This is a genomic window from Williamsia sp. 1138 (genome assembly GCF_002095435.2).
In the GTDB taxonomy this organism is placed as follows: Bacteria; Actinomycetota; Actinomycetes; order Mycobacteriales; family Mycobacteriaceae; genus Williamsia.
The window spans coordinates 230687-287818 of the sequence record NZ_MJEJ02000054.1 but is presented as its reverse complement, the minus strand read 5'-3'; the positions used below and the strand labels follow the sequence as shown (position 1 = coordinate 287818).

55 protein-coding genes (2 of these 55 only partly in view) are annotated in these 57132 nt (G+C 65.2%); 38 read left to right on the top strand and 17 right to left on the bottom strand.

The features are described 5' to 3' along the window. Nucleotides 1-221, top strand: the 3' portion of a protein-coding gene (locus BH683_RS27620) for a heavy metal translocating P-type ATPase (RefSeq protein WP_084839638.1). 2011 nt of this gene lie to the left of the window's left edge; 221 of the gene's 2232 nt are visible here — the last part of the coding sequence; its start codon lies off the left edge, out of view; the stop codon is at nt 219-221. A 14-nt stretch (nt 222-235) separates the two neighbouring features. On the opposite strand, the gene aqpZ is transcribed toward BH683_RS27620, so the two are convergent. Continuing rightward, nucleotides 236-1018: an aquaporin Z gene (gene aqpZ, locus BH683_RS27615; RefSeq protein ID WP_084839477.1), complete on the bottom strand. Its 783-nt coding sequence runs from the start codon at nt 1016-1018 to the stop codon at nt 236-238. A gap of 212 nt (nt 1019-1230) precedes the next feature. Between aqpZ and BH683_RS27610 the strand changes: the two genes are divergently transcribed. Both BH683_RS27610 and BH683_RS27605 read left to right on the top strand, forming a co-directional pair. Continuing rightward, a complete protein-coding gene (locus BH683_RS27610; RefSeq protein ID WP_084839637.1) occupies nt 1231-2205 on the top strand; it encodes a pirin family protein in 975 nt (324 codons plus the stop codon). A gap of 38 nt (nt 2206-2243) precedes the next feature. Further along, nucleotides 2244-2609: a GNAT family N-acetyltransferase gene (locus BH683_RS27605; RefSeq protein ID WP_084839476.1), complete on the top strand. Its 366-nt coding sequence runs from the start codon at nt 2244-2246 to the stop codon at nt 2607-2609. A 13-nt stretch (nt 2610-2622) separates the two neighbouring features. Here BH683_RS27605 and BH683_RS27600 read toward each other — a convergent pair whose 3' ends face one another. Beyond that, nucleotides 2623-2949 carry an AzlD domain-containing protein gene (locus tag BH683_RS27600; protein WP_084839475.1) on the bottom strand — a complete coding sequence of 109 codons (327 nt, stop codon included), beginning with the start codon at nt 2947-2949 and terminating at the stop codon, nt 2623-2625. After that, complete coding sequence (locus BH683_RS27595; protein ID WP_084839474.1) at nt 2946-3638, bottom strand: AzlC family ABC transporter permease; 693 nt, start codon at nt 3636-3638, stop codon at nt 2946-2948. Before BH683_RS27595 ends, BH683_RS27600 begins: the two co-directional genes overlap by 4 nt. Nucleotides 3639-3724: 86 nt before the next feature. On the opposite strand from BH683_RS27595, the gene BH683_RS27590 reads away from it, so the two are divergent. The 3 genes from BH683_RS27590 to BH683_RS27580 all read left to right on the top strand — a co-directional run bounded on the left by BH683_RS27590 (nt 3725) and on the right by BH683_RS27580 (nt 6719). Next, a complete protein-coding gene (locus BH683_RS27590) occupies nt 3725-4276 on the top strand; it encodes an XRE family transcriptional regulator (protein ID WP_084839636.1) in 552 nt (183 codons plus the stop codon). 83 nt (nt 4277-4359) lie between these two features. Further along, the gene (locus BH683_RS27585; protein ID WP_084839473.1) at nt 4360-5223 is read left to right on the top strand and encodes an LLM class flavin-dependent oxidoreductase; all 864 of its coding nucleotides are present in this window, start codon (nt 4360-4362) and stop codon (nt 5221-5223) included. Between the two features lie 44 nt (nt 5224-5267). Beyond that, on the top strand, nt 5268-6719 hold the full coding sequence (locus tag BH683_RS27580; protein WP_084839472.1) for an FAD-binding protein: 1452 nt from the start codon (nt 5268-5270) through the stop codon (nt 6717-6719). A 6-nt stretch (nt 6720-6725) separates the two neighbouring features. Here the strand turns inward: BH683_RS27580 and BH683_RS27575 are convergent, their stop codons facing one another. Both BH683_RS27575 and BH683_RS27570 read right to left on the bottom strand, forming a co-directional pair. Then, nucleotides 6726-7250: a GtrA family protein gene (locus tag BH683_RS27575; protein ID WP_246833633.1), complete on the bottom strand. Its 525-nt coding sequence runs from the start codon at nt 7248-7250 to the stop codon at nt 6726-6728. A gap of 180 nt (nt 7251-7430) precedes the next feature. Continuing rightward, nucleotides 7431-8102 carry a fasciclin domain-containing protein gene (locus BH683_RS27570; protein WP_084839470.1) on the bottom strand — a complete coding sequence of 224 codons (672 nt, stop codon included), beginning with the start codon at nt 8100-8102 and terminating at the stop codon, nt 7431-7433. 259 nt (nt 8103-8361) lie between these two features. On the opposite strand from BH683_RS27570, the gene BH683_RS27565 reads away from it, so the two are divergent. The 7 genes from BH683_RS27565 to BH683_RS27535 all read left to right on the top strand — a co-directional run bounded on the left by BH683_RS27565 (nt 8362) and on the right by BH683_RS27535 (nt 14896). Beyond that, on the top strand, nt 8362-9963 hold the full coding sequence (locus BH683_RS27565; RefSeq protein ID WP_246833632.1) for a molybdopterin-dependent oxidoreductase: 1602 nt from the start codon (nt 8362-8364) through the stop codon (nt 9961-9963). Between the two features lie 26 nt (nt 9964-9989). Continuing rightward, complete coding sequence (sigK, locus tag BH683_RS27560; protein WP_084839468.1) at nt 9990-10571, top strand: ECF RNA polymerase sigma factor SigK; 582 nt, start codon at nt 9990-9992, stop codon at nt 10569-10571. After that, entirely contained in the window at nt 10564-11355 is a 792-nt protein-coding gene (locus BH683_RS27555) for an anti-sigma factor (protein WP_084839467.1), read from the top strand. The genes sigK and BH683_RS27555 overlap by 8 nt, the downstream gene beginning before the upstream one ends. Nucleotides 11356-11587: 232 nt before the next feature. Beyond that, the gene (locus BH683_RS27550) at nt 11588-12682 is read left to right on the top strand and encodes a Re/Si-specific NAD(P)(+) transhydrogenase subunit alpha (protein WP_084839466.1); all 1095 of its coding nucleotides are present in this window, start codon (nt 11588-11590) and stop codon (nt 12680-12682) included. A 2-nt stretch (nt 12683-12684) separates the two neighbouring features. Next, nucleotides 12685-13014: an NAD(P) transhydrogenase subunit alpha gene (locus tag BH683_RS27545; protein WP_084839465.1), complete on the top strand. Its 330-nt coding sequence runs from the start codon at nt 12685-12687 to the stop codon at nt 13012-13014. Then, on the top strand, nt 13011-14453 hold the full coding sequence (locus tag BH683_RS27540; RefSeq protein ID WP_084839464.1) for an NAD(P)(+) transhydrogenase (Re/Si-specific) subunit beta: 1443 nt from the start codon (nt 13011-13013) through the stop codon (nt 14451-14453). Before BH683_RS27545 ends, BH683_RS27540 begins: the two co-directional genes overlap by 4 nt. A 5-nt stretch (nt 14454-14458) precedes the next feature. Continuing rightward, complete coding sequence (locus tag BH683_RS27535) at nt 14459-14896, top strand: MaoC/PaaZ C-terminal domain-containing protein (protein ID WP_084839463.1); 438 nt, start codon at nt 14459-14461, stop codon at nt 14894-14896. Between the two features lie 106 nt (nt 14897-15002). On the opposite strand, the gene BH683_RS27530 is transcribed toward BH683_RS27535, so the two are convergent. After that, entirely contained in the window at nt 15003-16778 is a 1776-nt protein-coding gene (locus tag BH683_RS27530) for an acyl-CoA dehydrogenase (RefSeq protein ID WP_084839462.1), read from the bottom strand. Nucleotides 16779-16900: 122 nt separating this feature from the next. Between BH683_RS27530 and BH683_RS27525 the strand changes: the two genes are divergently transcribed. Next, nucleotides 16901-17491: a TetR/AcrR family transcriptional regulator gene (locus tag BH683_RS27525; RefSeq protein WP_084839635.1), complete on the top strand. Its 591-nt coding sequence runs from the start codon at nt 16901-16903 to the stop codon at nt 17489-17491. Nucleotides 17492-17527: 36 nt separating this feature from the next. Continuing rightward, a complete protein-coding gene (locus BH683_RS27520) occupies nt 17528-17800 on the top strand; it encodes a hypothetical protein (protein ID WP_084839461.1) in 273 nt (90 codons plus the stop codon). A gap of 2 nt (nt 17801-17802) precedes the next feature. Here the strand turns inward: BH683_RS27520 and BH683_RS27515 are convergent, their stop codons facing one another. Continuing rightward, nucleotides 17803-18315, bottom strand: a complete 513-nt coding sequence (locus BH683_RS27515; protein ID WP_084839634.1) for an LURP-one-related family protein — start codon at nt 18313-18315, stop codon at nt 17803-17805. Nucleotides 18316-18674: 359 nt separating this feature from the next. Here BH683_RS27515 and BH683_RS27510 point away from each other — a divergent pair, with 359 nt between their 5' ends. Then, complete coding sequence (locus BH683_RS27510; protein WP_143696144.1) at nt 18675-19622, top strand: YdcF family protein; 948 nt, start codon at nt 18675-18677, stop codon at nt 19620-19622. A 15-nt stretch (nt 19623-19637) separates the two neighbouring features. On the opposite strand, the gene BH683_RS27505 is transcribed toward BH683_RS27510, so the two are convergent. Further along, a complete protein-coding gene (locus BH683_RS27505) occupies nt 19638-20381 on the bottom strand; it encodes a metallophosphoesterase (protein WP_084839459.1) in 744 nt (247 codons plus the stop codon). 180 nt (nt 20382-20561) lie between these two features. Continuing rightward, on the bottom strand, nt 20562-22922 hold the full coding sequence (locus BH683_RS27500) for an ATP-dependent DNA ligase (RefSeq protein ID WP_084839458.1): 2361 nt from the start codon (nt 22920-22922) through the stop codon (nt 20562-20564). Nucleotides 22923-22983: 61 nt separating this feature from the next. On the opposite strand from BH683_RS27500, the gene BH683_RS27495 reads away from it, so the two are divergent. From BH683_RS27495 to BH683_RS27470, 6 genes are all read left to right on the top strand, one after another. Next, a complete protein-coding gene (locus tag BH683_RS27495; RefSeq protein WP_084839457.1) occupies nt 22984-23916 on the top strand; it encodes a Ku protein in 933 nt (310 codons plus the stop codon). Between the two features lie 151 nt (nt 23917-24067). Beyond that, nucleotides 24068-26815, top strand: coding sequence for a DUF2232 domain-containing protein (locus BH683_RS27490; RefSeq protein ID WP_281492338.1), 2748 nt, complete (start codon nt 24068-24070; stop codon nt 26813-26815). Between the two features lie 57 nt (nt 26816-26872). After that, nucleotides 26873-28435, top strand: coding sequence for an NAD(P)/FAD-dependent oxidoreductase (locus tag BH683_RS27485; protein ID WP_084839455.1), 1563 nt, complete (start codon nt 26873-26875; stop codon nt 28433-28435). Nucleotides 28436-28444: 9 nt separating this feature from the next. Further along, nucleotides 28445-30049 (top strand): FMN-binding glutamate synthase family protein, encoded by a 1605-nt coding sequence (locus BH683_RS27480; protein WP_084839454.1) that lies wholly within the window; start codon nt 28445-28447, stop codon nt 30047-30049. Between the two features lie 144 nt (nt 30050-30193). Further along, entirely contained in the window at nt 30194-31285 is a 1092-nt protein-coding gene (locus tag BH683_RS27475) for a hypothetical protein (RefSeq protein ID WP_084839453.1), read from the top strand. A 184-nt stretch (nt 31286-31469) separates the two neighbouring features. Further along, nucleotides 31470-32834: an MFS transporter gene (locus tag BH683_RS27470; protein WP_094647803.1), complete on the top strand. Its 1365-nt coding sequence runs from the start codon at nt 31470-31472 to the stop codon at nt 32832-32834. On the opposite strand, the gene BH683_RS27465 is transcribed toward BH683_RS27470, so the two are convergent. Then, nucleotides 32772-33680, bottom strand: a complete 909-nt coding sequence (locus BH683_RS27465; protein ID WP_084839632.1) for a LysR family transcriptional regulator ArgP — start codon at nt 33678-33680, stop codon at nt 32772-32774. The two genes, BH683_RS27470 and BH683_RS27465, sit on opposite strands and share 63 nt — an antisense overlap. A 71-nt stretch (nt 33681-33751) precedes the next feature. Here BH683_RS27465 and BH683_RS27460 point away from each other — a divergent pair, with 71 nt between their 5' ends. From BH683_RS27460 to BH683_RS27450, 3 genes are all read left to right on the top strand, one after another. Further along, nucleotides 33752-34372 carry a LysE/ArgO family amino acid transporter gene (locus BH683_RS27460; protein ID WP_084839452.1) on the top strand — a complete coding sequence of 207 codons (621 nt, stop codon included), beginning with the start codon at nt 33752-33754 and terminating at the stop codon, nt 34370-34372. A 72-nt stretch (nt 34373-34444) separates the two neighbouring features. Next, nucleotides 34445-34912 (top strand): DUF4334 domain-containing protein, encoded by a 468-nt coding sequence (locus BH683_RS27455; protein WP_084839451.1) that lies wholly within the window; start codon nt 34445-34447, stop codon nt 34910-34912. Nucleotides 34913-34923: 11 nt separating this feature from the next. Beyond that, the gene (locus BH683_RS27450) at nt 34924-36012 is read left to right on the top strand and encodes an NAD(P)-dependent alcohol dehydrogenase (RefSeq protein WP_084839631.1); all 1089 of its coding nucleotides are present in this window, start codon (nt 34924-34926) and stop codon (nt 36010-36012) included. A 91-nt stretch (nt 36013-36103) separates the two neighbouring features. Here BH683_RS27450 and BH683_RS27445 read toward each other — a convergent pair whose 3' ends face one another. Continuing rightward, nucleotides 36104-36964, bottom strand: a complete 861-nt coding sequence (locus BH683_RS27445) for an AraC family transcriptional regulator (protein ID WP_084839450.1) — start codon at nt 36962-36964, stop codon at nt 36104-36106. Nucleotides 36965-37078: 114 nt separating this feature from the next. Here BH683_RS27445 and BH683_RS27440 point away from each other — a divergent pair, with 114 nt between their 5' ends. Further along, on the top strand, nt 37079-38146 hold the full coding sequence (locus BH683_RS27440; RefSeq protein ID WP_084839449.1) for an ABC transporter substrate-binding protein: 1068 nt from the start codon (nt 37079-37081) through the stop codon (nt 38144-38146). Then, a complete protein-coding gene (locus BH683_RS27435; RefSeq protein ID WP_084839448.1) occupies nt 38143-38952 on the top strand; it encodes a siderophore-interacting protein in 810 nt (269 codons plus the stop codon). The genes BH683_RS27440 and BH683_RS27435 overlap by 4 nt, the downstream gene beginning before the upstream one ends. 72 nt (nt 38953-39024) lie before the next feature. Here BH683_RS27435 and BH683_RS27430 read toward each other — a convergent pair whose 3' ends face one another. Further along, nucleotides 39025-40044, bottom strand: a complete 1020-nt coding sequence (locus BH683_RS27430; protein WP_084839447.1) for an NADP-dependent oxidoreductase — start codon at nt 40042-40044, stop codon at nt 39025-39027. Between the two features lie 131 nt (nt 40045-40175). Here BH683_RS27430 and BH683_RS27425 point away from each other — a divergent pair, with 131 nt between their 5' ends. Together BH683_RS27425 and BH683_RS27420 are read left to right on the top strand one after the other, a co-directional pair. Beyond that, nucleotides 40176-41483 (top strand): alpha-hydroxy-acid oxidizing protein, encoded by a 1308-nt coding sequence (locus BH683_RS27425; protein ID WP_210405285.1) that lies wholly within the window; start codon nt 40176-40178, stop codon nt 41481-41483. A gap of 82 nt (nt 41484-41565) precedes the next feature. Further along, nucleotides 41566-42273 (top strand): SDR family oxidoreductase, encoded by a 708-nt coding sequence (locus BH683_RS27420; protein ID WP_084839446.1) that lies wholly within the window; start codon nt 41566-41568, stop codon nt 42271-42273. Nucleotides 42274-42334: 61 nt separating this feature from the next. On the opposite strand, the gene BH683_RS27415 is transcribed toward BH683_RS27420, so the two are convergent. Further along, complete coding sequence (locus BH683_RS27415) at nt 42335-43159, bottom strand: oxygenase MpaB family protein (RefSeq protein WP_246833630.1); 825 nt, start codon at nt 43157-43159, stop codon at nt 42335-42337. 186 nt (nt 43160-43345) lie between these two features. Between BH683_RS27415 and BH683_RS27410 the strand changes: the two genes are divergently transcribed. Beyond that, nucleotides 43346-43978 carry a TetR/AcrR family transcriptional regulator gene (locus BH683_RS27410; protein ID WP_084839629.1) on the top strand — a complete coding sequence of 211 codons (633 nt, stop codon included), beginning with the start codon at nt 43346-43348 and terminating at the stop codon, nt 43976-43978. On the opposite strand, the gene BH683_RS27405 is transcribed toward BH683_RS27410, so the two are convergent. After that, the gene (locus BH683_RS27405) at nt 43962-45200 is read right to left on the bottom strand and encodes an MFS transporter (RefSeq protein ID WP_084839444.1); all 1239 of its coding nucleotides are present in this window, start codon (nt 45198-45200) and stop codon (nt 43962-43964) included. The genes BH683_RS27410 and BH683_RS27405 overlap by 17 nt on opposite strands. Before the next feature lie 108 nt (nt 45201-45308). On the opposite strand from BH683_RS27405, the gene BH683_RS27400 reads away from it, so the two are divergent. The 4 genes from BH683_RS27400 to BH683_RS27385 all read left to right on the top strand — a co-directional run bounded on the left by BH683_RS27400 (nt 45309) and on the right by BH683_RS27385 (nt 49075). Then, nucleotides 45309-45953 carry a TetR/AcrR family transcriptional regulator gene (locus BH683_RS27400; RefSeq protein ID WP_084839443.1) on the top strand — a complete coding sequence of 215 codons (645 nt, stop codon included), beginning with the start codon at nt 45309-45311 and terminating at the stop codon, nt 45951-45953. Nucleotides 45954-46067: 114 nt separating this feature from the next. Continuing rightward, entirely contained in the window at nt 46068-47282 is a 1215-nt protein-coding gene (locus tag BH683_RS27395) for an acyl-CoA dehydrogenase family protein (RefSeq protein WP_084839442.1), read from the top strand. Then, nucleotides 47279-48304, top strand: a complete 1026-nt coding sequence (locus tag BH683_RS27390) for a phosphotransferase family protein (protein WP_084839441.1) — start codon at nt 47279-47281, stop codon at nt 48302-48304. Before BH683_RS27395 ends, BH683_RS27390 begins: the two co-directional genes overlap by 4 nt. Nucleotides 48305-48322: 18 nt before the next feature. Beyond that, the gene (locus BH683_RS27385) at nt 48323-49075 is read left to right on the top strand and encodes an SDR family oxidoreductase (protein ID WP_246833629.1); all 753 of its coding nucleotides are present in this window, start codon (nt 48323-48325) and stop codon (nt 49073-49075) included. Nucleotides 49076-49081: 6 nt separating this feature from the next. Here the strand turns inward: BH683_RS27385 and BH683_RS27380 are convergent, their stop codons facing one another. Both BH683_RS27380 and BH683_RS27375 read right to left on the bottom strand, forming a co-directional pair. Beyond that, entirely contained in the window at nt 49082-50563 is a 1482-nt protein-coding gene (locus tag BH683_RS27380; RefSeq protein WP_084839439.1) for an SDR family oxidoreductase, read from the bottom strand. 130 nt (nt 50564-50693) lie between these two features. Next, nucleotides 50694-51380 (bottom strand): histidine phosphatase family protein, encoded by a 687-nt coding sequence (locus tag BH683_RS27375; RefSeq protein ID WP_168187143.1) that lies wholly within the window; start codon nt 51378-51380, stop codon nt 50694-50696. 139 nt (nt 51381-51519) lie between these two features. Here BH683_RS27375 and BH683_RS27370 point away from each other — a divergent pair, with 139 nt between their 5' ends. From BH683_RS27370 to BH683_RS27355, 4 genes are all read left to right on the top strand, one after another. Next, nucleotides 51520-51756 (top strand): DUF3263 domain-containing protein, encoded by a 237-nt coding sequence (locus BH683_RS27370; protein ID WP_084839437.1) that lies wholly within the window; start codon nt 51520-51522, stop codon nt 51754-51756. A 36-nt stretch (nt 51757-51792) separates the two neighbouring features. Next, on the top strand, nt 51793-52653 hold the full coding sequence (locus tag BH683_RS27365) for a TIGR03621 family F420-dependent LLM class oxidoreductase (protein ID WP_084839436.1): 861 nt from the start codon (nt 51793-51795) through the stop codon (nt 52651-52653). A gap of 109 nt (nt 52654-52762) precedes the next feature. After that, on the top strand, nt 52763-55453 hold the full coding sequence (locus tag BH683_RS27360; RefSeq protein WP_246833628.1) for an HAD family hydrolase: 2691 nt from the start codon (nt 52763-52765) through the stop codon (nt 55451-55453). Beyond that, entirely contained in the window at nt 55443-56501 is a 1059-nt protein-coding gene (locus tag BH683_RS27355; RefSeq protein ID WP_084839434.1) for a class I SAM-dependent methyltransferase, read from the top strand. Before BH683_RS27360 ends, BH683_RS27355 begins: the two co-directional genes overlap by 11 nt. Nucleotides 56502-56504: 3 nt before the next feature. Here the strand turns inward: BH683_RS27355 and BH683_RS27350 are convergent, their stop codons facing one another. Further along, on the bottom strand, nt 56505-57132 hold the 3' end of the coding sequence (locus BH683_RS27350) for a glycosyltransferase (RefSeq protein WP_084839433.1). It continues 1232 nt past the right edge of the window; 628 of the gene's 1860 nt are visible here — the last part of the coding sequence; its start codon lies beyond the right edge, outside the window — the gene reads right to left on this strand; its stop codon occupies nt 56505-56507.

The window sequence follows — 57132 nt, the reverse complement described above, 5'->3', positions numbered from 1 at the left end:
TGGTCCGCGGGGACCTGCGCGCGGCGGGCGATGCCATCAGGCTGTCCCGGGCCACGCTACGCACCATCAAGGGCAATCTGTTCTGGGCCTTCGGCTACAACGTGGCGGCAATTCCGTTGGCCGCCGCAGGACTGCTCAGTCCCATGATCGCCGGTGCGGCGATGGCACTGTCGTCGGTGTTCGTCGTCGGAAACAGTCTGCGCTTGCGCCGGTTTCGGTGAGTGGGCTTGCCGGTCTACGTCGGAACCGGCGGATTCGGGATCTGGTCGAGCTCGGGCTCGCCGGCGCCCTTGGCGAACACCAGGGGATAGAGAATGCCGGCGATCACCGCACCGAGGATCGGCGCCAGCCAGAACAACCAGAGCTGACCGGGGGCCCCGTTCCCGTTGAAGAATGCGACGGCAGTCGATCGGGCCGGGTTCACCGACGTGTTCGTGATCGGAATGCTGATGAGATGGATCAGGGTCAGTGTCAGGCCGATCGCGATGCCCGCGATGCCCGCCGGTGCGCGGGTGTCGGTGGCGCCGAGGATCACGATGACGAAGATCGCCGTGAGGACGACTTCGGTTATCAGGGCAGCCAAGAGCGTGTAACCGGACGGAGAATGGTCACCGAACCCGTTCGCGGCCATGTTGCCCTCGGCTTCGAAACCGTCTTTGCCTTTGGCGATGACCAGAATGACAACGCCGGCGATCAGGCCGCCGATCACCTGCACCACGATGTACCCCGGTACGTCTTTCCAGTCGAAGCGTTTCGCCAGCGCGGCCCCGACGGTGACCGCGGGATTGAAATGACCGCCCGATATGTGGCCGAGTGCATAGACACCGGTCAGAACGGTGAGACCGAAGGCGATCGACACACCGAGGAAACCGACACCCACCTGGAAGCTCGTTCCGGTGTCATCGTCTTGGGCAATGGACTTGGCGGCGAATACGGCAGTACCGCAGCCGCCCAGAACCAGCCAGAACGTGCCCAGCGCTTCCGCAGCCAGCTTCTGGACGGTGGTCGGAGAGGACATGTGGGTTATACCTCCATCAATGGGACGTGCCGGGTATCGCCGAATAGAGTGATGGCAGCAGTGCAGCGCTCATGATGAACACTGGTGAATCCGCTGTTGCCATGCCGAAAGTATTACCACCGTGACCGCCGATTCGTTCGTCCGATTGCAAATTGAAATGTCACGGATCGAGAAAGGTGGCCGATCGTGCCGATGATTGCGGTGTCATACCGATGAGCAATGTTGTGGATGGTCCTGAAATCGATTGTCTACCTGTTCCCGGTGATCCGGACAGGGTGCAGATCCTGACGTCGCGAAACGTTCCGCTGGGTGGCCCGCGGGCGATGGTGGTCCACCGCACTCTGCCCCAGCGGGCCCGTTCCCTGATCGGGGCGTGGTGCTTCGCAGACCACTACGGACCGGCAGATGTCAGTGAAACCGGTGGAATGGACGTACCCCCGCACCCGCATACCGGCCTGCAAACAGTCAGTTGGCTTTTCGAGGGTGAGATCGAGCATCGCGACAGCCTCGGCGAACACGCGATGGTGCGGCCCGGTGAGGTCAATCTGATGACAGCGGGTCACGGCATCTGCCATTCCGAGGTGTCGACAGCCGACACCTCGATTTTGCACGGCGTGCAGCTCTGGGTGGCGATGCCGGATGACGCACGTGACTCGGAGCGTCGATTCGAGCATTTCGTACCGGAACCCTTCTGGGTCGAAGGCGGGCGCGTGAGTGTGTTCATCGGGGAGTTGCTCGGCAGAACCTCACCGGTCTCGACGTTCACCCCTCTGGTGGGTGCGCAGATCGACCTCGATGCCGGGTCGTCGTTGACCATCCCGGCGCAGGCCGATTTCGAATACGGAATCCTCGTCGATCAGGGAACGGTCAGCGTCGAGGGTTCCGAGGTCGCCCGAACAGTGATGGGATATGTGGGTGTGGGCCACGGTCAGCTCACCGTGCAGAGTTCAGACGACAGTCCTGCGCGACTGATTCTGCTGGGCGGCAAACCTTTTGAAGAAGAGCTGGTGATGTGGTGGAACTTCGTCGGACGCAGTCACGAGGAGATCGTGACGTACCGGCAACAATGGCAGGATCATTCGGAACGTTTTGGTGAGGTGGCCGGATACACGGGTCACGTCGATCGTCTGCCCGCACCGACTCTGCCGAACACCAGGATCAAGCCGCGCTCCGGACCTCGCGCATGAGCCCGGAATAGTGGAAACAGGAAGGCGGTTGAGCAGGCATGACGCAAAACAGTGAGGCATTGACGGACAAGACCGGTGCGGCGGTCACCGTGGCGCCGGATCCGGCGGAGCGCCGGTACACGGTCTCGGTGGACGGCCAGGTCGCCGGATTCACCCAGTACGCAGACCGGACCGCGGCGGGGTCGAGTCAGCGCGTTTTCTACCACACAGAGGTCGATGAAGCCTTCGGTGGCCGCGGTCTGGCCACCATCCTTGTGAAGCAGGCCCTCGATGATGTTCGTGCACAGGGGAAACGGATCGTAGGGGTGTGCCCATTGGTGGCGGCCTACCTCAAGAAGCATCCGGAATACTCCGACATCACCGACCCGGTCACCAAAGACGTTCTCACCTGGCTAGGGGTCTGAGCCCGGCGACGGATCAGGGCATACCGGCCAGTCGCAGCAACGCGGCGGTGCCGGCTGCGGCGAGCACCACGACGACGAACGGTGCTCTCCGCCACGCGAGGACGCCGCCGACGGCGACGCCGAGAATCCTCGCCGGGGTTGCGATGTCGCCTCCGTCGGTGAAGGTCGAGGTGGCGACGAGCGCGGCGAGCAGGACGACGGTGCCGGCGGTGGTGAGCTGTTGCAGGCGGTCCGGCAGCGTCCACCGTGCGGCGAGCACCGGTCCGGCGAACCGGAATGCGTACGTGCCTACGGCCAGCACGGCAATGCCTGCAAGCAGGACGGGGACAGATGTGGTCATGAGTGGACCACCGGTCTCGGACGCCGGAGGGGCATGGTCAGCACCAGAGCCGACAACGCCAGCAAGATCGGGACGCCGGGGGGCAGCAGCGGCGAGACGGCGACCGCGATCACTGCTCCGACGGCCGCCGCGCACCGGGTCGCGCGCTCTTTGAGTGACGGCAGGATCAAGGCGAGCAGTACAGCCGGGAACGCGGCATCGAGCCCGAACGCGTCGGTATCGCTGACGAGCGTCCCGCCGAGCGCACCGGCGACCACCCCCAGGTTCCATGCGAGGAAGAGGCCGCCCCCACAGAGCCAGTAGACCGAACGGCGTTCGTGCGAGGCAGTTTTCGACAGGGTGAACGCGACGGATTCATCGACCATCAGATGTGATCCGACGAGCCTGCTAGCGAGGGAGGTCCCGAGGACGTCGCCGAGGGAGAACCCGAACAGTATGTGGCGGGCGTTCGCGAGTAGCCCGGCCGACACGGCAGCGACGATGCCGCCGCCGGCGGCGATGATGGCGACGAACGCGAACTGGGACGCGCCGGCAAAGACGACGATCGACATCAGCAGCGGCATCCACAAGGGAAGTCCACTGCTGACGGCGATGGCACCGAAGGAGAGGCCGACGACGGAGATCGCCGCGCACACCAACGCGATGTCGCGAGTGAGTTGTGGGTCGAGTGTTCGCCATATCGAACGCATGACCAAAATAATGGACCATGGCTGTTGCGTTCGTCAAGCCGAACGACCGGTAGTCTGTGTCGAACGCATCGATCGAGAGGTCCAACATGAGCGGCGCACCTTTACAGGCGATCGCGACAGCATTACAGCGGGAACGAAAGCGCGCCGGACTGTCGCTCGCCGAGGTGGCCCGGCGAGCCGGGGTCGCGAAATCCACCCTGTCGAGCCTGGAGGCGGGAAACGGCAACCCGAGTGTGGAGACGCTCTGGGCGCTCAGTACGGCACTCGATGTTCCCTTTGCGCACCTGGTACAGCCGCCGATGCCGCGTGTGCAGGTGATCCGCGCAGGGGAGGGTCCCGGAGTCTTCTCGGAACGGTCCAATTACCTGGCCACCTTGCTGGCCTCGTGTCCACCCAACGCACGACGCGATATCTACCTCATAACGGCACAGCCGGGGGAGCCCCGCGAAGCCGATCCGCACGCGACCGGCGTGGTGGAGCACGTGGTTCTCAGCGCGGGGCGGGCTCTGGTCGGATTGACCGACGAACCGGTCGAACTCGAGCCCGGTGACTACATCAGCTACCCGGGGGACCTTCCACACATTTTCAAGGCGCTGGTCCCGGACTGCAGTGCGGTGCTGATCTCCGAACACATCTGAGTCCTCCTCGGCGATGAGTTGTCATGGGCGCTCTGGTCCATATGGGTGAACGTGAATTACATGGACCGTGAGGAGGTACCTCGATGGCGGCACCTCGCCGCGGTGTCGGTCTGCCGACCTTTGGCCCGCTGGCCGGCCCCGAGTCGGTGTCCCTCATCGCCCGCACCGCCGATGACCTCGGACTCGACGGCGTTTCCGCCACCGATCGGCTGCTGCTGCCCGCCGACCCCGGCCCGGTGGGCAGGCCTTGTCAGTTGCCGATGCCCGTCTGGGATCCGATCGAGATGCTGACGTGGGCGGCGGCGCATACGACGCGCGTCCGGCTGGCGACGACGGTCATCCATTCGCTGTTTCAGCCCCCGGTGGCGCTTGCCCGCCGGCTCGCGACACTCGACCGGCTCAGCGGGGGCAGGTTACTGGTCGGCATCGGCCAGGGATGGACACCGCACGAGCATGAGGCCGCAGGCGTGGCGATGTCGTCGCGAGGAGAGCAGTTCGTAGAGCACCTGGAGCTGATGCGTGACTGCTGGCGGGCGGGACCGGTGTCCCATGCCGGCGACTTCTACGACCTGAGATCGAGTTGGGTCGAACCCAAGCCGGTACAGGATCGGCTCCCGGTGTTCATCGCAGCGGTGACCCCGGCCGGGATCGCGCAGGCCGCTGCGATCGCAGACGGCTTCATGTTCCCCGTGACCTGCTGGGATGCTGCACGTGATGCGATTCGGGGATACCGCGAGGCGGGAGGGAGTGGACCGATCGCGCTGCGACTCAATCCGATCCGGGACCGACGCGATCACGCTCTCGAGAGGTTCTCCGAGACGTTGTCCGCCGACTTCGGCCGGGCCCTGGCTCTCGGCGCCGACGAGGTGCACTGGGAGTTCAACCAGTCGTCGATGACTTTGGCCGATCAGTGTAAGGCCATGGCACTCATCGCTGAAATGGCCTAAATTAGAACGAGTTCTAGTTTGGGTCGCGTCAGTGAGGAAATGTGATGAAGGCAGAGTTGCCCGAGGTAGTGCCCGTTTCGGACGTCGACGCGTGGACCGATGAGGTCGACGTCTTGGTGGTCGGATGCGGTGTCTCCGGCGGCAGCGCCGCGGTGGCGGCGGCGACCGACGGGGCAAAGGTGCTCGTCCTCGAACGCGCTGCTGTCGCCGGTGGCACCTCGTCGATGGCCGGTGGTCACTTCTACCTCGGCGGCGGGACCGCTGTGCAGAAGGCGACCGGGCATGAGGATTCGCCCGAGGAGATGGAGAAGTATCTGCTCTCGGTCTCCCGCGACCCCGAACCCGAGAAGATCCACGCGTACAGCCACGGCAGCGTCGAGCACTTCGACTGGCTCGAGTCGCTGGGATTCGAGTTCGAGCGTAGCTATTACCCCGAGAAGGCCGTCATCCAGCCGGAGACGCAGGGTCTGATGTACACCGGCAATGAGAAGGTTTGGCCGTTCTGTGAACAGGCCGTGCCCGCTCCCCGTGGACACAAGGTCCCGGTGAAGGGCGACCTCGGCGGTGCCGGCATGGTGGTCGATCTGCTCGTCAAACGCCTCGCGGAGTTGGGTACCGAGATCCGGTTCGAAACAGGTGCCCGCAACCTGGTCGTCGATCAGTCCGGTGCCGTGGTCGGCGTGAAGTGGAAGCGCCTGCAAGACACCGGCTTCATCAAGGCGAAGGCCGTGGTCATCGCGGCGGGCGGTTTCGTGATGAACGAGTCGATGGTCGCCGAATTCGTTCCACAGATGTCCGAGAAGCCGTACACGCTGGGCAGCACCTACGATGACGGGCTCGGTATCCGCCTCGGCGCATCCGTGGGCGCCGCACTCAAGCACATGGATCAGCCCTTCGTCACCGCCCCTATTTATCCTCCGTCGATCTTGCTGACGGGCATTGCCGTCAACAAGGACGGAAACCGATTCGTCAACGAGGATTCGTATCACTCGAGGACGTCGGCGTTCGTGATGGAGCAACCGGACGCGATCGCCTATCTGATCGTCGACGAGGCGCACCTGGAGCGACCCGAGTTCCCTCTTGCGCCGCTCATCGACGGCTGGGAAACGGTCGCAGAGATGGAATCGGCGTTGGGGATTCCGGCGGGCAACCTGGCGAAGTCGCTCGACCGCTACAACGACAACGCTGCTCGAGGCGAGGATCCCGACTTCAACAAGCGGCCGGAGTGGCTCGCACCGCAGGACAGCGGCCCGTGGGGCGCGTTCGACCTGTCGCTGGGCAAAGCCATGTACGCGGGTTTCACGATGGGCGGCGTGGCGACGTCGGTCGACGGTGAAGTCCTCACGGAGGCAGGCGACGTGGTGCCGGGTCTCTACGCGGCGGGTGCGGGTGCTGCGAACATCGCCCAGGACGGTAAGGGTTACGCGAGCGGCACACAGCTGGGTGAGGGGTCGTTCTTCGGTCGGCGGGCGGGGCGCCACGCAGCGGCACGCTGAGCCACGCTAGGAGGAGACCGAGACTTCTTCCTGAGCTATCTGGCGTTGACGGGCCCGGACGAACACATGGCGGAAGGTCAGGAACCTCACCGCAGTGGCTATGAGATTGACCGTCATCAGTACGACGAGCTCGAGGCGGCTCGAGGGATGCTCGGAGATCTGGTGCAACGCCATCAGGGACAGTGCGCTGAGTGCTGCGCCGAAGCCGAACACCAGGATGCCCTGCACGTGATGCACGAGCAGACGATGGCCACCGCGCAGCGCAAACGTGAACGCGCGGTTGGCCGCGGTGTTGAGGATGGCTGCGATGAGCATCGAGACGAAGTTCGCGGCCTGAGCGCCCATCAGCGGATGAAGGCTCAGATACATCAGTGCGTACGCCGTCGTGCAGAGGATGCCTACAGCACAAAAACGCAAGACCTGGGTCGACAAGGGCTTACGTAGTAATTCGACGAGAAATTGCCGCCGGGCAGGATCTCGCGCCGCCTCAGCGGTCTCGATCTCGTCTCCGGGGACCGGGCCTACCGTCACACCCACCACGATATGGCAGGACCCCCCAAAATGTGTTATCGCCCCGGCCGGTGGCCGGGGCGATAACTTCTATCTTTGCTTCACCAAAGTAGCGACTCGAGTCGGGACGGTCGGTCGGGGGGTGTACCGCCCCGACCCGAGTCTTGATCTACCCCAGATGCTGATTCTCGCAGTCGCGGATTACGCGGCCGGAGGCGTCAGCACCGTGTCGATGAGGTAGACGGTTGCGTTGGCGGTTTTCACACCACCACAGACCACGGAGGCGTCCTGGACCTTGAGGGTGTCGACCGGGCCGGCGACGGTGACGGTGCCACCTTCGACGGTGGCGTGGTCGCCGATGACCTGCTCAGGGGTGAGCTGGCCGGGAACAACGTGGTAGGTCAGGATCTTCGTCAGGGTCGCGCTGTCGGTCTTGAGGGACTCGACGGTCGCCGGCGGAAGCTTGGCGAAGGCGTCGTCGGTCGGGGCGAACACCGTGAACTCGCCACCGTTGAGGGTGTCGACCAGGTTGACGTCGGGGTTGAGTCCGCCCGACACCGCTGCGGTCAGGGTCTTGAGCAGCGGGTTGTTGCCCGCGGCGGTGGCCACGGGGTCGGCAGCCATGCCGTCGACCGAGCCTGCGCCGCTCGGGTTTGCCTCGGCGTATGCGGCACATCCCGGTCCGACGAGGGTGGCGGGCTCCATCGAAGTGCTTGAATCCGAGGACATCTCGGAGGAGGTCATCGGAGCCGAGGTCGCGGCACTGGACGAAGAGGAGTCGGAGCTGTCGTCGGAACAACCTGCTACGAGGCCGATTGCCAAGCCAACGCTCGCCACTGTCACTGCGACGCGCTGAATTCGTTTGAGAGCCATGTTCGCTGTCCTATCGATTGCTGTCGGTCTACTTCACGGTGTGGGCGACGGTGCCGTTGCTCTGACTCGAGCTCCGGTTTCTGTCGATCACTTGGTCGATCACTGCAGGTTCGGAGCTGTGCGCCGAGCGGATGGGTATGGACCGAAAAGATTTTTGGCGAGTTCGCCGAGCCATCCGGAAGGCCGACGACTCCGAATCCCCTTCGTTATCAACACTTGCCAGTGCGTTACCCAATCGAGATCTTAGAAGGGCTGAGGAATGCGAACAGCAGCGATGGCCCGCAACGGGCTCGCGGGCCTGATTGCGGTGGGTGCCGGGCTGGCTGCCGGCGAGCTGGCGGCAGCCGCCGTCTCGTCTTATGCCTCTCCGTTCTATGCCGTGGGTTCTTTCCTGGTGGATCGTGCCCCGGCTCCGGTGCGCGAGTTCGCCATCGACACGTTCGGCACCAACGACAAGCCGGTCTTGTTGTGGGGCATAGCAATTGCTGTACTGGTGCTCGCGGTCATCGCAGGTATCGCCGAACGCCGCACCGTACCGATCGGGTCTGCGTTGATCGTCGCTTTCGGTGCCTTCGGAGTGCTGGCCGCGCTTCATCGACCGACCTCTGACATGTGGTACGCCGCACCGTCATTGATTGCTGCCGTAGTAGGCATCGTCGTTCTTCGCGGTCTCCGTGGCTTCTTGTGGAGTGGATCCTCGCCGGGTGGACGGGTGAGGGGTTCGGCCACCCGGCAACAGGCTGATCCGAACAGCGACGCGGCGGGAGAGAAGCCGCAGTCCGATGGAAACCGCGATCTGTCGAGAAGGCAGTTCGGTGTCGCTGCCGGTGTGATTGCGGCCGTCTCGGTGGCCGGGGCATTCATCGGGAGGCAGGTGTCGACCATGGGCGATGTCGTCGCCGACCGGAAGCGAGTCCGGCTGCCGCGGCCGAGCCGGGCGGCAGCACCGATCCCTGCGGGTACCGAGGTCGAGATCGATGGCATCACGCCCTTCCTGACGAACAACGCCGACTTCTATCGCATCGACACCGCGCTCCAGGTTCCGAAGCTGACGACGGGCGAGTGGAAACTCCGGATCCACGGGATGGTCGACAACGAGATCACCCTCGATTGGGACGACCTGATGGACATGCAGGCGCAGGAGAAGATCGTCACCCTCACCTGTGTCTCGAATGAGGTCGGCGGCAATCTGGCAGGCACCGCCCGCTGGATCGGTTACCCGATGAAATCAATTCTCGAGCGCGCCGGGGTACAGGACGACGCCGACATGCTCTTCTCCACCAGCGTCGACGGCTGGACCTCGGGCACTCCGCTCGACGACGTCACCGATGGTCGTGACGCGATGCTCGTCATCGGGATGAACGGAGAACCGTTACCCCTCGAGCACGGGTATCCCGTGAGGCAGGTGGTTCCCGGCCTGTACGGATACGTCTCTGCCTGCAAGTGGGTGGTCGACTGGGAGATCACGAGGTTCGACAAGGCCGAGGCCTACTGGACGAAACGGAACTGGGGCGTGAAGGGCCCGATCAAGACCGCATCCCGGATCGACAGGCCCGAGGGTCTTTCCAGGCATCCCGTCGGAGATGTGGTCATCGCGGGCACCGCGTGGGCGCAGCACCGCGGTATCGCCAAGGTCGAGGTGCGGGTGGACAAAGGGCCGTGGAACGTCGCGACCCTCGCTCCCGAGTACACGAATGACACCTGGCGGCAATGGTTCTGGACCTGGCCCGCAACCGCAGGACAACACACTGTCTACTGTCGCGCCACCGATGTGACGGGGGCGGTGCAACCCGAGGAGAGGGTTGCTCCGATACCCGATGGGGCGACCGGCTGGCACAACCGAGTGTTCCGGATTGAGTAGGTGTTCTGATGACTATCGCTAGTGTTATGGATGTGACCGACCGAATCCCCGAAGCTCAGGTGGATCTGACTGATCTGCTGATCAGGACGGCCGGCCATGATCGACAGGCCTTTGCTGAGTTGTATGACGCGACGGGCGCCCGAGTTTTCGGGCTCATCCTTCGCGTACTACGCGATCGTGGTTACGCCGAAGAGACGCTGCAAGAGGTATATCTGCAGATCTGGCAGAAGGCGGGCGGGTTCGACCCGTCGGCCGGGTCAGCGCTGAGCTGGATGCTGACCATCGCCCACCGCCGCGCCGTTGACCGGGTACGCAGTGAAGAGGCCGCCGGCAAGCGCTCGAACGACTACTCGGTATCCAACTTCGAGGCGCCGGGGGACACCGTCGCCGACTCGGTGATCGCCGAGGAAGAACGCTCGGACGTCATGTTCTGCCTGGGCAGCCTCACCGCCACCCAGCGCCAGAGCATCGAACTGTCTTACTATGGTGGCCTGACATATCGGCAGGTCGCGGAGCGTTTGGACGCCGCCCTACCCACGATCAAGTCCCGTATCCGCGACGGCCTCCGCCGCCTCAAGACGTGCTTGGAGGCGAACCCCAATGGCTGAACACAGCTGGCTCGATGAGCACATCGAGCTCTACGCGGTTGGTGCGCTCGACGACACCGAGATCGACCGCATCGAGGTCGAGATCGCCCGCGAGACGGTAGCCGAGCAACGCAGGTACCGGCACGAGGTGTCCCGCACCCGTGAGGCGCTGGCGAAGATGACCGTCCAGGTCGCGACGCCTCCGCCCCCGCAGATCAGAGAGCAGTTGCTCGCCAGCCTGTCGTCTGCGCCGCTGGAGCCGCCGGATTTTGACCGGTCCACCGATGGCGTGGAACCCGACAAGGACGTCAGTCCGCCGAACAACGTCATCGACCTCGCTGCTCGTCGTCGTCGCATCAGCATCGCCGTCGGCTCGGTCGCTGCTGCCCTCATGCTCGTCATCGGTGGGGTGCTCGTCGGCAGGGTGACCGCCCCGGACACGGGCGCGCCTGTAGCCAGCGAGCTGGAGCAGGACACGAGCAAGGTGCTCAGCGCACCCGATATGCAGCTACGACAGGATGCTGTCGGCGGCGGAAATGTCACCGTCGCGGCGTCCCGGGAGGCGAACACAGCGGTGGTGTTCGCCGACGGCCTGCCGCCGACCCCGACCGGTCAGACGTACCAGATGTGGCTGCTCGGGGATTCGCACGATCCGACGTCTGTGGGCCTGATGCAGGGCGACCCCGGGCGTCAGGTGATCGCGCTCGACGACCTGACGGGCTCCGACAAGCTGGGCATCACCATCGAACCCGATGGGGGATCTCCTCAGCCGACGGGCGAAGTGATCACGGCGGTCCAGTTCTAGTCTGAAATCCACCGTTTGTACTGCGCAAATGCGTGCAGCCATCTGCTCCGGTTCGGGTGTCCGTAACTGTTGAGTGTGTCGAGTTCAACACCATGACCACCCCGCTTCGCATGCTATGTTCCAACGCAGTGATGTGGCGCACGCGTGTCGTGCGCCACATCAGGCTATTTAGGGGTGGGCGCCAGAGCAGCTCGTTCGGTTGCCCACCCATACCCATGACGAGGGAGCTTGTATGAGTGTGGGTGTCGTGCGTGAGACGACGGCTGGGGAGAACCGGGTGGCGTTGGTCCCGAAGGTCGTCGCGACGCTGGTGAACAAGGGTGTGCCGGTGGTGGTGGAGTCGGGTGCGGGTGAGGCTGCCTTGATCCCGGACCAGCTGTATGTCGATGCCGGTGCGTCGATCGGTGATGCGTGGTCGGCTGATGTGGTGGTGAAGGTCGATGCTCCCACCGACGCCGAGATCGGGAAGTTGTCGTCGGGTTCGTCGTTGATCGGGTTTCTGGCGCCGCGCAATCAGGAAAATCAGATCGGTGCGTTGAAGGCGGCCGGGGTGCAGGCCTTCGCGGTGGAGGCGATCCCGCGGATCTCGCGTGCGCAGTCGATGGACGCGTTGTCCTCGCAGGGCAACGTCTCGGGCTACAAGGCGGTGATCTTGGCGGCGGAGAAGTCCACTCGCTTTTTCCCGATGCTCACCACCGCCGCCGGAACGGTGAAGCCGGCGACGGTGCTGGTCCTCGGAGTCGGCGTGGCGGGTTTGCAGGCGCTGGCCACGGCCAAGCGCCTCGGCGCCCGCACCACCGGGTACGACGTGCGCCCGGAGGTGGCCGAGCAGGTCAAGTCCGTGGGCGGGCAGTGGCTCGATCTGGGGATCGACGCTGCCGGTGAAGGCGGTTATGCCCGTGAGTTGACCGACACCGAACGCGCGAAGCAGCAGCAGGCCCTCGAGGACGCGATCAAGAGTTTCGATGTGGTCATCACGACGGCGTTGGTGCCGGGTCGTCCGGCACCGCGGCTGGTGACCGCGGCCGCGGTCGAAGGTATGAAGCCCGGCAGTGTGGTGGTCGATCTGGCCGGTGAGACCGGCGGCAACTGCGAGCTGACCGAGCCCGGTGAGAATGTGATCAAGCACGACGTGCTGATCTGCAGCCCGCTGAACCTGCCGGCCGGGATGCCCGAGCATGCCAGCGAGTTGTATGCCAAGAACATCCTGGCGTTGATCGAACTCGCGCTCGACGATGACGGTAATTTCGCGCCGGACTTTTCGGACGAGGTATTGGCCGCGGCGTGTGTGACCCGCGAGACCACTGATGTGAAGGCTGGTGCCTAGAGATGTATACGGGTTTACTCGCGAATATCGCGATTTTGGTGCTGGCGGGTTTTGTCGGCTTCGCTGTGATCTCGAAGGTGCCCAACACCTTGCACACGCCGTTGATGTCGGGGACGAACGCCATTCACGGGATCGTGGTGCTCGGCGCGTTGATCGTGTTGGGCCGCTTGCCCGATGATGCTCCGTGGGGCGTGCGGATCATCGCGTTCGTGGCGTTGATCTTCGGAACCCTGAACGTGGTCGGTGGGTTCTTGGTCACCGACCGGATGCTGGGCATGTTCAAGAGCAAGAAGGCCCCTGTGGCGGCGCCGGAGCAGGGAGCTGACAAGTGAACAATCTGGTCAATATTCTTTATATTGTTGCGTTTTCGATGTTCATCCTCGGGTTGTCGGGGCTGACCGGACCGAAGACCGCGGTGCGTGGCAACTGGATCGCCGCGACCGGTATGGGTATCGCCGTCGTCGCGACGTTGATCGAGATCCGCGACACCTATGCCATCAACTGGATTTTGATCGTGGCCGGTTTGGCGATCGGTGTGATTTTGGGTGTGCCGCCGGCCAAGCGGACGAAGATGACGGCGATGCCGCAGTTGGTGGCGTTGTTCAATGGTGTCGGCGGCGGCACGGTGGCGTTGATCGCGTGGTCGGAGTTCATCGAGACCGCAGGATTTTCGGAGTTCAAGCACGGTGAGTCCCCGACCGTTCACATCGTGATCGGGTCGCTGTTCGCGGCGATCATCGGGTCGGTGTCGTTCTGGGGTTCGCTGATCGCGTTCCTGAAACTGCAGGAGTTGCTGAACAAGAACGTCGAGAAGGCGTTCGTCAAGAACGCCAAGATCTTCCAGGTCGCCAACATCGTGCTGCTGCTCATCGCGCTCGCGGCGTGTGTGTTCATCGGTGTCAACGCCACCCCGGGCGAGGGTTCGTCGCAGTGGTGGATCGTGCTGGTGCTCGTCGCAGCGGCGATCATGGGCCTGTTCGTGGTGTTGCCGATCGGCGGCGCCGACATGCCCGTGGTCATCTCGCTGCTCAACGCGCTGACCGGTTTGTCGGCCGCGGCTGCAGGTTTGGCGCTCAACAACACCGCCATGATCGTGGCCGGCATGATCGTCGGCGCATCAGGCAGCATCTTGACCAACTTGATGGCCACGGCGATGAACCGGTCCATCCCGGCGATCGTGTTCGGGTCGTTCGGTGGCGGAGGCGGCGCTGCCGCGGCCGGCCCGGCCGGCGAGCAGGGCACCGTCAAGGCCACCAGTGCCGCCGATGCGGCCATCCAGATGGCGTACGCCTCGCAGGTGATCGTGGTCCCGGGTTACGGGCTCGCGGTGGCCCAAGCTCAGCACGCGGTGAAGGACATGGCCTCGATCTTGGAGGAGAAGGGCGTGGAGGTGAAGTACGCCATTCACCCCGTTGCCGGTCGTATGCCCGGGCACATGAATGTGCTTCTGGCCGAGGCTGATGTCGAGTACGACGCGATGAAGGAGATGGACGACATCAACGGTGAGTTCTCGCGCACCGATGTCACCCTGGTCATCGGCGCCAACGATGTCACCAACCCCGCCGCCCGCAACGATCCGTCGTCCCCGATCCACGGGATGCCGATCTTGAACGTCGACCAGTCCCGCTCGGTCATCGTCCTCAAACGCGGTATGGCCTCGGGCTACGCCGGCATCGACAACCCGCTGTTCACCGCACCGGGCACCTCGATGCTCTTCGGCGACGCCAAGAAGTCCGTCGGTCTGGTCATCGAAGAACTCAAAGCCCTCTAGGAAACGTGCTCTACGCAGAGGATCTCGTCGAAGGTCACACGTACGAACTGGGTTCGTACACCGTGACCCGAGACGAGATCCTTTCCTTTGCGCGGCAGTGGGATCCGCAGGGGTTCCATGTCGACGAAGACATTGCAGCCGGCGGATACTTCGGCGAGGTCATCGCCAGTGGCATCCACACCCTTGCCGTCTTCCAGCGCCTCTCGGTGCTCGGTGCCTACAACCGCTGGGCCGTCATCGCCGGACGGACGTTGCGAGATGTGCAGTTCCGCAGCCCCGTTCGCTCGGGCCAAGAACTGACCGGCTCGTTGAAGGTCACGAAGGTCGACCTCGACAAGCCGGGTCGGGCCCTCGTGGTCACCGAAGGTGTACTCGCCACGGGCGACACCACCGTGCTGACGGTCGATCTCGACATGTACGTCCGCACGCGACCTACCGCCTGACGGCGTCACCACCCAAAATTCGCGCCACCTACTGCGATACGCGCCAGGTACAACAGGAGCGAATCGCGGCAGGTGGCGCGAATTCTGGGGTCGGGGACCAGTGGGATCAGAGCCAGGCGTCCGGCGTGTCGAGGGTGGTCCGATCCAGATTCGCCAGCAGGTCGAATTGTGGGCCGGTTTTCGGCAACTCGTACCGGTAGAAATACTGGGCCGCGGCGCGTTTGCCTTCGTAGAAGTCGCCGGTGTTGTCAGCGACCGCGAGGAGTTGCTCCAGCCAGATCCATGCGATCACCACGTGTCCGGTGGCTTCGAGATACAGCGTCGAGTTCGCCAGGCTGACTGCGGGATCGCCTGCAGACCACAGGGTTCCGGTGACCTCGACGAGGCGGTCGACGGCGGTCCGAAGCGTCCCGGCGTACTCGGGTTCGGCCGACTCGGCGCGCTCGATCGTGGCCGAGATCGTTTCGACGAGAAGTTGCAGACCAGCGCCGCCTTGCATGACGACCTTGCGGCCGAGCAGATCGAGACCATGAATCCCATGGGCGCCTTCGTGAATCGGGTTGAGGCGGTTGTCGCGGTAGAGCTGTTCGACGTCGAACTCTTTGGTGTAGCCGTATCCGCCGAGGACCTGAATCGCGAGACTGTTGGCCTCGAGGCACCATTGCGACGGCCAGCTCTTCGCGATGGGGGTCAGCACGTCGAGCAGCAGTAGGCGCGCTGCGGCGACGGCGGGGTCGGTGGCGGTCTGCTGCTCGTCCACGAGCCGCGAACAGTAGAGACCGAGCGCCAAAGCGCCCTCGACATAAGACTTCTGGGCCAGGAGCATCCGTTTCACATCAGGGTGAGAGATGATCGCGACGGGTGCTGAGTTCGGGTCCTTGTTCGTCACCGGGCGACCTTGGGTTCGGGTCTTCGCATAGTCGAGCGACTGCAGGTATCCGGCGTATCCGAGTGAGGTGGCGAGGAATCCGACCCCGATGCGGGCCTCGTTCATCATCTTGAACATGTAACTCAGGCCGCGGTGTGCTTCGCCGACCAGGTATCCGACAGCGCCGGATTCCGCAACGGGATGGTGTGTCCCGTCGCCGAAGTTCAGCAGGGTGTTGGTGGTGCCGCGGTTGCCCATCTTGTGATTCAGCCCGACGAGCGCCACGTCGTTGCGGGTGCCGTCGGCGAGGAACTTGGGCACCACGAACAAGGAGATCCCCTTGACGCCAGGACCGCCGCCCGGTGCCTTGGCGAGCACGAGATGCACGATGTTCTCGGACAATTCGTGGTCGCCGCCGGAGATCCACATCTTGGTCCCGGTGATCCGGTAGGAGCCGTCGTCGGCGGGTTCGGCCTTGGTGGTGATGTCGGCGAGGGACGATCCGGCCTGAGGCTCGGACAGGCACATGGTCCCGAAGAACCGGCCCTCGAGCATCGGCTTGACCCAGGTGTCGACCTGCTCGGGAGTGCCGTATTCGACGAGCAGGTTGGCGTTCGCCATCGTCAGGAACGGGTACGACGACGTCGCGGCATTGGCTGCCTGGAACCAGGCCATGGCCGCGCGGGCCACGACGGTGGGCAGCTGCATGCCACCCAGGGATTCGTCGAACTGGGCTGCGACGATTCCTGCCTTGCCGAACTCGTCCAGGGCGGCGCCCACCTCGTCGATGATCACGACCTTGCCGTCGTCACCCATCCGTGGCTCGTTCTGATCGGACTTCTTGTTGTGTGGGGCGAACCGTTTGATCGCGATGTCGGCGCACAGGTCGAGGATTCCGTCGAACGTCTCTTTCGAGTGTTCGGTGTAGCGCTCGAGCGAGGTCAGTGCAGTGACGTCGAGCCATTCGTACAGCAGGAAGTCGAGGTCACGACGGGACAGTGGTGAGACGGCCATGGGTGTCCTTGCGGTTGGGCGGGCTCGATCGAAGAAATTAGCGCTCGCTTATATATGAGCACTCGCTTAGGATGCACTCTGCAGCGATCTTCGTCAAGATCCTCGATGCGGAAGGAAGGCACATGGTCCAGCAGGTCTCGGACTCTGCGGCGGCAGAGCGGATCAGGCGTGCAGCCATCGAGGCCTTCGCGGAGTCGGGGTACGGGGGGACGTCGACGCGGGAGATCACCAAGCGTCTGGGCATGAGCGCGACGGCGATGTATCCGCATTATCGGTCGAAGGAAGAGTTGTTGTTCGCGATCAGTCTGCAGGGCCACCGGGCCGCTCTGCGGGTATTGCAGGAGGCCGACGAACCGGATGCAGATCACCTCCGACGCCTACGCGCTGTTGTCGCCGCCTTTGCCGGCTGGCAGGCCGAACAGCGGCACGTCGCCCGGGTCGTCCAGTACGAATTGCACGCGTTGACGCCCGAGCACTATCGGACCATCGTCGCGATCCGCCGCCAGACGACGGCGGTCATCGCCGGAATCGTGGAAGGGGGAAAGAAGTCGGGGGAGTTCGAGATCGACAATCCAGACGACGTGGTGCTGGCGATCTCGTCGCTCTGCGTGGATGTCTGCCGCTGGTTTCCGTCGACCCGACATCGCGACCCTGAGCGACTCGCGAAGACGTACGCCGATCTCGCGGAGCGGATGGTGGTGGGAGCTCGGTAGACATCCGGTGTCGTAGGAAGTGGCTATCCTTTCTCCATGGCAACGCTCGCAGACCTCGAGGCCCGGATCGCCGCGCTCGAAGCTGCGCAGGCGGACTATCGAGCAGTGCTTGCCGCGATCAATGCGCTCGGCGAGAATCAGCGCGAACAGTCCCAGCGGCTCGGAAACGTGGAAACCGGGCTTGTCGCTGTCGAACAACGGCTGGGATCTGTGTCGACGACCGTGAGCGACACCAACGCTCGAGTCCGGTCGCTTGAGGATGGACAAGCGGAGATCAGGGATTTGCTGATCAGGGCTTTGGACCGCTGAGGTCAGTCGTGTGAGAGCTCGTCGATGCAGACGGTGATGGCCAGGATGAACGCCTGATCTTCATTCGCGTTGATCTCGACGCCGTAGGTGTCGCGGAGTCGGAACCACTTCTTGGAGACCGTCGCCACGGTATGGCCGTCGCGCTCGATGTCGTATTCGTGGTCGACGAAGTTTCCCTTCGCCTTCAGGTCCGGACCCGAGTCAGGGTTGATCGTGTACCGGTCTCGGATCCCGATGAGAGCCTTGTGCACTGTGGCCTCGGAGCTGCCGCGCTGGATGTGCATCTTGTCGCGGACGCTGAGTTTGCGCTCCTGGATCTTCGCGAGTTCAGCGCCTCTGCTGTCTTCGAGGATGAACGTCTCGCGGAATCGAACAGCTTTGCCGTTGACCTTGAACACTTTCTGGCCGGCACTGTTCTCGATCCAGTAGTCGTCCCCGATGGAGAGAAGTTTCTCGCGCATCTGGTACTGGATCGGCGCGGGGACGTCGTTGCGTGATCGGTTGAAGAGACCCATGGATCTGATGCTGCCCGCGGGGGCCTCGACGCGCATCACCTCGGACGAATGAGTGCACTGCCCCACCCGTTTTTGCGTCGTCCACCGGTTCTTTTGGGTGGCCCACGCGAATTCGGGTGGGTGAGTGTGTGGGGTGACTGTGGGAATGAGTGCGCTGCCCCACCCGTTTTTGCGTCGCCCACCGGTTGTTTTGGGTGGCGCACGCGAATTCGGGTGGGTGAGTGGGGGTGTGAATGGCGCAGGTGAGGTCTTGGGCCCGGACTACGCACCCGTAACCGGTGTTATCGAGCTGAGACCTCTTCAGTGCGGACCTGTAGCTTCGGTCGGATACTGTTACGCCAGTGACTCAAGTTGCGCGTGTGACGCGTGTGAATAGGACACTCGTGGCTGCCGCGGCGGCCATCGGGATGTCGACCGGTGCCGTGGCCCTGATCCCGACGGTGATGAATCCGGCGTCGTCGGCCGTGATGCCGACGGTCTCCGAGGCCGACCTCACCGCCATGTTCAACGCTGCTCAGGACGAGTTCGGTCGTGGTAACGCGACGGCCGGCCTGAGCAAACTGCGCACTCTGCTCGCCGCAAATCCTCGCGACACCGACGCACTCGCCCTGCAGGCTCTGTGGTCCGACTACTGCGCCGACAGGAAAGCGACGCAGTCGGCGCTGACCTCACTCGACAACCTCGACCGAGCACTGGCGCACCGGGTCAGGGACTCGATCGCCGCCATCGACGCCGGCGTCCGGATCGGCCCCGACCCCGTGCCGCGGTACTACCCGCAGACCACCGGCATCGTGGTCCTCGGCGCGGGACTCCGGCCCGACGGATCTCCCACCGACGAGACGGCGAGCCGGCTGTTCGCCGCCTGGACCCAGGCGATCATCGCCTATCAATCCCCGATCCTCATCTCGGCGGGCGGTTCGCAGCACGGCCGAGCAGAGGCCGCGGTGATGCGCGACTGGCTCGTTGCGCATGCGCTCCCCGCCTCGCGGATACACCTGGAGTCCCGTGCCCAGACCCTGCCGCAGCATGCCTCGCTGGCGGCCGAAGCCGTGCGCGGATTGAGCATGCGGGAGGTCGTCCTGGTGACCTCGCCGGACGAGATACGACGAGCGGCCAGCGCCTTCCTGATCGCAGGGGTCCCGGTGGCCGGTGCGACCACGTCGACCCGCAATCTGGTGACCAACGCGGCACCGCCGTCGAAGGTGAACCAGAAGTCCTTGTATCAGGACGCCACACAGGTGGTGGGCATACCGGCCGAGCGCGGCACCGGAATCGCGCCACGGGCCTTCATCAAGCCGGCTGCCTGATCGCCGCTGCGTCTGTCAGGCGGCGGGCACCGACCGGAAGTGACTGATGATGCGGCCCTCCGCGTAGACGTGGAACGCAAGACCGGGAGGCTGGGTTTCGTTGACGACCTCGGAACCCTCGAACGGCAGGTTGAGCGTCGATGACACCCCGGGGGCCAGGCACAACGGCCGTCCTGCGAACGCGGTGACCGCGCCGGTGTGAGCGTGTCCGCACAGGAACGCGACGATGTTGGGGTGCTTGTCGACCAGCGCGATGAGCCGTTCCTCACCCGTCTGCCGGATGGTGTCCATGAACGGCATCTGCAGCGTGACCGGCGGATGGTGGAACGCCACGAACACCGGGATGTGTGACCCTGCGCCGGCGATCTGCGCATCCATCCAGTTGAGGGTGTCGTCGTCGAGGCGGCCCTCGTTCTGGCCGGGGATCGAGCTGTCACACATGAGGAACAGCGCGCCCGCGATCATCTGCGAGTGATTGAGCGGACCGGTCTCGGTGGTCCCGCGCAGGAGCGCGTGCCCGAACTCGCCGCGGACGTCGTGGTTGCCGGGCAGCACCAGCATCGGTAGCGGGGTGATCAGCGTCGCCGCGGCTTCCTCGTACTCGCTCTGGCGGCCGTCGTCGGCGATGTCGCCGGTGACCACCAGCGCGTCGATGCCGTCGGCCCTGCGGTTGATGTAGTCCAGGACCGAGGTGACCCGATCGCGTCCGCCGGCGGTGCCGTTGAAATGCAGATCGCTGATGTGCGCGACGACGAGCACGTGCTCTCCTCCAGGTCTAGTGGTTCAGCGTGAACGCGTGCTCGGGAACCAGCCCCGGCGCTGCCTTCGTCGTGTTCCAGCCTCACCCGGGCCATCGCGGCGGCCGGGTGACGCTCTGACTGCTACCTGTCTACGACCGTAACGTTTGGTTCCCCGCAGGTCACATTCTCCCGGCGCCGCTCACAGGTCACCGGGCAGCTTGTCCCGGCGGATACCCCGCCACGACGGGTGACGAAGATGACCTGCGGTGGTCCAGTCCATGAATCTCACATCGGCGACCAACTTCGGCAGTACCCAGACGGCGTCAGCCGCGACCTTGCGGTCGAGGGAGTCCAGGAAAGGGGAGGTCTTGCGACGCAAGGGCTCCAGTTCGGCCATCAGGGCATCGAGTTGACTGTCGCTGAAACCCGTCCCGACGCGCCCCACGTAGCGGAGCCCGGTCTCCTCCGGCAGCCCCATCAGCAACGACCCGATGCGAGCGCCGCGGCCCCCTTTGCCCGGACGCCAGCCGCCGATCACGACCTCGATGTCGCTCCAGTTCTTCTGCTTGAGCCATGTCTTCGATCGCCTGCCCTGCTGGTAGGTGGAATCGCGGCGTTTGGCGACCACGCCCTCCCAGCCGCGATCGCGGCTCGCGGCGATGGCCACCGACCCCGGCCCGTCGAGCAGCGGTGGGAGTTGGACGAGATCGGAGCGAAAGGCTTTGGCGATCTCTTCCAGCAGGCCCCGTCGGTCCTCCCACTTGAGCTTCAGCAGCGACGACCCGTTGAGGTAGAGGATGTCGAAGAGCAGCAGTTTGACGTCCACATCCCCGATCTCGCTGCGGCCGGCGAGACGGGTGAAATTGGTCCGGCCCTGGTCGTCGAAGGCCACGACCTCACCGTCCAGCACCACATCGAGCAGGCCCAGGTCGTCGCCCACGGTGTGCAGCGACGGGAAGTCCTTGGTCATGTCGATGCCGGACCGTGAGGTCAGCCGGAGCTTTCCGTCGATGTAGCGCAACAGGATTCGATACCCGTCCCATTTGCCCTCGAAGGCCCAGGTGTCACCGGTCAGTTTCTCGATCGACTCGTCGGTGGCCAGCATCGGCCGCGGGTCGCGCAGGCTGTCGGGCACGATCGGGCGCGGCTCGTCGGACATCAGGTGCGCCAGCCAGTTCTTGTCGCCGGTCTTGATCAGGGCATACCGGCCCTGGATACGCTCCCCGTGCAACCGCACGATGATCTCTTTGTCGCGCCACTTCTCGGTCTCGTAGGTGCCCCGGTCCCAGATCTCGACGTGGCCGCCGCCGTACTCTCCGGCCGGGATGTCGCCTTCGAAGTCCCCGTAGTCGATCGGGTGGTCTTCGGTCTGGACGGCGAGGCGGTTCTTGTCCCCTTCGAGCGGCAGGTTCTTGGGTACCGCCCACGACACCAGCACGCCGTCGCGTTCGAGCCGGAAGTCGTAGTGCAGCCGCCGGGCGTGGTGTTCCTGGATCACGAACATCGGGCCCTCGGCGCGGTCGTCGTCGGATCTACTGTCCGCTTTTCTGGTGTTACCGAACGGCTCCGGGGTCTTGTTCTCGTCTCGCTTGCGCCGGTACTCGCCGAGGTCGACCACGTCGGTGGCTGTGGCCGTCGTGGCCTGGGGTATCGGGGCCGAATCGGCGGCGGACACATCCTCGAGCCCAGTGAGCAGATCGCCGAACTCGTCGAGTCGGCCCGTCATCTCGTCGAACATGATGTGCCGGATATTTTTGTCTTCCAACTCTTCCCATGCCCGGGGGGCAGCCACCCGGGGCTCGTCGCGGCCACGCATCGAATAGGGGGCGAGCGTTGTCTTCGACGCGCTGTTCTGGCTCCAGTCGACGAAGACGCGGCCACCACGGACCGACTTGGTCATCTGCGCGGTCACCAGGTCGGGGCTTTCCGACTGCAAATGGTTCGCGATCTGCTTGGCGACCTTGCGCGCCGAGTCGGCGGAGATCGGGGCGTCGAGCCGGAAGTAGACGTGAATACCTTTGGAGCCGCTCGTCACCGGGAAGCTGCGCAACCCGATCCCGTCGAGCATCTCTCGGATACGCAACGCGACACTCGCGCACTGGAACAGGGTGACGTCGGGTCCGGGGTCGAGATCGAGGACGACACGGTCGGTCATCCGATCCTGTTTGTACGACACGCCTGCAGCGTCCGCGTCGAGTGTCCACTGCGGTACGTGCAGTTCGAGCGCAGCCTGCTGGGCCAGCCAGACGAGCTCGGCGCGCGACGAGAGAACCGGGTAGACGACGCTTCGGTCGCTGTGTTCGAGTTGCACCCGGCCCACCCATTCCGGGGCGTGCCCCGGCAGGTTCTTTTCGAAGAACGGGGTGCTCTCCACCCCGTCCGGCCAGCGTTTCCGGGTCACCGGCCGGTCACGGATATGCGGCAACATCACGTCGGCGATCTCGCTGTAGTACTCGATGACCTGTGCCTTGATGGTCCCCGTTGCGGGGTAAAGCACCTTGTCGAGATGGGTCACCGCGATGGTGTGCCCGTCGACGTCGAGGCTGTTGCGGCTGGGCATGACCCGACTTTTCCCGCGCCAGGGGGCTGCGTCAAATGGCCGATACCTGCACAATGACGATATGCGTTCGATTTGGAAGGGCGATCTCAGCTTTGGCCTGGTCAATGTGCCGGTCAAGGTGTACTCGGCGACCGAGAGTCATGACCGGAAGTCGCACCAGGTCGATTCGAAGGACGGGACCCGGATCCGGTACCGCAAGGTCCGTGAAGGAACCGACGACGAGGTCGAGTTCTCGTCGATCGCCAACGCCTACGAGAGCGAGGCAGGCGAGACCGTGGTCCTGACCAAGGACGACCTCTCCGAGCTGCCCGTGCAACGCAGCCCCGAGATCTCGATCACCGACTTCGTGCCGGTCGACCAGGTCGATCCCATCTTCTTCGACAAGCCGTACTACCTCGAACCGGCGAGCAAATCGCCGAAGGCATATGCGCTGATGCGAGAAGCGCTGCAGGAGACCGACCGGCTGGCCATCGCCACCTTCACCCTCCGCAACCGCACCCGACTGGCTGCTCTGCGGGTCGTCGGCAACGTCCTGACCCTGCAGACCCTGCTGTGGCCTGACGAGGTGCGGGAGGCAGCGTTCCCTTCCCTGGAGGAGTCCCCCGACCTCAAGCCCCAGGAACTGAAGATGGCGGCCTCGCTCATCGAGTCGATGTCGGGTGACTTCGACCCTGAGCAGTACGAGGACACCTACCAACTGGAGTTGAGCAAGCTCATCGAGGCGAAGGCCGAGGGCACCGAGGCGTTCACCGCACCGGAGAAGGCCGACGACGACGATGACGACTCGGAGGTCGCGGACCTGCTGGCCGCCCTGCGTGCGTCCGTGAAGGACCGGGGAGGATCGGCGTCAGCAGACTCCGACGACGACGAGGACGAGGACGCGCCGAAGAAGGCCCCGGCGAAGAAGGCTGCCGCCAAAAAGGCCCCCGCCAAGAAGGCAGCAGCCAAGAAAGCCCCGGCCAAGAAGGCGCCTGCCAAGCGCAAGGCCGGCTGAGCGCCTCGATTTCTCACGGTCTGCGCGGCCCGGCACCGGCGCGCTCTGGCAATCTGGACACATCACACGTAAAGCAGTAGGACCAGACCTCGGTGGCGTCACTGCGCCGCCGGTAGACGCCCGTGCCCGCAGACGGGTCACCGCCGTCGAGATCGCCGAGGCGGCGGCGCTGGCCGATGTCGCCGCGGCCATCTGCGTCCTGAGTCGGGTGCTGCCGATCGGAGGCGCGGCGTCGCTGGTTGCCTCGGTGCCCTACGCGATCCTCGCTGGCAGGCGCCGGTTCCGTGTCAGCATCCTGGCGGCGTTCACCGGCTGGGTCGTGGCGTTCCTCTTCGGTGGGGTGACCGCGGCCAATCTCGTTGGCAGCGCGGCGGTTTTCGGAACGCTGGCCGGTGTCGCCTTTCGGCGCAGCTGGAAAACGCCGCGAGTCACGCTCTCGGCCTTCCTGTTCCTGGCGATTCCGTCCTCGGCGATCGCGACCGCGTTCATCGCACTCCTGACCGACTACCGCGAGTTCATGATCACCCAGATCCGCAACGGCTGGCAGGGCACCGAGCGGGTGATGAACAACGCGGGGCTCGAATCGCTCACCGCGATCATCGACCCGGCGGTCACCTGGTCCCTGAGGTACTGGTGGATCGCGATCCCCGCAGCTGGAGTCGTGGGCGTGACCCTGTCGGGCCTGGCCGTCTACGTGGTGCTCAAGGGTCCGGTACCCGGGATGATCGCCCGTCTGGGAGCCCCGCACTCCGGCGACAGGATCGACGAACACGGGCCGGTGGCGCCGTTGCCGCTGCAGTTACGTGGGGTGGGCGTGCAGTACCCGGGTGCACCGGTACCGGCGATCCACGATGTGTCGATGAGTCTCGGCGCCGGAGAGGTCGTCGCGGTGACCGGCCCGAACGGAGTCGGGAAATCCACTCTCGCAGGGGTCGTCGCGGGTCGGGCCCCGACCGCAGGCACGGTGGAGCGACCGGGAGCTGTCGGGTTGGGCAAGCGCGGCGGCACCGCGGTGATCAGCCAACGCCCGGAGACGCAGGTACTGGGCATGGTCGTCGCCGACGACCTCGCCTGGGGCAATCCCCAGCTGACCGAGGACCAGATGAACGTTCTGCTCGACCGGGTCGGCCTGTCGGGGATGCTGACGCGGGAGACGACCACACTGTCCGGCGGACAGCTCCAGCGACTTGCGATCGCCGCGGCGCTGTCGCGCGAACCGGCGGTGCTCATCAGCGACGAGTCGACCGCGATGGTCGACCAAGAGGGTCGCCGGGCGGTGATCGGTGTCTTCCGGGAGCTCGCAGACAGTGGCGACACCGCGGTCCTGCAGATCACCCACGACGTGGGCGAGGCCGCGCTCGCAGACCGTGAGGTGGTGCTCGACTCGAGCCACCGAGATGCCGGGGCCGAACTGCTCACCCCCACCAGGGGGATCGGGCACATCCATGGTGCGCATGTCGGTCTCTACGACGTCGGCTATGCCCACGACGCCGGAACCCCTTGGCACAACCAGATCTTCAGCGGACTCAACCTGCAGATCGCGGCCGGCTCGGCCGTCCTGATCACCGGACCGAACGGTGCCGGGAAGTCGACGCTGGCGCGGGTTCTCACCGGCCTGCAACCGCCCACCAGTGGTTCGGTGATGGTCGACGGAGCGCAGGTCCGCAACGGCCGTCAACACGCGCTGCTCGGGTTCCAGTACTCCCGATTGCAGCTGGTCCGGTCGAAGGTGCGGTCCGACATCCGAGATGCTGCGGGCGTCGATGACACCGCGGTGAACGTCGCCCTCATCGAACTCGGTCTCAATCCCGCCGTACTCGGCGACGCGCTCGTCGATCAACTCTCCGTCGGCCAGCAGCGCCGCGTGGCCCTCGCCGGGCTGCTGGCCTGCCGGCCGCGTCTGCTGGTGCTCGACGAACCGCTCGCCGGTCTCGACACCCCGGCCCGCGCGGCGATGGTGCGGGCACTGGCCAGGGTCAAGGCCTCCGGCACCACGCTCATCGTGATCTCGCATGACGTCGGAGAGCTCACCGAACTCGTGGACCGGACCATCGTCGTGGACCAGGGGACCATCGACGGGCAGCCGGTGGCCCCGGCCCCAGATCCGTCGACGCTGAAGTCGACCGCGAACCTGGCGAGCGTCGTGCGGACGCTTCCGCACCCCTCACCGGCCCGAGGATGGTGGGTTGGCACCAAGCTGTTGGTGCTGGCGTCGATCGCCGTGATGTTCGCGCTCGAGCCGACCTGGCTCAGCGTCGCGGTGGGCGCGGGTATCGCAACCGGATGGACACTGCTGGGCAAGGTTCCGCGCGCTGCCCTGCCGCGACTGCCACTGTGGCTCATCTGGATCACCCTGTTCGGGGGCACGATCACAGCGTTGGGTGGCGCCGATCCCTACGTCACGGTCGCCGGGGTCGAGTTGGGGCTGGGCGGCGCCTCCTACTGGGGCATCCTGATCTCGATGACCGTGCTGTCGCTGTACAGCGCGCTGCTGTTCTGTTGGACCACACCGATGGTCGAGATCCCGTCGTTCGCCCAACGGCTGGTGGGTTGGGCCGCGCGGGTGGGCATCCCGGCGCAGTCGGCTGCGGTGTCGGTTGCCCTGGCGTTGCGCTTGTGCCCGTTCTTGATCAGTGATTTCCGCACGCTGCTGCAGACCATCGCGCAGCGCAAACCGGAGCACAAGCAGAGTGTTCCCGAGCGCATCAACGGCTGGGCCGCCTGTCTTCCGGTGGTTTGTTCGTTGGCGGTGCAGAACGGTCGTGAGCTCGCTGCGGCCATCGAGGCCAGGGGCGGGATCGGATCAGTGGCACGCATCGACCGGAGTCCGAGATTTATCGACCTCGTCGTGCTTATCGTGGTGCTCGGGTCGGTCGGCGCGGTGATCACCCTGGGCTGAGAGTGTGGTCCGGTGTCGCCGTGCCCCGGCCGATGCCGACCACCTGGGAGATCTTCTATGACCGCAGAATCAGCACCTGACCATTCGGCCTCCGGCAGTGCTCTACCGGCCGCTGAGAACGTGGATGCGCTCGTCACGGATGTCCTGATCATCGGGGCGGGTATCTCCGGGATCGGCGCTGCCTACCGGATCAAACAGCAGAACCCGGGGCTGAGCTTCACGATCCTCGAGCGCCGCAGCCGGATCGGAGGCACCTGGGATCTGTTCCGCTATCCGGGCATCCGGTCGGACAGCGACATCTTCACGCTGAGCTTCCCGTTCGAGCCGTGGACGCGGCCGGAGTCGGTCGCGGACGGCGGAGACATCAGGGACTATCTGACCGATACGGCGCGTAAACACGGGATCGACCGGCACATCGACTTCGGCACCCGCGTGCATTCCGCCGACTGGGATTCGAGCACCGACACCTGGACCGTGCGTGCCGAGCAGGACGGCGTGGCGTTGACCTACAGTTGCCGGTTCCTGTTCTTCGGCACCGGCTACTACAACTACGACGAGGGCTATACCCCCGACATCGCCGGTATGGATCAATTCGAGGGCCAGATCGTCAGCCCACAGTTCTGGCCCGAGGATCTCGACTACGCCGACAAGGACGTCGTGGTCATCGGTAGCGGGGCGACTGCGATCACCCTGATTCCGTCGCTGGCGAGCGATGCAGCCAAGGTGACGATGCTGCAGCGGTCGCCTGCGTACATCGGTTCCATCAGGAGACAGACCCCGACCGTAGACTTCATCCGGAAAGTATTGCCGCGCAGAGTGTCTCATGCCGTCATCCGATGGCGGAACATCGCGATCATGGTGCTCTCCTACGCGGCGGCCCGCAAGCTACCCGGGGCGATAAAGAAGTACCTCCGCAAGATCGCGGTCGCCAATCTGCCGGCCGGATACGACGTCGACACCCACTTCAAGCCCTCCTACCAACCCTGGGATCAACGGGTGTGCGCCGTACCCGACGCAGACATCTACAAGGCGATCGCCCGGGGCCGAGCAGCGGTGGTCACCGACCGCATCACCGGTTTCGACGAGGCCGGCATCCTGCTCGAATCGGGAGGGCGACTCGATGCCGACATCGTGGTGATGGCCACGGGCTTGCAACTGCAGTCGCTCGGTGGGGTGTCGGTGAGCGTCGACGGTGCCGACGTCAAACCCAGTGATCGATTCGTCTACAAAGCGCACCTCCTCGAGGACGTTCCGAACCTGGCCTGGTGTGTCGGTTACACCAACGCCTCGTGGACGATGCGATCGGACATGACGGCGCAGGCGGTCGCAAAACTGTTGGCGTACATGGGGGAGAAGGGCTACACGCACTGCTATCCACATCTCGGTGATCAGGTCATGGCAGAGAAGCCGGCGTTCGATCTACAAGCGGGTTACGTGCAGCGCAACCCGCATGCGCTACCGAAGTCGGGCACCAAGCGGCCGTGGAACGTCCGTCACAACTTCGTTCTCGATTACCTCGATCACCGTTTCGATCGGATCGAGGAGTCGATGGTGTTCGGCACCGTCGGGAGTCCTGACGAGTTCGGCGCAGCGGCGAAAAGCGGTGCTGCGCAGCTATAGGCTCGCCACATGAAGTTCTACGTACTGTGTGGCCTGTTGGGCGTGGCCGGTGTTCTCACGTTTGCTGCTGCTGTCAACGAAGACACCACCTGGTGGTTCGCGGTCGCGATGGTGGTGATCGTGACGGTTGTCGCGGTCCACGATGTCGTGCAGAAGAAGCATGCGATCCTCCGCAACTATCCGGTGCTGGGACACATGCGGTTCCTGCTGGAATCCATTCGGCCGGAGCTGCAGCAGTACTTCATCGAGCGCAATTACGATGGCAGGCCGTACGATCGCAACGTACGCTCGCTGATCTATCAGCGGTCCAAAGGATTACATGCCGAGCAGGCATTCGGCACAGAGCGGGAGATCACCGAACCGGGGTACGACTATCTGCTGCATTCGATGGCGCCGGTCAAGATCGGTGCCGCGGTCCCGACCGTCCGGATCGGGGGTCCGCAGTGCAGCGCACCGTTCGATGCGTCGTTGTTCAACATCTCGTCCATGAGCTTCGGTGCGCTGTCGTCCAACGCGGTGCGCGCCATGAACAAGGGTGCGGCACTCGGTGGATTTCTGCACGAGACCGGCGAAGGCGGGATCACCGCCCACCACCTCGAATACGGTGCACCGCTGGTCTGGGAGATCGGGTCAGGGTATTTCGGCTGCCGTGACATAAACGGGAACTTCGACCCCGAGTTGTTCGCCCAGAAAGCATCTCACCCAAACGTGAAGATGATTCTGATCAAACTCAGTCAGGGTGCGAAGCCCGGGCTCGGTGGAGTGTTGCCCGGTGCCAAGGTGACCGCCGCGATCGCCGAGGCGCGGGGTGTGCCGCTCGGTGTCACGGTGATCAGCCCGCCCGCCCACAGTGCGTTCACCAGTCCTATCGAACTGATGCACTTCGTCGGAACGCTGCGGCAACTGAGCGGAGGTAAGCCGGTCGGCTTCAAGCTCTGTGTCGGGACCCGCACCGACATACTCGCCCTGTGCAAGGCGATGTTGCAGACCGGTGTCCTGCCGGACTTCATCACGGTCGACGGGGCCGAAGGAGGCACGGGCGCAGCGCCTCCCGAGTTCTCCGATCATGTCGGTACACCCCTGAAACTGGGGCTGATGATGATGCACAACGCGCTGGTGGGGTCGGGCCTGCGCGGCGCCATCAAGATCGGCGCGGCGGGAAAGGTCGCCAGCGGCACCGACATCGTCAAGACTCTGGCGCTCGGCGCCGACTTCACCAATGCTGCCCGCGCCATGATGATGGCGGTCGGCTGCATCCAGGCGCAGAGCTGTCACACCAACCGCTGCCCGGTCGGAGTTGCCACGCAGGACCCGCGGCGCGCGCGGGCCCTGGATGTGCAGGACAAGGGTGACCGCGTGCACAACTACCAGCAGGGCACGGTCGAGTCCGCCATGCAGGTGCTGGCCGCCATGGGGCTGACGAGCTTTGAGGACCTGGGTCCGGCGCTGGTGATGCGCAGGGTCGGACATTCGTCCGCCGAGTCGTTCGAGGACCTCTTCGAGTGGCTCGATGAGGGTGAACTGGTTCGTGGGTCACCGCGCCGGGAGTGGAATCGGGACTGGGAACGCGCAGATCCGACGACTTTCGCAGTGCCGAAGGTGCGCACCGCTTAGCTCACCCGCACCCCTCGTCACACCCGTTACTCACATCAGGCCTCGCTTGTGATGTCGATCTCGGGATCGTTTGCCCGGTCATCCAGCGGGTACGCCTTTCTCGAACGCTCCATATCGACCCCATTCCAACCGAAGGAGACTGATATGAGCATTTCGACCAGCACTTTGCGCAACCAGCTGCGCACCCTGTTGACCTTGACGAATACCGAGGTCCAGGTCGCGGAGACTCGAGTTGCCCAGGCACGCACCGAAGCAGTGCGTAAGGAACTGTCCGAGAACGCGGCCAATGGTCGCATCCGCGCTGTGGCCATCGAGAAGGCCATTCGCGATCTCGGGGGTCTGCCCGATGTACTTCGCCCGGTTCTCGGACGGCTCGCGGCCACGGTCAAGGCGCTCGCCGAGCAGGCGCAACCTTTCGACGAGGCGTTGCTCGGAGACCTTGCGCTCGAGCACCAGCTGCTCGATCGGTCCATCTACGTCAAGGCGCTCGCCACGGCCGAGAACGAGCCCGACGTCGTCGCGTTGGCAGAACGCTTGATCACCGCGCATCGGGCGACCGTCGACTGGCTGACCATCGTGCTCGCCGAAGAAGCGATCGGCGGCCCGGTAGCACTCCGGCGCGGACCGCTGCAGGCCGCGAGCGGCGCGGCACTGCGCGTCGCCGGCATCCCCGCCACGCTGACCGCACGCGGCGTCGACCGTGCGGTGGACGTACTGCGAAGCGCCCCGGCACGTCTCGGTGGATTCGTCGACAAAACCGAAGAGGCGGGCGGAACGGCGGTCGCACTGGCGACCGATGCCCGCGACAAGGCAGTCAAGCGCGTCACCGACGCCGGCGACACCGTCGTCGAGCGGGTCTCGGACGTGAGCGAAGCGATCTCCGAACGCGCATCGGATGCAGGTAAGGCGGCGAGCAAGACCGCCAAGGCAACTCGCGATGCGGCCCTCGACGCCGCGGAGGACACCGCCCGCGCCCAGGGTGCCACCGGCGCAGCCGATGCCATCCACGCCGTGCGCGACGCCACCGGTCTCGTCGATCCGGAAGATCTGCCGATCGTCGATTACGACACGCTCAATGTGAATGCGGCCGTCTCGGCAATCAAGCAGCTCGACGAGCCGTCCGACATCCGTACCGTCATCGCGTACGAAGAGGCACACAAGGGACGCCAGGGTGTCATCTCGGCAGCCCAGACCCGCCTCGCCGCGATCGCGGAAGAAATCGTCGGTGTGAAGTGACCTGATCGGTCTTTTGCACTGAGCTCCGCTCGCCGTCACCGCAACCCGGTGGCGGCGAGTTTTCGTTGCAGCGGCCCGAAGTGGTGGGTTCGGGTGAGCATTTGCGCAGGTCGAGGTCACCAGAACCCACCAAGATCGGGATAATCACTGGCCACCTGTCCAGCAGATGGGGCACAGTTGATCGGTGACCGCACCCTCCGCTCTGCCCCGGGCGCTGAAGCCGTTTCGGCATCAGCAGTACCGGTTGCTGTGCATGGGCTTGGTGCTCGCGATGTTTGCAGACGGTATCTGGACCGTCGGTGTCGTCTGGCAGGTCATCGGGATGGGCGGCGGACCCGGTCAGCTGTCACTGGTGACAGCGGTCGCCGCAGTCGGCATGGTCGCCTCCACGCTGCTCGGAGGGGTGCTCGCGGACCGGATGTCGCAACGCACGATCCTCATCGCGCTCGAGGCGACCAAGCTGGTCGCGATCGGCGGGGTCGGGCTCCTGGCGCTGACGGATTCCGTCATCCTGTGGCACCTCGTTGCGGTGTCACTCATCGGCGGCGTCACCACCGGTATCTACTATCCGACGTATTCGGCGTTGCTCCCGACGCTGGTGCCGCGCGACGAACTGATGGCCGCCAACGGCATCGAAGGTACGTTGCGGCCCACGATCTTTCAGGCTGCGGGTCCTGTGGTGGCCGGGGGTCTGATCGCGATGTCCTCGCCGGCGGTCGCCATCATCGGATCGGCCGTGGCGTCCGCACTCTCGGGGATCCTGTACCTGCTGATGCGGCCGACGCCATCGCGCAGCGAGTCCCGACCCAAGGCCGAACTCGTTCGCGGAACGATCAACGACATCGCCGAGGGGTTCGTCTACATGTGGCGGACCCCGTGGCTGCTGGCCACCTTGCTGTTCGCGATGGTGCTGGTCCTGTTGGTGATGGGCCCCTTGGAGGTACTCATCCCGTTCGCCCTCAAGGACAGGGCAGGCGGCGACGCCGGATCGCACGCGATGGTGTTGGCTGCCTTCGGAATCGGGGGCGCGGCCGGCTCTCTCGTGCTGGCGTCCATGCAGATGCCTCGGCGGTACCTCACGGTCATGTTCGTGATCTGGGGTCTGTCGTCGTTGCCGCTGGTGGTCATGGGTCTGACCGACCAGGTGTGGGTGTTCGTCGTCGCGGGCTTCGTGTTGGGATTCGCGTTCGACGGGCCGATGGTCATCTGGGGAACGTTGCTGCAGCGCCGGGTACCCATTCACATGCTGGGCCGGGTCTCGAGTCTCGACTTCTTCGTGTCGGTGGCCCTGATGCCGGTGTCCATGGCGATCGCGGCACCCGTCAGCCAATGGATCGGATTGACAGCGACATTCGTCATCGCGGGAATCGTGCCCGTGCCCGTCGCCGCGGTCGCCTACTTCTGGGCGAAGTTGAGTGCCGACGAGATCGCCCACCCGCTCCGCGACGATCCGATCGTCGAGGTGATCGCCACGCCATCGGTGGTCCTAGAGAAGAAACTCACCGGCGGCAGTCTGGACCAGATCGGTCAGGTCGTTGACGATCGGTGACTCCAGTTTCCAGTATTGCCAGAACAACTGGACGTCCACGTGCCGATTGCCGAGAGTCGAGACCGTGCCGGCGTCGAGCGCGGGCTGAATCTGCGACGCCGGCACCGCACCCCAGCCCACACCGAGTTCGACCGCGCGGTGATACTCCGCCGACGCGGGAACGTAGGTGGTCGGAGGATCGACGTGGCGCCGGGTCAGGCGCCCGAGGAGATCGAACTGGATGGTGTCCTTGCGGTCGAACGCGACCATCGGCGCCCGGGCGAGATCGGCGGCCCGTAGGCCGTGGGGCAGCCACGTCTCGATGAACTCGACGCTTGCCACGGGTAGATAGCGCATGGCACCGAGCGGCAGTACCGAGCATCCACGCACCGGTCGCGGATCAGACGTGACCGCACCCACGGCCTGTCCGGCTCGGAGAAATCCGGTGGAATGACTCTCGTCGTCTCGGAGAATCTCCACCGCGACGGGATGACGGCGCTGGATCTCGGCGACCACCGGAAGCAGCCAGATCGACATCGAGTCGGCATTTGCCGCGATCGGTAGATGCATCCGAGGTATGTCTCGCGGATCTTCATGCCCCGCTTCGGGTTCGCCTGCGAGATCCGCCGCGGCTTCCAGCCGCAAGAGGTCCCACTGCGCCGCCAGCCGCAGCAGGACCTCACCGTCGGGAGTGGCTCTGGCGGGTTTCGTGCGTTGTACGAGTACGCGTCCGACCGTGGCCTCCAAGGCCTTCATGCGCTGACTCACCGCCGACGGCGTCAGATGAAGCGACTCGGCCGCGGCGTCGAAGGTGCCCTCGCGCACCACGGCGGCGAGTGTCTGCAAGCCGTCGCTGCTGATGTCCATCATGAATCATCCTAATGGTTCGTGAAAAACATTCGCTGGATTGACAACCGTCCGGCCCATACGTTGGCACGGTGACCTACTTCGTACCCGCCTTCGCCGGTCTGCTGACCGGAGCTGGGCTCATCATCGCCATCGGGGCCCAGAACATCTTCGTTCTCCGTCAGGGCATTCGACGTGAACACGTGCTGGCGGTGGTCGCGGTGTGCTCGGCGTCGGACGTCGTGTTGATCCTCGGGGGAGTGGCGGGTCTCGGCGCTCTGGTGACCGCCTACCCCGAGATCGTGGACGTCGCGACCGTGGCCGGTGGGGCCTATCTGCTGGTCTTGGCGGCCATGGCGGCACGCCGGGTCGTCCGCCCCGCATCGCTGGATGCGACGGGCGGCGCAGCGTCGGCCGGTCGCTGGGCGGCCATCGGGACTGCTGTCGCCCTGACCTGGCTGAATCCGCACGTCTACCTCGACACCCTGATCACGCTCGGGGCCATTGCCAACAGTCATGGGCCGCAGGACAAATGGGTCTTCGCAGCTGGTGCATGCGTGGCATCGTTCGTGTGGTTCGCCGCGCTGGGGTTCGGTTCGGCCCGCCTCGCGCCTCTGTTCGCCAAGCCGCGTGCGTGGCAGGTGCTCGATACCCTCGTTGCGGTCGTCATGGGTGTGCTGGGTGTGGTGCTGATCGGAAGCGCCGTGTTCTGACGAACGTCTTGGACGCGGGGGGATTTCTGACTACTGTTGTTCTCAGAGTTCCCCCCCGGCAGTGAGGCAGAGATGAACAACGACAAGGCCGTCGCCAAGTTTTTCGAATTGAAGGAAAGTCAGGCGATCAGTGAACCCGCCGACCTCGACGAGTTGTGGGCAGGCCTCGAACCGATCGGCCGGGATTTCATGCTCGGAGCCTGGTCGGGCGGCGAACTACCCAGCGGCCATGCCATGGACGGCCAATTGGAGCAGGTCAACTGGCACGGCAAGACGTTCGACGCGTATCACGACGTGAAGCCGCTGGTCTGCCGCGATGATGACGGCAACCTCTACTCGAACAAAGAACTGGGCAAGGGCGAGGCCAGCCTGTGGGCGGTCGAGTTCCGTGGCGAGACCACCGCGGCCATGGTCTACGACGGTCAGCCCGTCATCGACCACTTCAAGAAGGTCGACGACACCCACGTCATGGGCATCATGAACGGCAAGACCTCGCTGGTGCGCGACAAGCACTTCTACTTCTACCTCGAGCGCGAGTGACGCCCACTTCGATCGCGGCGCGGGCGGCAGTGCTCAGCGAGGTGGGAGCGCCGCCGGCGTTGCACGACGTCCAGGTCCGCGAACCGGTCGGAGATGAAGTCCTGGTGCGAGTGCAGGCAGTCGGCATCTGCCACACCGACATCTCGTTGGCCGCCCGGTGGCCGGACAAGCGGATGCCGATGGTGTTCGGTCACGAGGGCGCAGGGATTGTCGAGGCGGTGGGCCGCACAGCCACCGTTCGGGTCGGTACGAGAGTCGTCCTGACGTTCAACAGCTGCGGGCAATGCACGCAGTGCAAGGCAGGCGAGTCCGCGTACTGCCGGCAGTCGACTGCGCTGAACATGCGTGGGGACAGAGGCGAGGTGTCGGGTTCGGTGCGTGGCGAGCACGGCCCGATCAACGGTGACTTCTTCGGTCAGTCCAGTTTCGCCACGTATGCCCTGGCGCATCAGCGTAATACGGTGCCGATGGGCAATGAGATCGACATGTCGGTGGCTGCCCCGCTCGGCTGCAGCGTGCAGACCGGCGTCGGGTCGATCCTCAACGCGTTGCGTCCCGTGCTCGGGCAGAGCGTGGTGGTCTTCGGCGTCGGCGCGGTGGGTCTCTCAGCAGTCATGGGTGCGCGGATCGCGGGTGCTCGCATCATCGTCGCCGTTGATCCCGTCGCCGAGCGGCGAGCGCTGGCGATCGAGCTCGGCGCCACCCACACGGTGGATCCTGCTGTAGACGAGGTGGTTTCGACCCTGGTGGACGTCACCGGGGGCGGCGCCGACCATGTCCTGGACACCACGGCCATCCCCGCGGTCCTTGCCGAGGCGGTCGCCGCATTGCGGTCTCGTGGACAGCTGGGCATCGTCGGCCTCGGAGCCCCGATCGCGGCGCTGCCGGTCGGGCTGATCATGGGTAGGGGTCTACGGATCCGCGGCATCGTCGAAGGCGACAGCGCGCCGGCCACATTCATCCCTGAACTGATAGATCTGCACAAGCGTGGTGATCTCCCGCTCGAGAAGCTGATCACGACCTTCGACTTCGCGGATTTCGACAATGCCTGGGCCGCAGCACGATCAGGTTTGGCGATCAAGCCGGTCCTCACCTTCTGACCGCCTTCCCCCACCCGTTTTTGCGCGGTCCGCACACAATTGCGAGTGGATGACGCGAAAACGGGTGGGGGAAGAGCGGGGTCACAACTGGTCAGGCCGAATCGGTGATGCCCAACGCGTACCGCCCCGGCGTATGGCCGTACTCACGTGAGAAAGCCGTCACGAATGCGGGCACGCTGGAGTATCCGACGCGGTGCGCAACCTCGGTCACCGATTTCGTCTCCAGCAGGACGACGGCCGCGTCGAGCCGAGTCCTGGTGCGCCACTGCGAGTACGGCATCCCGAACTCGCGGACGAAGTCGCGCTGCAGGGTCTTGGTGCTGGTGTGCAGCCGGGTCGCCCACTCGTCGAGTCGAGTCTGGTCGGCGGGGTCGTGCAGGAGTGTCCGGGCGATGGTCTGCGCGAAACCCGTGGTCCGCGAGGATGACGGTATTCCGATGGGGTCGCGTCCGACGAAATCTCGGTGGGTGGTGCCCAGGCCTGCCATGATCGTGGCCCGGGCTGCCAGAGCTGTTGCCTCGTCCTGGCCCGGGCGGGCGATCTGCTCGATGAGCCGCCGCGACTGCTGGTCTGCAGACACCGCAGCCACGCGCAACGTACGCAGTCTCTGCGGTACTTCCCGCAGGCAGATGCGGTAGATGATCTGTTTTCGCGAGGTGAACACCTCATGGGTGACGCCGCGTCGCACCCATAGTGCCTCGGTGGCGCCGATGAACTCGGTCCTGTTGGCGTGACGCACCGACAACATGCCGTCGGGGGTCCAGTACAGCTGGTGCACGAAGTCGCTGCGGGATTCGGGTATCTCGAGGGCCCCGCCCGAGCCGTACTTGAGGATCAGTATTCCGGTCGGTGGACCGAGGCCGTATCCGTACTCCTCGACCCAGAGCGGGTCGGCGCCGGCCCCGAAAGGGCCGACAGGTCCGGACCGGTCGAAGTGTCCTCCGAGCGTCACAGAGTGTCCTCCCGACGAAGCCGCTGCAGTTGTTGGTAAGGCTAGCCTCAGCTAGAAAGCTCAGCGCGCCGGGGGCCGCGTCCTGGTCCATGTATTTGAAGAAAGAAGTGCATCTTGTCTGCTCGTCATATCGGGTTCCGTCTGGCTGCGGCCTCGGTCACGCTCGGCCTTGCCCTGTCCGTCGCAGCCTGCGGCAGTGATTCCGACAGTGAATCCGCCACCGAATCCGCGAGCAGTGAAACGCGCGTTTTCGTCGCGGACAACGGCGAGATCGAGATTCCGGTGGCTCCGCAGCGAATCGTCGCCACCGGCTACGCGGTGCCGCCTCTGATCGAGGCGGACGCACCGCTCGTCGGCATCTCGGAATGGAAGCGCGGGATCCCACTGATGACTCAAGAGGATCTGGCCGTCTATGAGTCGACCCAGAAGATCGCAGGCGACATGTCGGCGGCCGACACCAACTACGAGGCCATCGCCGGCGTCAACCCGGACCTCATCGTCATCGGGGTACCGCAACCGGCGATGGTCGACCTCGACCTGGGTGCACTCGAGGCGATCGCGCCTGTCGTCGCCATCGGACCGACCAATCCCGCAGCCTGGCGTGAACTGACCAAGCGACAACTCGATGCCGCGGGCAAGCTCGACGCCTACGAGTCGACCAAGAAGACCTACGACGACAAGGCTGCCGGTCTGAAGGAGAAGTACGCGGGCGTGCTCGGACCGCTGCAGTTCGGGCACCTGGGTGCCTATGGCGAATCGGCGGCAGGCAACTTCCAGCGGGAGTTCGGCGGGTCCTGGGGCACCAACATCGCGCAGGACATCGGGGTGAACTACTACGGCGAGGTCAAGGAGAAGCTTGGTGGCTCGCAGGACAGTTCGGAGTACCCGTCCATCGAGAGCATCCCGGAGAGCTTCGCCGACGCCGACGTGATCACCTACACCGTCGACGCCGACGGATCGGTTGGGCCCGAGGTCCAGTACGTCCTGGATTCGGAGCTGTTCAAGACCCTGCCCGCAGTCCGGGCCGGCAAGGTCTACGGCCTCAAGTACACCGAAGCCGCGACCTACACCTCGGCGCTGCAGACCCTCGACGCGATCGACGAGGCGCTGGCTCCATTGCTGACCGAATCAGCCGGACCGAGTAGCTCGGCACCGGCATCCTCGACCTCCAGCGGGTCGTGAAGATCACTCGCGACGATCCACGCGGCCGTGTCGCCACCCACCATCGGTCGGGTGACGGCACGGCTCGGATCGGCTATCCGATCGGGGTGCGCGCAGTCGCGGTCGTGCGCCGTGAACTCGTCTCGCCGCGGATGATCAGGCTCACGCTGGCAGGACCGGAGCTGAAGGGGTTTCACACGTACCAGGCCGACGATCACGTGATGATCGTCTTCCCCGATGACGACGGCACTGTCCGGGCGCCGGTTCCGAACGAGAAGCAAGAGCTCGACTGGCCGCGGCCGCTACCGCCCGGGCGCAAGTACACGATCCGGCGATACGATCCGGATTCGCTCGAACTGGATCTCGACTTCGTCCTCCACGAGGGCGGTGTGGCGTCGACCTGGGCGGCGAACGCGCAACCGGGTGACACCGTGGTGATCGCGGGACCGCCGGGGGCGCATGCGTTCGCGCACAACTTCGACCACTACGTCTTTGCCGTCGACACAACAGCGCTCCCGGCGGTGGCCCGATGGCTGGATGAATCGCCTGCCGACGTGTCCGCGGATGTGATCGTCGAGGTCTCCCATGAGGAGGAGACCCGCTACCCGGTGGCCGAACGGGCCGGTGTCCGCATTCAGTGGCTCATCCGTCCCGCGGGCCGTTCGCTGCTCGTCGACGCGGTCGACGCTCTCGAGATTCCGGCCGGCCGGGTCTTCTACTTCGGGGCAGGCGAGGCTGACGACATCCGCCCACTCCGCCACCGCGGGACCGACCGGCTGATCACCGGATACTGGAAACGCGGTTCAGCCGATCACGACGATGACTAGCAACACCCGATCTTGGTGGGTTTCGGCTAGCGCGACCTGCGGTTTTGCTCGCCAGAACCCACCACTTTCGGGCTAGTCGGCGATCTTCACCACGGCTTTGCCGAAGTTGCGGCCTGCGAGGAGTCCGCGGAAGGCGTCGAGGACGTTGTCGAGGCCCTCGGTGATGTCCTCGCGGTACTTCAGCGACCCGTCCGCAACCCAACCCGATGCCTCGTCGAGGAATCGTGGCATCTGCTCGCCCGCGAATTCGGTCTGGATGAAACCGCGGATGGTCAGGCTCTTGACCAGCACCGCGTTCATGAGCTGGCCGGTGCGGTCAGGTCCTTCCGGGAGCGACGTCAGGTTGTAGTTGGCCACCAGTCCGCATACGGAGATGCGGCCGTAGAGGTTCATCCGGCGGATCACCTGGTCGAAGACGTTGCCGCCGACGTTCTCGAAGTAGACGTCGATGCCGTCCGGCGTCGCGGCCGCGAGCTGCTCGGCGAAATCGTCGGCCCGGTGGTCGACCGCAGCGTCGAAGCCGAGTTCATCGATGAGGTACTTGACCTTGTCCGGTCCACCTGCGATGCCAACAGCTCGTGCGCCCTTGAGTTTTGCGATCTGCCCGACAGCGGAGCCGACGGGGCCGGCCGCCGCGGCCACCACGACGGTCTCCCCGGGCTGCGGGTTTCCGATGGTGAGGAGGCCGGAGTAGGCGGTGAATCCCGGCATCCCCAGCACACCGAGTGCTGTCGACGGAGGGTTGGTCTCGGGGTCGAGCTTGCGTAGATACTTGGCCTTCTCGACCGAATGGGTCTGCCAGCCGCCGTAACCGAGGACGATGTCGCCTTCGGAGAAATCGTCGACCGTCGACTGCAGGACGCGCGAGACGGTAGCGCCGACCATCGTGTCGCCGATCTCCACCGGAGCGGCATATGACTTGGCAGCGCTCATACGGCCACGCATGTACGGGTCGAGCGAGAGGTACAACGTCTGCAACACCACCTCGCCGGATGTGGGCTCGGGTAATGCCACGTCCTCGAATCGGAAGTCCGAATCCTTCGGCTCTCCATGTGGTCGGGATGCGAGCACTACGCGGGTGGTGTTTGTCATTCTTCTCCTTGTCGAGACACTGATTACCCCAGCTGCAACGATCCCGGCCCGGGCCGATGTTCCTCACCGTAGGCGAATGTGAGGTACCTCAAGTCGTTGTTCGGCGAACCGGTGGTCGATAGTGTGGGCCGATGAGCAGCGACGCCACCGAACCACTGCAGTCTCCCGGTCGTGCCCGCCAGAATGAGATCTACACCGCCGGGGTGTTCGGTCGAAAACCAAAGGTACCGACTAACTTCGAGGCGTTGGAACGTGCTGCGCGACGCAGGATGTCGGCCAAGGCGTGGGCATATGTGGCCGGTGGTGCGGGCGACGGTGGGACGATGCGGGCAAACCGGACGGCGCTCGAGCGGTGGGCGATCGTTCCGCGGATGCTCCGCGACGTGTCGCAGCGCAGTCTGGTTACCGAACTGTTCGGACAGCATCTGCCTGCGCCTGTTCTGTTCTCCCCGGTAGGTGCGGGCGCGCTCGCCTTTCCGGATGCAGACGTCCACATAGGAAGAGCCGCAGCCCAACTCGGGGTCCCTTACATCTTCTCGAGTCAGGGCAGCGCTCCGATGGAGCGCACGGCGGCCGCGATGGACGCGGTGTCGCCGGGGGCGCCTCGTTGGTATCAGCTGTACTGGTCCACCGACGAAGACCTCGTCGACAGTTTTCTCGACCGGGCCGAAAGGTCCGGTGCTGCAGCCATAGTCGTCACACTCGACACCACCATGCTCGGCTGGCGACCGCAGGATCTGAACCTGGGGTCGCTGCCGTTCGCGCAGGGGCTGGGCATCGATCAGTACACCTCGGACGACCGGTTCCTCTCGATCGTCCGAGATCGGATCGCGGCAGCGCTCCCGCAGGAGAAGCCGGCGATCACGGTGGGCGCGATCAAATCCCTGATCTCGATGGCGCGGAACACTCCGGGAAGTGCTGTGCGCAATCTGGTTTCGCCCATTCCGCGGGAATCGGTGCAGACCTTCCTCGAGATCTACTCCCGCCCGTCGCTGAACTGGACGGACATAGCCGGACTCCGGGATCGGACCTCGCTGCCGATCGTCCTCAAAGGCATCTTGCACCCGGACGACGCGTTGCAGGCGGTGGACCACGGCGTCGACGGCATCCTCGTCTCCAACCACGGGGGTAGGCAGGTCGACGGCGCGATCAGTTCGATCGATGCCCTCGTCGACGTCGCCAAAGCTGTCGACGGAAGATCGAAGGTGCTGTTGGACTCCGGTATCCGTGGTGGCGCCGACGTCTTCAAGGCGCTCGCACTCGGAGCCGACGCGGTGTGCATCGGACGGCCGCACATGTACGGATTGGCGCTCGATGGTGCTGATGGTGCGCGCGATGTGGTCGCCAACATCATCGCCGAACTCGACCTCACCCTCGGCCTGTCTGGGCACACCAGTACGGCTGATCTCACGCCTGCCGCGCTGAAGAAGATCACCTGACTTCGGTTAACAGAAGTCAGAGGGTACCGTGGTGTCGACGCCCGGGATCGACCGATCTCGGCGCGGCTCGATGGGAGACACAATGGTCACGCTGAACAACGCCACCGTCCTGGTCACCGGCGCCAACGGTGGGCTCGGTACCGAGTTCGTCACGCAGGCGCTCGCGCGCGGTGCCGCCAAGGTCTATGCGGCGGCACGCAACCCCCGGGAATGGGACGACGACCGGGTCGTGCCGATCCGTCTGGACGTCACGGATGCCGCGTCGATCGAAGCCGCGGCAACATCGGCTGCCGACGTCGACATCGTGATCAACAACGCAGGTCAGACGACTGCCGGCCGGCTACTCGATCAGCCGGTCGGCGAACTGAAAGCGTTGATGGACACCAACCTCTACGGGCCGATCGCGGTGACCAAGGCCTTTGCCCCGGTCCTCGCAGCGAACGGCGGCGGCGCCGTCATCAACGTCCACTCGGTGCTGAGCTGGATCGGTATCGGTAGCTCGTACAGCGTGTCGAAGGCCGCACTGTGGATGGCGACCAACGTGCTGCGACTCGAGTTGGCGTCGCAGGGGACCCAGGTCCTCGGCCTGCATCTCGGCTACACCGACACCCCGATGACCGCGGGCGTCACAGCCGAGAAGAACGACCCGGCAGACGTCATCCGCGACGCCTACGACGGCCTCGAGGCCGGCCAGTTGGAAGTTCTCGCCGACGACGTGAGCATCCAGGTCAAAGCCGGTCTGGCTGCGCCCGTCGAGGCGTTGTACCCGCAGTTCGCGCCGTCCCGATGATGGGTTGTTCTGGCGGCGCCGACCTGGCGTTTTGTTCGCCAGAACGACCCATTATCGGAACTCAGGTGAGGCGTTTGCCGGCCTTGATGCGCCGTCTGGTGTCCCAGAGGTAGGCGTTGAACGGAAATGCGCGCATTGGTTCCGGCAACCGCTGCACCACGTTGCGGGCGATCCGGTTGTGCAGGTCGAAGAGGCGCTGTTGACGTGGGGTCCACGTCAAGTTCATCTTCTCGCGGAACTCAGGCGGCAGGAAACCGGTGGTGAGGAACAGGCCGAAGTCGCCGATCAGCAGCGACACCGGCTTGGGCAGGAACTCGAACCTCGCGATGCTGACGAGCAACTCGCGGATGGTGTCGTCTATCTCCAGTTCGGCGACGGTCGAATCCCAGTACTGCTTGAAGTCGGCGCGCGTGGCGGGCCACATGTCTCGGGGCATCTGCAGAGTGGTGCCCATCAGCGCGCCCTGCTGGTAAGCCTCTTCGGTGACCGCGGCCGGATCGCCGAAGAGAACCTGCATGTCCTCCCACCCCTTGTAGAGGCACGCTGCGACCCAGAGCTGCAGGGTGGGATCGAAGGCGTTGTACTCGACCGGGCTCGACTCCGTGGACCGCACCCGTGCATGCGAATGACCGACGGCGCGGCGGTAGGCCTTGCGATCTTCGGGTGATCCGTTGACGGCCACCGCCAGATACGCGAGCGTCGTCCGGCCGCGTTTGAGTGGGTGTTTGAACAGATTTCCGCTGTCGACCTTGCTCTCGGCGACGCCGTAGCCGACAGCGGGGAGGGCGAGTTGCATGATCACGTTGGCGGCGCCGGCGACGGCGGAGATCCCCGGCATGTCCAGGAGGTCGCCACTGGCGCTGTCCGCCTGTTCGCGGGTCCACATCGGACGGGGGGATGGGCGGGAAAGTGGTGCAGCTCCAGAGAGCGCGCTGCTGCCTTCAACGGTCCCAGACGTCATTGTCTGCCTTCCTGCCAAAATATTGTGAGAACACGTGTTGTCGCTTTCGATTGAAGTCGCGTTTGCGGTGATTGTCAATCGCGGACAACCGAAGGTGGGATGATGGATCCCATGCCTGACCCAATGCGCCCGTACGGCGGCGAAAACGGAGCTGACCGGGTGAAACGTCGCCGGGCGGCCCTGGTGGACGCCGCGCTGGACATCATGGGTTCACCTGACGGCGGTGCGATCAGCGTTCGTGGGGTATGCCGGCAGGCCGGCCTCACCGCGCGCTACTTCTATGAGAGTTTCACCGATGTCGACGACCTGGTCGGTACGACTTACGACGTCGTGGTGCTCGATATCGCAGAGTCGGCGCAGGCCGCCGTTGCCGCAGGTGGCAGTTCACCCAAGGATCAGATCCGCTCGGCTGTCGGCGCCATCGTGCGCCGAATCGACTCCGATCGGCGCCGCGGCAGGATCCTGTTCTCGCAGACCCTGCTCAGTGGACGACTCGCGTCCAAACGCATGGATGCGGCAATGATGTTCGCCGCACTGACCGTGCAGACCTCGGGCACTCACTTCGAGGGAGCGGCGGTGCAGGGTGCGGCCCACTTCTACGTCGGTGGCCTCGGGCAGGTTCTGAGCGCCTGGATCGACGGCCGGATCGATTGCAGCGACGACGAACTCATCGATCTGTGTGTGACGATGATGTACGGCGCGGTCGTCGAACTGCTCCCGCAAAATGTCACCGGGGTCGAGTGAGGCGGCTGTTCCATCGGTCGATGCCGGCCCACAGCAGCAAACCTGCTACTGCCGAACCGATCCCTATGAGGCACAACAGGTTCCACCCGCCGGCGTCGTAGGCGTACCCGGAGGCGACGGACCCGGCCACCGCACCTGCGAAGTAGGTGACCATATAGGCGGTGGTCACGCGGCTCCGCGCATCCGGCGACAGTGAGTAGATCGCGGACTGGTTCGACAACTGCGAGGCCTGCACACCGAAGTCGAAGACGACCAGACCGACGAGCAGGGCCGCGAGCGGTGTCCCGGGCCAGGCCAGCAACAACCATCCGGCGATCGTGATCACCCACGCGCCCGTGGTCGCCCCTCGTAGATGTCCGCGGTCGGCCAGCTTTCCGAACATCGGCGCTGCGAGCGCACCTGCCACACCCGCGAGGGCGAATGCCCCGATCATCGCCTCGGAATACGAGAAGCGTTCACCTCTGCTGCCGGAGAGGAGGAACGCGATCGATGTCCACATCGCGCTGAAGCCGAACATCGTCAAGAAGCCCAGCATCATCCGTTGCCGCAACATCGTTTCGGTGGCGATCATCCGTCCGACCGAGGCGAGCAGTGTCCCGTACGCCTGAGGAGGGCGGGCCCGGTCCGCAGGCACGAGGAGGTAGACGACCACCGCCAGGATCGCCATGAGGGCTGCGCCGACGAACAGCACCGCCCGCCAGCCGCCGACTTCTGCGATCGCTCCGCTGACGACCCGGGCCAGCAGGATGCCGAGTAGCAGGCCGCTCATCACCACCCCGACCACACGTCCGCGGTCCGAGGGCAGAGCCAGTGACGATGACCACGGGACGACGATCTGTGCGGTGGCAGCGCTGACCCCGACGAGCAGCGAGGCGGCGAACAGGGCGCCGAACCCCGGGGCGAGTGCGGACAGGAGTAGCGCCACCGCTGAAGCAGCCATCATGCTGGGCGCCAGAACTTTTCGGTTCCACAAGTCACCCAGTGGGACGAGCAGCAGCAGACCCATCGCGTATCCGAATTGGGCTGCGGTCACCACCAGCGCCGCGGTGGAGGTGGAGATGGAGAAGTCGGCGCGGATCTCCTCGAGAACGGGTTGCAACACGTACAGCGACGACACCGAGACGCCACAGGTGAGAGCGAACAGCAGCACCAGACGGCTGCTGATGCCGGTGGCGGCGGACGGAGGAGGCGAGCCGTCGGGACCGGGAGGGTCAAAGGGCACGGTTTCAGCCTGCCGGATCTGCGCCGCGCGATCGAATCGGACAACTCGTCGAACGGGGGCGGGTGGTATTGCCCGGCGCGGCCGCGGCGGCACAGTAGGTTTACGGGTATGGATACCGGGGCTCGGCCAGCGCCGCGCGAGTACGGCGAGGGACTCTGGCGTCAGTATGGGGAAGAAGATCTGCCGATACCGTTGGCCGCTGCGCTCTCTGCATTCGCCGAGCACGGCTATCACGGCACCTCGGTCCGCGACATCGCCGCACGAGCGGGGTTGAGCGTCCCGGGGCTCTATCACCACTACCCGTCGAAACAGTCGCTGTTGCAGGGGCTGCTCGAGCTGACGATGAGCGACCTGCTCGGACGTTCTCGTGCGGCCCTCGAGCAGGCGGGCGACTCGCCCGTCGAGCGGTTCGACGCGGTGGTCGAATCGCTGCTGAGGTTTCACATGTACCGGAGGGCGCAGGCGTTCGTCGGGTCGACCGAGATCCGCAGCCTCGAGCCGGTGTTCAGGACGGAGTACATCGCCACCCGGGACGAGCAGCAGCGCATGGTCGACGCCATCGTGCAGGCAGGCGTCGAGTCAGGGGATTTCCGCACCCCGCACCCCGTGGATGCCGGTCGCGCGGTGACGACGATGTGCGTCGGGGTGTCCACCTGGTACCGACCGTCCGGCCGACTCGGCCCGGACGAACTGGTGTCGCGATACCTCCTCATCGCGCGGCAGATGGTCGGATACTTCTCCGCGCCGTCCTAGCCCCGGCCGGGGTTGACTGGCCGTGGGCGGTCGTGACAGTCTGTTACCCGAAACCGAACGATCGCTCGGTCGGGACAGCCGACCTGCCGGGCGCCGCACACAAGGAGGTGCCCCATGGCGATTGACCTTTCCTACGGTCCAGTTGTCCAGGACGTGATCGACAAGACCAGTGACTTCGTTCGCAGTCACGTTCTGCCGATCGAAGAGAAGTTCGCAGGCGACATCGCCGCGGCGGGCGGTGACGAGCTGCGTCTCGAGCTCCGTGATCGCGCCCGCGACCTCGGAATCCTGGCACCGCACGCGCCGGTCGAATACGGCGGCCTCGGCTTCAACATGTCCGACCGGGCACCGGTGTTCGAAGCGGCCGGATACTCCGTCTTCGGTCCCATTGCCCTGCACATCGGCGCTCCTGACGAGGGCAACGTCCACATGCTCGCCCACGTCGCCAGTGCTGACCAGAAGGAGAAGTACCTGGCCCCGCTGGCACGCGGCGACGTGCGCTCCGCGTTCGCGATGACCGAGCCGGCTCCCGGTGCGGGCTCCGATCCCGCAGCGCTGCGTACCGCAGCCGTCAAGGTCGACGGTGGCTGGAAGATCAACGGCGACAAATGGTTCATCACCGGTGCCGACGGCGCGGGATTCTTCATCATCATGGCCCGCACCACCGGCGAGCCCGGTGACCGTGGCGGAGCGACGATGTTCCTCGCTCCGGCCGACACCCCGGGCATCACCGTCGGGCGGCACATCAACACCATCGACCGCGCGATGATCGGCGGGCACTGCGAGGTGGCGTTCCGCGACGTCTTCGTGCCCGACGAGGACGTCCTCGGCGAGGTCGACGAAGGCTACCGCTACGCACAGGTGCGACTCGGACCCGCCCGGATGACCCACGTGATGCGGTGGATGGGCAGCGCCAACCGGGCCCGCGACATCGCCCTCGATTACGTCGCACGGCGAGAAGCGTTCGGCGGCAGACTCGGTGACCTCGGCATGATCCAGCAGATGGTGGCCGACAACGAGATAGACTTGGCCGCTGCGCGTTCGCTGCTGGTCAAGGCGTGCTGGGAACTCGATCAGGGTGCGCACGGTGGAGACGAGACCTCGATCGCCAAGACCTTTGCCGCGGAGGCTTTCTCGCGCGTGGTGGATCGGTCGATCCAGATGTGCGGTGGCATGGGTGTTTCCGACGACCTGCCGTTGGCCCGGCTGCAGCGGGAACTGCGTCCCTTCCAGATCTACGACGGACCGTCCGAGGTCCATCGCTGGGCTCTCGCCAAGCGTGCAGTCGGCAAGGCCAAGAAAGCCGCTGCTGCCGGTGGTGGGTCATGAGCGAACTACCCGGTATGGACACCGCGAAACTGCGTCAGTTCCTCATCGACAGTGGCGTGGAAGTCGCCGGTGAACTGGTCGTGGAGCTGATCAGCGGTGGCCGTTCGAACCTGACCTTCTCTGCGCACGATGACAACTCACGATGGGTGGTCCGGCGTCCGCCGACCGGTGGCCTGACCCCGTCGGCACACGACATGAACCGGGAGTGGACGGTCACCAACGCGCTTCAGGGTACCGACGTACCCGTCGCCGGCACCGTGGCCTTCGACAAAGAAGGCGAGATCCTGGGCGCCCCTTGCACTGTCGTGGAGTTCGTGGACGGACTCGTGGTTCGCAGCGCCGACGAACTCAAGGCGTTGAGCGACGCCGACGTCGACCGCAACCTCGACGGACTGGTGCAGGCGCTGGCGAATCTACACGCCGTCGACCATCAGGCAGTGGGCCTCGGTGAGTTCGGCAGGCCGGACGGATTCGTGGCCCGGCAGGTCAAGCTCTGGGCTCGGCAGTGGGAACACGTGAAGACCCAGGAGCTCGACGATGTGGCCACCCTGCACGCCGCACTGAGCGAATCCATCCCGGCGCGGTCGGAGAATTCGATCGTGCACGGCGACTTCCGAGTGGACAACACCATTCTCTCCGCGGATGATCCAGGCGTCGTGAAGGCTGTCGTCGACTGGGAGATGTCGACCCTCGGCGATCCGCTGACCGATGTCGCGCTGATGTGCACGTATCGGGAACCGATTTTCGACGAGATCCTGGGGATGAAGGCGGCGTGGACCAGTGACCGTTACCCGTCCGGCGCGGACATCGCCCAGCGGTATGCCGCCGTGTCGGGACGCGAGTTGTCCGACTGGAACTTCTATCTCGCGTTGGCCAATTTCAAACTCGGGGTGATCGGCGAAGGAATCACGCACCGGGCGCGGAGCGGGTCCTCGGCGGGCGCCGGTGCAGACCAGGCCGCCGCGGTGACCGGAGAGTTCATGGCGGCCGGGCTGCGCGCCATCAAGGGAAAGAACGGCTGAGCGATGGGGGATACGACAGTGGGAGGCAGTGTGACCGGCGAGCGCAAAGCAGCACTGGTGACGGGCGCGTCCCGGGGAATCGGGGCCGAGGTCGCGACCCGATTCGCCGAGGCAGGATGGGATCTGACGATCAGCGCCCGCAGCCGGGAGCCCCTCGACGAGCTGGCCCGTCTGCTCGGTGAGAAGTTCGGGGTGCGGGTCGTGGTCGCGGTCGCAGACATGGCCGACGCGGAGCAGCTGGAGGCACTGGCTACGGCACACATCGAGGCGTTCGGCCGACTGGACCTGTTGGTGCTCAACGCCGGAATGGGACAGAAGGGGCTGATCGCGGAACTGCCTGTGCGCAGATTCGACAAGCTTTATCAGGTGAACGTGCGATCGGCGTACGTCCTCCTGCAGGCGTTGCTGCCGACCCTGCGCAGCACGGCGAAGACGGTAGGTTCCGCCAAAGTCGTTGCCATCGCCTCGATCACCGGCGTCCACCCCGAGCCCGAGCTGGCCGCCTACGGCGCAACCAAGGCCGCGCTGATCTCGCTGTGCGAGACGTTCAATTTCGAAGAGTCGGACAACGGGGTCTCAGCGACAACGATCTCACCGGGCTACGTGAACACCGACATGTCGGACTGGCTCAAGGACAAGATCTCGCCCGACGAGATGATCACCGTCGGCGACGTCGCAACGATGGTCGAAGCGGTGAGCCGACTCTCCCGGTACGCGGTGCTGCCAGGTGTGGTGCTGACTCGTCCCGGAACGAATCTGGGTCGGGCCTGACCGCAGTCAGCGAAGCGATTCCGCGGCCGCGACGATGTTCTTCGTCATCGCCGCGAACACGGTCTTGTGGGCAGGCAGATTGGCGAACCAGTACAGCCGGCCGACGATGCCACGCGGGTAGAACACCGTCCGCTGGTCGAGTCGACTGCCGTTCTCGGTGGCACTGACCGAGAACTCGAGCCAAGCGGTTCCGGGCGTGAGCATCTCGGACCTCAGGCGCAGTAGCTTTCCGGGCTCGACGGTCTCGACCCGCCACCAATCGAGCGCGTCGCCGGTCTGCAGGTGCCGAAGGTCTCGCCGGCCCCGCGATGCCCCCGGACCGCCGAGCAGTCCGTCGGCCCACGACCGAAGCTTCCACACGGACGAGTATCCGTACCAACCGTTCTTGCCGCCGATGCTCTCGATGACCTTCCAGAGCGTGTCCGGATCGGCCGAGGAATCGGCACTTGCCGAATCGGTATAGGTCTCCTCGCCTGCCCACTGTGGATCGGACGGGATGGGTTCGGACGGCGCGTATCCCGGGGATGCATTCGACCACGCGGTTTCCACCTCGCCGCGTTCGATGCGGGCGAGGGCCAGCTCGACGGACGTGCGGTAGCCGGTGAGTCCGTCTGGCGGCGGTTTGATGACGGAGTTGATGTCGTCTTCGGACGCGATGGCGTCGTGTTCCAGTGATTCGACCAACGGCCTGGCCAGCCCGCCGGGGATAGGGGTGACGCTACCCACCCAGAGGCTGGCGAGAGTGGGCGTGAGCAGCGGCAAGACGAGGATGCGACGTCTGCTGAGGCCGGCCACTTCGGCATAGATCTGCATCATGTCGCCGTATTCGAGGACGTCGGGACCGCCGATGTCCCAGGTCCTGGACTCGGGAACGGGTGCCGTTGCGGCCTCGATCAGATAGTGCAGCACGTCGCGCACCGAGATGGGCTGGATCTTGTTGTGCACCCACTTGGGGGTGGTCATCACGGGAAGTCGTTCCGTGAGGTGCCGGATCATCTCGAAGGACGCCGACCCGGAACCGATCACGACACCGGCCTGCAGAACGATCGTCTCGATCCCCGAGGCCATCAGGATCTCGCCGACCTCGGTGCGCGAACTCAGATGCTGCGACAGCTTCACGTCGGAGGGATGCAGACCGCTGAGATAGACGATCCGGGAGACACCGGCCTTGCGGGCGGCCTTCACGACGTTGAGCGCCGACCGCCGCTCCTCGGCGCCGAAGTCCTTGGTGGTGCCCATCGAATGCACCAGGTGGTAGACCACGTCGACGCCTGTGAAGGCGTCTTCCAGAGAAGCGAGATCCCCGAGGTCGCCCTTGATCACCTTGGCGTCGTCGGCCCAGGGGGCGCCGGTGAGCTTGTCGGGGGTCCGGGCCAGGACTCGCACGTCGTGGCCACGTTCGATCAACCGCGGAGCGAGTCTGCCGCCGATGTATCCGGTGGCACCGGTGACCAGTGCGCTGGGGGTAGGCGACGTGGGGGACTGCATGAGCGCTCCGATTGTTGAGGGCTTTGATTCGAGGCTACGTGCCTGACACCCCTATACCCGAGAGCAGTGCTCTGCTAAACCGTGATTCGACGCCTGTTGCGTGCGCTTGATCTGACCGCCGTTTGAGGTCTCACCTCATCGTCATCATCAGACGACGGCCGTCGTCGTCATCGACATCGGCGTGCGCATGATCGTTCACGGACATCACGTTGATCCCGGACTTTCCCACGATGAGTTTGGTGATGGAGGCATTGACCATCGTTCGCGAGACGCTGGGCCAGTTCTCCGAGCTGATACCCCACAGATGGGCGACGACCGCGCCGATGGTGCCCGCAGACGATGCGGCGATGGCCACCTGTCCGGGTCCGGCGTGTGCGGCGATCTCCTCGAGCGCTTGCAGCATCGACTCTCGATAGTCGACGTACGAACCGGGACCGGTGGTCTCCTCGTCCGCGGCCCAGGTCAGCAGCGACGCATCGAGGCGGCGCTGAAAACTTCGCTGTGCCTGCGCCGCCTCTTCGGAGGTTCCTGTGGGCGGCACGTCGGTGTGCGCGAGCCGGGTCAGGTCGTACTCGTTCCAACCGGCGTTCACCACCGGGGCCGGGGCGTTCGAATCCGGGAACTGCCCGACAATCTCCTCGATCGTCTCCAGTTGGCGCGCAAGGTTTCCCGAGACGGTGAAGTCCACCTTCGGGATGCGTGCAGCCAACTTCGCACCCACATTGCGGGCCTGCTGCCGCCCGAGCTCGGTGAGACTTCCATAGCCGTTCTCGTCTGTTCCGGCCTGGCCGTGGCGAACCAGATAGATGACACCCATGCGCTCATCTTGCCGGTAGCCCGGTCCGGTCGCGTCATCAAGGTTTGCCCTGGCCCCGCATGGTTGCCTCGATGTCGCCTGGTGTTCAGTCCGTCTGGGTACAACTGAGGACAACACAGGCAGTCGGGAGGTGGTTCGCATGGACACACACGCAGGATCGAAGCTGGACGAGATGGTCGACTTCGAGGCGAAGTGGTATCGCCTGGGTGGCGGGCCCTCCGACGAGATCCACGACAGGTTCGGGATGTCTGATCGCACCTTCTTCACGGAGCTGAACGACCTGATGTCCGACGGCGCGAAGTTCGGCGAGATCGCCCCCGAGGAGTTGGCCGTCATGCGCGCGGTCATCCGCCGACGGTTGTGGCTCGCGCGCTGACCGGCGAACCCCGGACCCACGATTAGGCTGACCCTCATGGAGGCGAGGCGGGACTTTCGATTCGGGGTCAACCTGTTGGGCCGCGGCAGCGCGAGCGAGTTCTTGGAGCAGGTCAGACACGCAGAGCGTTGCGGAATAGACGTCGTCCTGCTCCCCGATCATCTGAAACTGGGTGCGCCTTTCCCGATGCTGGCGGCAGCAGCGGCAGCGGCGCCGACCGTCCGGGTGGGCAACTTCGTCCTCAACGCCGGGTTCTACCGGCCGGCCCTGCTGGCGCGTGACATCGCAAGTGTCGATCAGCTCACCGGAGGGCGGTTCGAGATCGGGCTCGGCGCCGGGTACGTGGAGGCGGAATTCGAGGCCGTGGGCCTGCCCTTCGAGAGCGCCGGCCGACGGGTCGACCACCTGAAGGACACGGTGCTGCAGCTCAAGGCGCTGCTGTCGGATCCCGGGTTCGTACCGCCGACAATCCAGTCTCCGCCGCCGATCATGATCGCGGGAACCGGGAACAAGGTGCTGACCTTGGCGGCCCAGCACGCCGACATCGTCGCTCTCGCGGTCCTCGCCGACGACGAGGCGCTCGCAGAACGCGTCGACTTCCTCCGGAAGCAGGCGGGCGAGCGGTTCGATCAGCTGGAGATCAACCTGATCATCGCCGACCTCGCGATCGATCGGGAACCGGACCTGCAGACCCTGCGCAGTCACCGGCCCGACGTTTCGGACAGTGCACTGCTGCGTTTGCCCAATGCCCTGCACGGCACCCACGATGAGGTGGTGGCGCGCATCCGGGAGCTCCGTGACACCTTCGGTGTCACCTACCTCACGCCGATCGAGCCGTCTGCCGCCGACCTCGATGCCTATGGCCGAGTCATCGGCGAACTGCGAAGCGGAACCTGAGCGCGGCGTTCGCCGGACCCCGGCCGGAGGCATCACTACGATGGGTCCAGGCGCCTGCCCGAGACCAGCTCGACAACCGACCGGATTGGAAAAAGCCCTGATCACCGACGTGACGGAACCCAACGCCCAGATCGTCCGCCGAGGCCGCACGACCCTCGAGGACGTTCACCAGATGCTGCGGGACGGATCCTGCTCGGTGCTCTCGCTGGACATCTTCGACACCATCCTGTGGCGGCGGGTCCCGCGGCCGACCGATCTGTTCGTGTTGCTCGGTGAGCGGCTCCGTCGCGAGGGCGCGATCCCCGATTGGGTGGAACCCCACGCGCTGCGGACGATGCGGATCACCGCCGAGATCGAATCTCGGGAGCGTCGCGGCAAACTCGGTCCCGAGGTGTCGATCTACGACATCTGGCGCGAGATGCCCGCCGAGATCCTGCTCCGCGACGACATCGAGTACTACGTCGAGGCAGAGGTCGCCGAAGAGCGCCGCATCCTGGTCCCGGACTTCGACATCGCCGAGCTGGTGAACACCGCGCACGCGCACTCGGTGCCCATCGTGGTGGTGTCCGACACGTATTTTCTGCAGGAACATCTCGACCGCTTCCTCGACCGGCCGCATCTCGAGCCGCTCAAATCAGCGCGATTCTTCCGTTCCCACGAGCACGGCGTCGACAAGGCGCACGGATTGTGGAAGGTCGTGCTCAAGGGTCTCGGCGTGCGGCCCGGCCAGATCGTCCACATCGGCGACAACAAGCGGCCGGACGTCACTGCACCCGGCAAGCTGGGCGTGCGCACCGTGCATTTCACACGGATCACCGACGACTACGAAGCGATCCTGCGTCGCGAGGGTGCGCCGCTGGAGCCGTTCGGGGTGAGCGCACCGCACCTCGACGTGACCGAGGGTGACTTCGGCATCACGAGTTTGCGGGCGAAGCTCATCGAGAACGCGAACCTCGACGCCGTCGCGCCCGACGTGGCGTGCTCCTGGAGGTACGGCGCCGCCGTTCTCGGCCCGGTACTGACCGGATTCGCCGATTGGGCGGCCCATCGGGCGGCAGAACGTGGCACGAAGGTGCTGTGGTGCCCGATGCGCGAAGGGGAGATGCTGGCAGACCTCATCAACAACGCTGCCCGCAGCGCAGGCCTGGATGTGGTTGCGAAACCGATCTGGCTTTCTCGACACCTGACCTCTGTCGCCGCGTTGGGCGTGCTGGACCAGGACAGCATCCACACGTTCATGCGCCGCCGACACGGCATGACCATCGGCGGCCTGCTGGCGATCCTGCAGCTGCGCCCGGGCGATGTCCCGGCACTGACCGACCGGCTCGGAGTGGTTCTCGACAACGGCGTCATCGCCGACGACGTCGCGACGGCGTTGGTCGAGACACCGCACCTGCGTAACCGGATCGCGACGACCGCGACCGCGACGCGCGAACGTCTGCTCGCGCACCTGCGCAACGCCGGCGCCCTCGACAGCGACGACCTGACGATCGTCGACCTCGGATGGGGCGCGACCATTCAGAGCCAGCTGTCGACCGCCCTCGGTCTCGCCGGGGTGCCGATCAAACCGGCCGGTCTGTACCTCGCCACGGACAAGCGCAGCACGAAGGTGATGCTGCGGGGGCTGCGCGTCGAGGGTTACCTCGGATCGGCAGGCGAACCCGTCGGAGTGGTCGGGGCCGTGACCCGGAGTCCGGAGATCCTGGAGCAGGGTGTGAGCAGCCTGTGCGGATCGCTGCTGGACTTCACCCCCGAGGGAGATCCGATCCTGGGACCGATCGCGGGTTCCGCCGAACAGAACCACGCACGTCGAGCGCTCCACCAGGGTGTGCACGCATTCCAAGACGAATGGCTTCGCTACGCGGGCGACTCCGACCTGTGGCCGGCGTTCAACGGTGGCGAGGTGCCGCTGCTGGGCAACATCGTCGCCTCGTCCATCACCGCTCCGACCCCCGACGAGGCCGCCGTGTTCGGCGCCTGGGAACACGAGGACAACTTCGGTTCCGACCTCGTCAGTCACGTGATCCCGGTCGAATTGCTGCCGGCAGTCCGCTACATGTCGCCCGGCGATCTCGATGACCTCGGCATGCGCGACGCCTTCTGGCCCCAGGTGCTGGCCGCCGCCGACCCGCGGCTCGCGTCGGCCGCCGACGCCGTTCGTACGGGCGCCGTACCGGCATCGGTGTTCGAACCCGACGAGCCGAAGAGCGAAACGGTCTTGCGCTTCCGGACCGGCGACGGGAAATGGCACGATGGCCCCAAGGTGCCCCTGCGGATCAACCGGAACGGATTGTCGTTCGCGCGCTTGAACTTCGAGGCGTTCGACGCGACGGACATCTCGCTCGCCATTCCCGGTCGGCCCGCCCTCGTGCGACTCGACTGGATCGAGGCGACGGTGACCGCAGGCGGGCATCGGCACCCGACTCCGTTGCGCTGGGAGCACCCCCAGGACTTCGCGGGACTCGTATACGCCGAATCGGCCTGGCTCGGTGGCAATCTCGTCGAGTTCCATGCGCCGCATTCGGCGCTGTGGCTGTCCCTCGTCGATCGGGCGGGCGCTCCGGTGAGCTCGGCCCAGATCACCATCGCGTTCGCGGTGCTGCCGCAGTCGTTGTCGGGACTCTCACATCGGGCGCCCGCAGCCCCTAGACTCACGAGACTGACTGCGCGCGCCAAGGCCGAGTATCGGTCGGGTGGCCCACTGGCCCTGGCGGCCGGTGTGGCGCGCATCGTCGGACGGGCCGGTGCCCCGGCCACTCCTCCGGACGACGATGAGAAGAAAGACAAAGATGAAGACTGAGTTCGGGGACCGGAACGACCCGCACGTGCAAGCCCGGGCGGCACGGCAGGCGCCGTTGCTCCTCCATTCCTTGACATTGTTCTCCGAGGTGATCGGCCGGATCTTCGGCGCGGCGCAGCCCCGGACCGTTGTCGAGGTCGGGGTCGAGTCGGGTGGTGCGAGTTCGATCTACCTCGATCACGGAGCAGAGTCCGTCTACTGTGTCGAGCCCGTCCCGACAGACGAGATGCGTGAGACGTTGGGGAACAATCCCGATCTGCACCTGGTCGAAGGGTTTTCGCCGGCCGTACTCGCCGAGATCCCGTCCGGCGACGTCTACGTCGTCGATGGTGATCACAACTACGCGACCGTTCGCGGCGAGCTCGACTGGATCCTGGCGAACGCGCCGGATGCCATCGTGATCTTGCACGATCTGCTGTGGCCGTGGGGACGGCGAGACCTGTACTACAACGCCGCAGGACTCGACGCCGCAGATGTCCATGACCATGGTGCCGAGGGCCCGACCATCTGGCACGACGACGTCACCGCTGCCGGGTTCGTCGGCCTCGGACAGTTCACCGCCGCGGTGGACGCCGGTGGGGAACGCAACGGGGTGCTGACAGCCATCGAGGACGCACTGGCCGCGGACCCGGCGCGGCGGCATGAATTGGCGCTGGTTCCGGCAGTTTTCGGCCTCGGGGTGATCTACCCGACCACCGATGTGGACAAGGCGGAAAGACTGCGCACCGTGCTCGAGCCGTACAACGGATCGCCGTTGCTGGCGGCCATGGAGAACAATCGGGTCGCGCTGTACACGCGGGTGCTCGCCATGCAGTACGAGATGGCGGCAGGCGCGATCGATCGCGATGATCTGGCGTATCGGGTCGGACAGTTGAGCGCCGAACTGCAGCAGCAGCGTGACGAGAACGACCGGCTCATCCGAGTCCACCAGCACGAACTCGAAGCCCTGCGGGCGAATCCGCCGATCTCGCTCCGGAACCTGGGGGGCCGGGCCGCGCGCAAGGCCGCTCGAAAGGTGCGGGGTCTACGCGGCAGGGTCCGGCGGTAGGTCTCACTCGGTGGTGAACAGGCGCTGCCAGTTCTCTCGGCTGGTCAGGGTAGGCGTTGCTGCCCGGTAGGCCTGTTGTGCCTGTTTCGCCTCGGATCGAAAGCGTCTGCGTAGTCTGATGTTTCGCGCGCCGAGTGCCCTGGCGGCCCTGGTGTCGCGGGTGCGCAGTCGCACGCCCGCGCCGGATGCGTCGGCCACCACCACCTGATCGAACAGCGACACATGCCACCAGTGGGCATCCGTCGGGGGAATGGCCACGCACCCTCGCTCCACCCGCCCGGCGAGTTGGACCGCTGCGCGTTTGGCGAGCACCACGTCGAACCGATCTTTGGCGGGTTCGAATCCGGCAGGCCGAACGGGCAACTCGCGGTAGGTCACGCCGGGGACGTCGGACTCGGGATGCACCACTGTCTCTGGGAACGGTGCGCGTTCACGGCGGATCTCGGTGACTGCCGCACGACCACCATCGCCGAGGATGTCGGGTCCGGCGAGGAAGTCCTCGATACCGCGGAGCATCGTGTGCGCGAGCCCGTACTGCATCGCCACGATGTACTGCGAGATCTCACGGAACATCCGCGTGCTCAACGACTTCACGTCGAGGTCACTGTGCAACGCTGCGGTGATCAGCGAG

Coding starts and splice junctions, on each gene's coding strand:
- BH683_RS27475 (WP_084839453.1), top strand. CDS start 30,194: ATGAGCATTTCGACCAGCACTTTGCGCAACCAGCTGCGCACCCTGTTG.
- BH683_RS27465 (WP_084839632.1), bottom strand. CDS start 33,680: ATGGACATCAGCAGCGACGGCTTGCAGACACTCGCCGCCGTGGTGCGC.
- BH683_RS27415 (WP_246833630.1), bottom strand. CDS start 43,159: ATGTGGACCCGCGAACAGGCGGACAGCGCCAGTGGCGACCTCCTGGAC.
- sigK (WP_084839468.1), top strand. CDS start 9,990: ATGGATGTGACCGACCGAATCCCCGAAGCTCAGGTGGATCTGACTGAT.
- BH683_RS27370 (WP_084839437.1), top strand. CDS start 51,520: ATGGACACACACGCAGGATCGAAGCTGGACGAGATGGTCGACTTCGAG.
- BH683_RS27550 (WP_084839466.1), top strand. CDS start 11,588: ATGAGTGTGGGTGTCGTGCGTGAGACGACGGCTGGGGAGAACCGGGTG.
- BH683_RS27430 (WP_084839447.1), bottom strand. CDS start 40,044: ATGACAAACACCACCCGCGTAGTGCTCGCATCCCGACCACATGGAGAG.
- BH683_RS27365 (WP_084839436.1), top strand. CDS start 51,793: ATGGAGGCGAGGCGGGACTTTCGATTCGGGGTCAACCTGTTGGGCCGC.
- BH683_RS27390 (WP_084839441.1), top strand. CDS start 47,279: ATGAGCGAACTACCCGGTATGGACACCGCGAAACTGCGTCAGTTCCTC.
- BH683_RS27395 (WP_084839442.1), top strand. CDS start 46,068: ATGGCGATTGACCTTTCCTACGGTCCAGTTGTCCAGGACGTGATCGAC.
- BH683_RS27595 (WP_084839474.1), bottom strand. CDS start 3,638: ATGCGTTCGATATGGCGAACACTCGACCCACAACTCACTCGCGACATC.
- BH683_RS27420 (WP_084839446.1), top strand. CDS start 41,566: ATGGTCACGCTGAACAACGCCACCGTCCTGGTCACCGGCGCCAACGGT.
- BH683_RS27610 (WP_084839637.1), top strand. CDS start 1,231: ATGAGCAATGTTGTGGATGGTCCTGAAATCGATTGTCTACCTGTTCCC.
- BH683_RS27585 (WP_084839473.1), top strand. CDS start 4,360: ATGGCGGCACCTCGCCGCGGTGTCGGTCTGCCGACCTTTGGCCCGCTG.
- BH683_RS27400 (WP_084839443.1), top strand. CDS start 45,309: ATGGATACCGGGGCTCGGCCAGCGCCGCGCGAGTACGGCGAGGGACTC.
- aqpZ (WP_084839477.1), bottom strand. CDS start 1,018: ATGTCCTCTCCGACCACCGTCCAGAAGCTGGCTGCGGAAGCGCTGGGC.
- BH683_RS27580 (WP_084839472.1), top strand. CDS start 5,268: ATGAAGGCAGAGTTGCCCGAGGTAGTGCCCGTTTCGGACGTCGACGCG.
- BH683_RS27545 (WP_084839465.1), top strand. CDS start 12,685: ATGTATACGGGTTTACTCGCGAATATCGCGATTTTGGTGCTGGCGGGT.
- BH683_RS27495 (WP_084839457.1), top strand. CDS start 22,984: ATGCGTTCGATTTGGAAGGGCGATCTCAGCTTTGGCCTGGTCAATGTG.
- BH683_RS27600 (WP_084839475.1), bottom strand. CDS start 2,949: ATGACCACATCTGTCCCCGTCCTGCTTGCAGGCATTGCCGTGCTGGCC.
- BH683_RS27525 (WP_084839635.1), top strand. CDS start 16,901: ATGGTCCAGCAGGTCTCGGACTCTGCGGCGGCAGAGCGGATCAGGCGT.
- BH683_RS27605 (WP_084839476.1), top strand. CDS start 2,244: ATGACGCAAAACAGTGAGGCATTGACGGACAAGACCGGTGCGGCGGTC.
- BH683_RS27530 (WP_084839462.1), bottom strand. CDS start 16,778: ATGGCCGTCTCACCACTGTCCCGTCGTGACCTCGACTTCCTGCTGTAC.
- BH683_RS27485 (WP_084839455.1), top strand. CDS start 26,873: ATGACCGCAGAATCAGCACCTGACCATTCGGCCTCCGGCAGTGCTCTA.
- BH683_RS27480 (WP_084839454.1), top strand. CDS start 28,445: ATGAAGTTCTACGTACTGTGTGGCCTGTTGGGCGTGGCCGGTGTTCTC.
- BH683_RS27500 (WP_084839458.1), bottom strand. CDS start 22,922: ATGCCCAGCCGCAACAGCCTCGACGTCGACGGGCACACCATCGCGGTG.
- BH683_RS27570 (WP_084839470.1), bottom strand. CDS start 8,102: ATGGCTCTCAAACGAATTCAGCGCGTCGCAGTGACAGTGGCGAGCGTT.
- BH683_RS27590 (WP_084839636.1), top strand. CDS start 3,725: ATGAGCGGCGCACCTTTACAGGCGATCGCGACAGCATTACAGCGGGAA.
- BH683_RS27520 (WP_084839461.1), top strand. CDS start 17,528: ATGGCAACGCTCGCAGACCTCGAGGCCCGGATCGCCGCGCTCGAAGCT.
- BH683_RS27555 (WP_084839467.1), top strand. CDS start 10,564: ATGGCTGAACACAGCTGGCTCGATGAGCACATCGAGCTCTACGCGGTT.
- BH683_RS27565 (WP_246833632.1), top strand. CDS start 8,362: ATGCGAACAGCAGCGATGGCCCGCAACGGGCTCGCGGGCCTGATTGCG.
- BH683_RS27380 (WP_084839439.1), bottom strand. CDS start 50,563: ATGCAGTCCCCCACGTCGCCTACCCCCAGCGCACTGGTCACCGGTGCC.
- BH683_RS27410 (WP_084839629.1), top strand. CDS start 43,346: ATGCCTGACCCAATGCGCCCGTACGGCGGCGAAAACGGAGCTGACCGG.
- BH683_RS27425 (WP_210405285.1), top strand. CDS start 40,176: ATGAGCAGCGACGCCACCGAACCACTGCAGTCTCCCGGTCGTGCCCGC.
- BH683_RS27355 (WP_084839434.1), top strand. CDS start 55,443: ATGAAGACTGAGTTCGGGGACCGGAACGACCCGCACGTGCAAGCCCGG.
- BH683_RS27375 (WP_168187143.1), bottom strand. CDS start 51,380: ATGGGTGTCATCTATCTGGTTCGCCACGGCCAGGCCGGAACAGACGAG.
- BH683_RS27515 (WP_084839634.1), bottom strand. CDS start 18,315: ATGGGTCTCTTCAACCGATCACGCAACGACGTCCCCGCGCCGATCCAG.
- BH683_RS27455 (WP_084839451.1), top strand. CDS start 34,445: ATGAACAACGACAAGGCCGTCGCCAAGTTTTTCGAATTGAAGGAAAGT.